The sequence below is a fragment of the Pirellulales bacterium genome (genome assembly GCA_033762255.1).
GTDB lineage: Bacteria > Planctomycetota > Planctomycetia > Pirellulales > JALHPA01 > JANRLT01.
In genome coordinates this window covers 57672-105393 of sequence record JANRLT010000051.1, presented here as the reverse complement: position 1 = coordinate 105393, position 47722 = coordinate 57672, and the positions used below count along the sequence as shown (strand labels likewise).

Annotated in this window: 34 protein-coding genes; 14 read left to right on the top strand and 20 right to left on the bottom strand. The window is 55.6% G+C overall.

Features of this window, described 5'->3' with window-relative positions; all coding sequences use genetic code 11:
• Nucleotides 1-1668: hypothetical protein (locus SFX18_14965; protein MDX1964451.1), on the bottom strand; the 1668-nt coding region annotated here is incomplete at its 3' end.
• Nucleotides 1669-2118: 450 nt separating this feature from the next.
• Between SFX18_14965 and SFX18_14960 the strand changes: the two genes are divergently transcribed.
• The gene (locus SFX18_14960) at nt 2119-3924 is read left to right on the top strand and encodes an acyltransferase family protein (GenBank protein MDX1964450.1); all 1806 of its coding nucleotides are present in this window, start codon (nt 2119-2121) and stop codon (nt 3922-3924) included.
• 83 nt (nt 3925-4007) lie between these two features.
• Here the strand turns inward: SFX18_14960 and SFX18_14955 are convergent, their stop codons facing one another.
• From SFX18_14955 to SFX18_14940, 4 genes are all read right to left on the bottom strand, one after another.
• On the bottom strand, nt 4008-6011 hold the full coding sequence (locus SFX18_14955; protein ID MDX1964449.1) for a PhoX family phosphatase: 2004 nt from the start codon (nt 6009-6011) through the stop codon (nt 4008-4010).
• Nucleotides 6012-6198: 187 nt separating this feature from the next.
• Nucleotides 6199-7194, bottom strand: coding sequence for an NADPH:quinone reductase (locus SFX18_14950; GenBank protein MDX1964448.1), 996 nt, complete (start codon nt 7192-7194; stop codon nt 6199-6201).
• A 129-nt stretch (nt 7195-7323) separates the two neighbouring features.
• The gene (locus SFX18_14945) at nt 7324-7917 is read right to left on the bottom strand and encodes a hypothetical protein (GenBank protein MDX1964447.1); all 594 of its coding nucleotides are present in this window, start codon (nt 7915-7917) and stop codon (nt 7324-7326) included.
• A 62-nt stretch (nt 7918-7979) separates the two neighbouring features.
• A complete protein-coding gene (locus SFX18_14940; GenBank protein MDX1964446.1) occupies nt 7980-8774 on the bottom strand; it encodes an SDR family oxidoreductase in 795 nt (264 codons plus the stop codon).
• A gap of 599 nt (nt 8775-9373) precedes the next feature.
• Here SFX18_14940 and SFX18_14935 point away from each other — a divergent pair.
• Both SFX18_14935 and SFX18_14930 read left to right on the top strand, forming a co-directional pair.
• Nucleotides 9374-9913 (top strand): DUF2617 family protein, encoded by a 540-nt coding sequence (locus tag SFX18_14935; protein ID MDX1964445.1) that lies wholly within the window; start codon nt 9374-9376, stop codon nt 9911-9913.
• Nucleotides 9914-9994: 81 nt separating this feature from the next.
• Entirely contained in the window at nt 9995-10342 is a 348-nt protein-coding gene (locus SFX18_14930; GenBank protein ID MDX1964444.1) for a P-II family nitrogen regulator, read from the top strand.
• A 27-nt stretch (nt 10343-10369) separates the two neighbouring features.
• Here the strand turns inward: SFX18_14930 and SFX18_14925 are convergent, their stop codons facing one another.
• Entirely contained in the window at nt 10370-11083 is a 714-nt protein-coding gene (locus SFX18_14925) for a hypothetical protein (GenBank protein ID MDX1964443.1), read from the bottom strand.
• Between the two features lie 102 nt (nt 11084-11185).
• Nucleotides 11186-11653: a response regulator gene (locus SFX18_14920; GenBank protein MDX1964442.1), complete on the bottom strand. Its 468-nt coding sequence runs from the start codon at nt 11651-11653 to the stop codon at nt 11186-11188.
• A 336-nt stretch (nt 11654-11989) separates the two neighbouring features.
• Here SFX18_14920 and SFX18_14915 point away from each other — a divergent pair, with 336 nt between their 5' ends.
• The 5 genes from SFX18_14915 (at nt 11990) to SFX18_14895 (ending at nt 18232) form a co-directional block, all read left to right on the top strand.
• On the top strand, nt 11990-13588 hold the full coding sequence (locus tag SFX18_14915; GenBank protein MDX1964441.1) for a LysM peptidoglycan-binding domain-containing protein: 1599 nt from the start codon (nt 11990-11992) through the stop codon (nt 13586-13588).
• 164 nt (nt 13589-13752) lie between these two features.
• Nucleotides 13753-14313 carry an orotate phosphoribosyltransferase gene (gene pyrE / locus SFX18_14910; GenBank protein MDX1964440.1) on the top strand — a complete coding sequence of 187 codons (561 nt, stop codon included), beginning with the start codon at nt 13753-13755 and terminating at the stop codon, nt 14311-14313.
• Between the two features lie 860 nt (nt 14314-15173).
• Nucleotides 15174-17015: a hypothetical protein gene (locus tag SFX18_14905; protein MDX1964439.1), complete on the top strand. Its 1842-nt coding sequence runs from the start codon at nt 15174-15176 to the stop codon at nt 17013-17015.
• A gap of 52 nt (nt 17016-17067) precedes the next feature.
• Nucleotides 17068-17898, top strand: coding sequence for an alpha/beta fold hydrolase (locus SFX18_14900; GenBank protein ID MDX1964438.1), 831 nt, complete (start codon nt 17068-17070; stop codon nt 17896-17898).
• Between the two features lie 10 nt (nt 17899-17908).
• Complete coding sequence (locus SFX18_14895) at nt 17909-18232, top strand: hypothetical protein (GenBank protein MDX1964437.1); 324 nt, start codon at nt 17909-17911, stop codon at nt 18230-18232.
• Nucleotides 18233-18600: 368 nt separating this feature from the next.
• On the opposite strand, the gene SFX18_14890 is transcribed toward SFX18_14895, so the two are convergent.
• Both SFX18_14890 and SFX18_14885 read right to left on the bottom strand, forming a co-directional pair.
• Nucleotides 18601-19080, bottom strand: a complete 480-nt coding sequence (locus SFX18_14890) for a hypothetical protein (protein ID MDX1964436.1) — start codon at nt 19078-19080, stop codon at nt 18601-18603.
• Between the two features lie 182 nt (nt 19081-19262).
• Entirely contained in the window at nt 19263-19964 is a 702-nt protein-coding gene (locus tag SFX18_14885) for a hypothetical protein (GenBank protein ID MDX1964435.1), read from the bottom strand.
• Between the two features lie 64 nt (nt 19965-20028).
• On the opposite strand from SFX18_14885, the gene SFX18_14880 reads away from it, so the two are divergent.
• Nucleotides 20029-20493 carry a hypothetical protein gene (locus SFX18_14880; GenBank protein MDX1964434.1) on the top strand — a complete coding sequence of 155 codons (465 nt, stop codon included), beginning with the start codon at nt 20029-20031 and terminating at the stop codon, nt 20491-20493.
• A gap of 392 nt (nt 20494-20885) precedes the next feature.
• On the opposite strand, the gene SFX18_14875 is transcribed toward SFX18_14880, so the two are convergent.
• Together SFX18_14875 and SFX18_14870 are read right to left on the bottom strand one after the other, a co-directional pair.
• Nucleotides 20886-22538 (bottom strand): hypothetical protein, encoded by a 1653-nt coding sequence (locus SFX18_14875; GenBank protein ID MDX1964433.1) that lies wholly within the window; start codon nt 22536-22538, stop codon nt 20886-20888.
• A 355-nt stretch (nt 22539-22893) separates the two neighbouring features.
• Nucleotides 22894-24339, bottom strand: a complete 1446-nt coding sequence (locus SFX18_14870; GenBank protein ID MDX1964432.1) for a sialate O-acetylesterase — start codon at nt 24337-24339, stop codon at nt 22894-22896.
• Nucleotides 24340-24625: 286 nt separating this feature from the next.
• Between SFX18_14870 and SFX18_14865 the strand changes: the two genes are divergently transcribed.
• The gene (locus tag SFX18_14865; protein ID MDX1964431.1) at nt 24626-25639 is read left to right on the top strand and encodes a DUF1080 domain-containing protein; all 1014 of its coding nucleotides are present in this window, start codon (nt 24626-24628) and stop codon (nt 25637-25639) included.
• A gap of 160 nt (nt 25640-25799) precedes the next feature.
• Here SFX18_14865 and SFX18_14860 read toward each other — a convergent pair whose 3' ends face one another.
• From SFX18_14860 to SFX18_14840, 5 genes are all read right to left on the bottom strand, one after another.
• On the bottom strand, nt 25800-27761 hold the full coding sequence (locus tag SFX18_14860) for a preprotein translocase subunit SecA (protein ID MDX1964430.1): 1962 nt from the start codon (nt 27759-27761) through the stop codon (nt 25800-25802).
• Between the two features lie 312 nt (nt 27762-28073).
• The gene (locus SFX18_14855) at nt 28074-32204 is read right to left on the bottom strand and encodes a hypothetical protein (protein ID MDX1964429.1); all 4131 of its coding nucleotides are present in this window, start codon (nt 32202-32204) and stop codon (nt 28074-28076) included.
• A gap of 125 nt (nt 32205-32329) precedes the next feature.
• The gene (locus tag SFX18_14850; protein ID MDX1964428.1) at nt 32330-32743 is read right to left on the bottom strand and encodes a biopolymer transporter ExbD; all 414 of its coding nucleotides are present in this window, start codon (nt 32741-32743) and stop codon (nt 32330-32332) included.
• 172 nt (nt 32744-32915) lie between these two features.
• Entirely contained in the window at nt 32916-33911 is a 996-nt protein-coding gene (locus tag SFX18_14845; protein MDX1964427.1) for a MotA/TolQ/ExbB proton channel family protein, read from the bottom strand.
• Nucleotides 33912-34153: 242 nt separating this feature from the next.
• Nucleotides 34154-37384: a tetratricopeptide repeat protein gene (locus SFX18_14840; GenBank protein ID MDX1964426.1), complete on the bottom strand. Its 3231-nt coding sequence runs from the start codon at nt 37382-37384 to the stop codon at nt 34154-34156.
• Between the two features lie 739 nt (nt 37385-38123).
• Between SFX18_14840 and SFX18_14835 the strand changes: the two genes are divergently transcribed.
• From SFX18_14835 to SFX18_14825, 3 genes are all read left to right on the top strand, one after another.
• On the top strand, nt 38124-39614 hold the full coding sequence (locus SFX18_14835; protein ID MDX1964425.1) for a prepilin-type N-terminal cleavage/methylation domain-containing protein: 1491 nt from the start codon (nt 38124-38126) through the stop codon (nt 39612-39614).
• 77 nt (nt 39615-39691) lie between these two features.
• Nucleotides 39692-39901: a hypothetical protein gene (locus SFX18_14830; protein MDX1964424.1), complete on the top strand. Its 210-nt coding sequence runs from the start codon at nt 39692-39694 to the stop codon at nt 39899-39901.
• Nucleotides 39898-40458: a hypothetical protein gene (locus tag SFX18_14825; protein MDX1964423.1), complete on the top strand. Its 561-nt coding sequence runs from the start codon at nt 39898-39900 to the stop codon at nt 40456-40458. Before SFX18_14830 ends, SFX18_14825 begins: the two co-directional genes overlap by 4 nt.
• 548 nt (nt 40459-41006) lie before the next feature.
• Here the strand turns inward: SFX18_14825 and SFX18_14820 are convergent.
• Complete coding sequence (locus tag SFX18_14820; GenBank protein ID MDX1964422.1) at nt 41007-42098, bottom strand: SMP-30/gluconolactonase/LRE family protein; 1092 nt, start codon at nt 42096-42098, stop codon at nt 41007-41009.
• 202 nt (nt 42099-42300) lie between these two features.
• Here SFX18_14820 and SFX18_14815 point away from each other — a divergent pair, with 202 nt between their 5' ends.
• Nucleotides 42301-42789: a DUF1269 domain-containing protein gene (locus tag SFX18_14815; protein ID MDX1964421.1), complete on the top strand. Its 489-nt coding sequence runs from the start codon at nt 42301-42303 to the stop codon at nt 42787-42789.
• Between the two features lie 165 nt (nt 42790-42954).
• Here SFX18_14815 and SFX18_14810 read toward each other — a convergent pair whose 3' ends face one another.
• The 3 genes from SFX18_14810 to SFX18_14800 all read right to left on the bottom strand — a co-directional run bounded on the left by SFX18_14810 (nt 42955) and on the right by SFX18_14800 (nt 47558).
• Nucleotides 42955-44346 (bottom strand): hypothetical protein, encoded by a 1392-nt coding sequence (locus tag SFX18_14810; GenBank protein ID MDX1964420.1) that lies wholly within the window; start codon nt 44344-44346, stop codon nt 42955-42957.
• Between the two features lie 380 nt (nt 44347-44726).
• Nucleotides 44727-45788 (bottom strand): formylglycine-generating enzyme family protein, encoded by a 1062-nt coding sequence (locus tag SFX18_14805; GenBank protein ID MDX1964419.1) that lies wholly within the window; start codon nt 45786-45788, stop codon nt 44727-44729.
• A gap of 72 nt (nt 45789-45860) precedes the next feature.
• Complete coding sequence (locus SFX18_14800) at nt 45861-47558, bottom strand: arylsulfatase (GenBank protein ID MDX1964418.1); 1698 nt, start codon at nt 47556-47558, stop codon at nt 45861-45863.
• Nucleotides 47559-47722 lie beyond the last annotated feature (164 nt).

The window sequence follows — 47722 nt, the reverse complement described above, 5'->3', positions numbered from 1 at the left end:
CAGATCGATTTGCGCGTCATTCATCAGGCTGAGCGCGGGGGTGCCGGTCCCTTGGTTTGTAAGCGTGTTATCCAGCACGATCAGGCCAATGGCACCGCCATCCGTGCGAGTAGTCAAGCGTGTCGGCGTGGTGGCGGAACCCGCGTTTAAGTTAAGCCGGTTTTGTCGCAGGCCGCTGACGGTCAGCGATAATTCGCCGCCGATCGTGGTGCTGCCCAGCGCCGTTCCGGCCCCAGCGCCGGGACCGGCGACATGACCGACATGATGATTCCCGGCCGAGACCAGTAACGTGCTGGTGGGGCCAAGCAGATTGATCGCGGCTCGATTACCCGCCGCGCTCCCCAGGGGACTAGTCACGCCCGCCAAGGTCAGGTTGCGATTGCTGGCGACGTTGACCGTAACGCCGGACCCTACAGTGCTAGTAGCAATTTTAGATAGGGCGAAAATCAGCGAGATACCACCGACCGAGATCGTGGTGTTATTTCCTAAATTGAGCGAGGTGCGGATCGACTGTAGGCCGCTCCCCGAGGTGCTAATCAGAGGGTTCGCGCCGGTCAGGCTCAGAATATTGGCAGCGGGGCCGCTGAGTGTGTAGCTGGAAGAGGCGTCAAACACCAGTTGATTGACGCTGTGGCTAGCGTCCAGCGTGGCGGGGCTACCCGCGCCATCCACAAACTTGGCAATGGCGGTGGCGTTGTTGGGGACAATCCCCTGCCGCCAATTGGCCGCAACGGACCAATTTCCGCCGCTAGGGCCTTGCCACAAATTCGGCCGCTCGGCAATCAGGATTTGCGACGGCGTCTGCAACCCCTGGCCGCTGGCAAATGTTCCGCTAAACGTGCCGGTCGCGCCATTATCGGTAATGCTGACGATGGAAGCCTCGCCCAATAAAGCCGCCAAAACGGTACCCCCCGGACCATTAAAATTGATATCCGAGGGAAAGGCGTTGGTCGTGGGAAATGTGATATAGGTTCCCAGGCTGGCCCCCGTCAAGGGATTATAGCGCAGCACTTGATGGCTGAGCGTGCTATTGACGTACAGTTCGCCATTACGAAAGTGAAACCCGCTAGGGGAATTCAACCCCGCGCCGCTGGCCGCGATGCCACTAAATATTCCGCTGGCGGCATTAAATTTGAGGACTTCATTTGTATTAAAACTACTGGCGTAAAGCTGCCCATCCGGCCCCCAGTTGAGGTATGACACGCCACTCAGGGAGGAAGCTTGGTTGAATTGCCCCAACGCCGCGCCGGTGTCGGGGTTGTAACGCAGGATTTGGCCATTATTAAAATTGCCGACATACAATAATCCATCCGGGCCAAATTTGAGATCGGAGGGACCGTTTAGCAAACCGCCGCTGGCAAAACTGCTTTTAAAGGCTCCGGTTGCCAGATCAAAGCGTAAAATCTGATTACTATACTGACTGGCCACCCACAAATCGCCATTGCGAATTTGCATGCCGGTGGCTCCGCTTAGGCCGCCCGAGGCGGTGGGAATCAAAATCCCCCGTGCCGCGCCGGTGGCGGCGTCATACAGCAAGACTTGGCTGCCAAAGTTATCACTGACCAGCAAGTCCGCGGCGGATAACCGGTTATCACTGTCGCAAAGCGCGAAAAGTCCCAGACTCATCAGCACGCGCGCTTGCCAGCGGTTTTTTTTCAGGCGGGACATGAAGTTGAAATCCTGTTGTCGTTTCGAAGGGTGTTCCCGGGCTAAATATTGATACTTTTTGGGATCGATTGATCCAGGTCGCCGCTAAACTCGTTGATGGGCAAAAGGGGATAATAACGGAGTTTTTATTGAGGAAGGCGCCTGGGGAATGGGCAAAGATAATTTTTGCCGATTACGGCGCATGGCTTGCCTCACACCGGCAAACCAGGGATGGAGCGGAGACGCGTCATTTAAGCCCTCCTCCCAGTATAAATAATGGCTCTGTCTTACGCAAATTACGGCTAATTCACGGCGGGTTCGCCGCTAACGGCCCCATCGTTCACAAAGGCAAGTCGGACATTATCTTGAGTATCCCCACCTTGTCGGGGTGCCTGGAGCTAATCCGCCTGTTAGAAACTGTACCGTCCGTCATGGCGGGCTTTATTGAAAGCGACTCTCCTGGAGCGTATATTGGCGCAGGAAAATTTGCCGGGATTAGTTGATATGGGTAACTTGGGGACCAAGGTGGCAAACGCGGAAATCATCAACCGGAGCGCGCGTCAACATTATTTGGACGCCCTGCGCGCCAGCGCGATGTTTCTGGGAATTATCCTGCACGCCGCTCTCTCTTTTTCGGGGGGGCCCTGGATCGTCCAGGATCTGCAGACCCACGAGTTTTATGGTTGGCTCTTTAGCGCCATACATGGCTTTCGCATGCCGTTGTTCATCATGCTGAGCGGCTATTTCACGATGTTGCTCTGGCAAAAAAGGGGGATGACCGAACTTTTGCGGCAGCGTTTTGTTCGCGTCCTGATCCCCTGTCTGTTGGGGGTGGTCACGATCTTGCCGATCATGGACTGGGCCACGATTACCAGCCGCGATATGGTTGCCCGCCAAAATGCCCGGAGGTCCGCGAAAGACTACCCCCGGTTGCCCTTAATCGAAGCCGTCAAAGCGGGGGATCACCAACAATTGCGTCAGCTCTTGGGCGGGGGAGCGGATCCCAACGCCGCCGACGCCGAATTTGGGATCCCGTCATTAAGTTGGGCGGTCATGCAAGGAGACCCGATCGCCGTGCGGGAATTGATCCAGCATGGCGCCGATGTCAATGCGGCCGACCGTGGCGGTTATCGGGCGTTGCATTCAGCGGCTTTTTTAGGGTATCCCGAAGTTGCGGAAATCTTGATCCACGCGGGAGCGGATCCTTTGGCGCGCGGTGGCCGCGCGGATCGACCGGCTGATTCGGCCAAGGCCGATTGGGAAACAACAAAATTCATCGCCGGGATGCTGCGCATTCCCCTGCGCGAACAAGCGCATGTCCGCGCGGGTCGGGATTTAAGCGTGACCCTCTTGGCCAGGCATACCCCGCTGCAGAACCAGCTAGCCGCGGCACAAAGAATAGGCCCGTTTGACGTGGATCAATGGCGGGAACGCTATAACCGATTTTTAATGACGGAAACCTTATTAACGCGCTGGGGGTGGGACGGGGAAGCCTGGCATTTGATCCTGACGCCGGTCTTTGATCATCTGTGGTTTCTGTGGTTTTTGTGCTGGTTGGTGCCGGTCTTTGTGATTGGCCGATTGTTAAAGCGGGCCGCGGGGGTGCCAGGTTTGCCTCCAAGCTGGATCGTGTCCCCGCTACGATACATTTGGTTGATTCCGCTGACGATGGCGCCGCAACTGTTGATGGGCACCTTTGGTCCCGGCTTTGGTCCCGATACCTCGGTGGGTTTGATCCCCCAGCCACATCTCTTGGCCTATTACGGCATCTTTTTTCTGTTTGGCGCCTGTTATTACAACGCCGCGGATTATTCCGGCCAATTGGGTCGGTGGTGGTGGCTGACATTGCCATTAGCGTTGGTGTTGTTGCTCCCCTTGGGACTATTGACACTGGGGCAAACCTGGCTTTCCGGGATTTTCCAGGTTGCCTACGCCTGGCTGATGACGTGCGGCTGCATCGGCTTTTCGCGGTATTGCTTAAGTCGCGAAAATTTCCTAGTCCGCTATTTGTCTGATTCCGCTTATTGGTTGTATCTGGCGCATCTGCCGCTGGTGATCTTATTACAGGCCTGGGTGCGGGATTGGGAATTACCCGCATTTGTTAAGTTTACTTTTGTCTGCCTGGTGACAACGGGCAGTTTACTGGCGAGTTACCATTTTTTGGTGCGTCCCACCTGGTTGGGTTGGCTACTCAATGGTCCCCGCAAGTCGACGCTCCAGCGCGCGGAGAATACCCCACCCATCCTGGCACAGACAAGGCCTGTTGGCCAAAGTTAAATTAGCCAACTAGCACTTGGCTAGGTAACGTCACATAGTAACTGACCGACTGATTTTGCCCACGCGCTCGGACGGCAAGGGCGTTAATTCCCGATCATGCCATTACCTTCTTTGCAGATGGCCACCACGCTGGGCCGGGGGGGAATGGCGGGGTCAAAGTCGGGCCAGCGGGTGCTGGGTTCGTCAAAGGTGGAGCGGGCCATCCGTTGGGGGGATTCCTCGTCGCCGGGATGTTGGACAGACACAAACAGCGTGTTGCCGTCCGGCGTAAAGCAGGTCCCGGTCAATTCCGCCCCGGTCGGAGCGCGAAAGAACATCCGCGTCAGCGCGCGGCCAGGTCCGGTAATGTCCGTCGCATAGATGCCATCGGCCATTTTAGCGGTGTAAGGCGCGCCATCGGTTGAAATCCACAGTCGCCCCTGGGGGTCGATCGCGCAATTATCCGGGCAGCTCAGCCAGCCATTGGCCGAAACATCCGGGTGATACTTTGCGCCATGTTCGGGATTGCCTGGATCCCCCGCCAATAAAAATAAATCCCAGGCATATTCATCCGCCGTATGGTTAAACCCCCCCTCCGCCGTGGGGGGATGTAATTCCAAAATATGGCCATGGACATTTTTCACGCGCGGATTGGCTACCCCCGCTAACGTCCGGCTGGCGTTATTGGTCAACATGACAAAAACCCGCCCCGTGGGAGAATGGATCTCGATGTCCTCGGGCCGATCCAGCGGCGTAGCGCCGACGGCGTCCCCAGCTAGGCGGGCATTGATAAGCACGTCCGCCTGCGAATCAAACCCATTGTCGGCGGTAAGCGAACCGCTTCCATGCACCAGCGGCAGCCAGCGCAACTTGCCATCCGCTGTCAATTTTGCGACTGAAAGCGTCCCTTCGTCCAATAAATGCTGATTGGCGGCGGGGTCCGCGGGATTGTATTTTTCCTTGGTAACAAAGCGGTACAGATATTCCCCGCGCGAGTCGTCTCCGGTATAAGCAACCACATGCCCATCGTGCGAGACCACCACGGTGCACCCTTCGTGCTTGCACCGTCCCAGGGCGGTCCGCTTGATCGGCACGCTGGCGGGATTGTAGGGATCGTATTCCACCACCCAACCAAACCGATTTGGTTCGCGAGGTTCCTTATCCAGGCAAAAGCGGTCGTGAAATCGCGACCAGGCAAAATCTGTCTCTCCCTTGATCCCAATCCGCAGTTGGGCCAGTTTTTCCCGGGCGATGATTTCCTCATCGCCGCAATCAGCCAGTTTACCCCCAAAATAAGAATCAAAATTTTCCTCGCAGGTCAGGACCGTTCCCCACGGAGTCACTCCGCCGGCGCAATTGTTGAGGGTGCCTAGAACCCGCGTCCCCGTGGGATCGGCATGGGTTTGTAAACGGACATTCCCCGCCGCGGGTCCGCTAAGCAGCATTTCGGTCGTGGCAGTGAGTCGGCGATTATAAGGGCTGGCGGTGTTGATGCGCCAGACGCCGTTTTGCCGCTGAATTTCCACGACGCTATGCCCATGAGCCGCTTGCTCGATGGCGACTTGATCCGCTGTTAGGCGTTTAGCCGCGTCCATTTTGTCCGCGTACCCGGAAAACATCAGATACGGCACCGTGTATTCGTGATTCGCGCACAGCAGGCCCCGCGTACTATTGCCCGACCCCGCGGGCAAAGGCATGAACGCCAAGAAATCATTGTTATAGCCAAACTGTCCCAACTGCCCCGCCACGGTCAACTTTGCCGGGTCAAACGGGGGGGTGTTGGGCAAAATCGGATCCCCCCACTTAATCACCACTTGGGTCAAATAACCTGGTGGCGCGTGGGTGGTTTGGTCGATTCCGTGGGAAACCTCGGTAAATTTAAGAGTGGATTCCCCTGATGAATCAGCGGCGCGGGTCGGTGTCGAGGTGGTCGCCGCGGTGGCGGATGCCAAGCCTAGGCCCGTGGCCAGGGTGGATTTCAGCCAATCCCGGCGGGCATAACGGGCGGCCAAGATTTCTTGAAAATCGGGCTGCGGAGAAGGATTAATACGCAGGTCGTTTTGTTCCAGATTTGCGGATATCACCACGTCATGGTCAGGCTGCATCATTCCCCTCGCAGAAGTGCGTTAAAAAACTTAATACGAAGCCACAGGCAAGCTGGCTCGGATCAAAATCCACTCAGAACTCTATTTTAACGCGGATCGGTAGGGGCGGGGAGATACCCGTTCCCCTTAATTAAATTCTCATGAACTTTTTTTAAGAAGAGATTGGCAAAGTGCAGCAAATCCAAAGAAATTAATCCGGCGTCAGTACGATTTTGCCACTCAGCGTGCCGGACTTTAATAGCGTGTTGTCTTCTTGAAGTTTGTGGGCGGCGGCGGTTTGTGAAAGTGGAAACCGGGCACCAATGAATGCGCGTAGTTGTTTAGCATCCAGCCAGCGGTTGATGTCTTCGGCGCAGGCGCGTTGTTCGGCGGGGGTGGCTTTGAACATGACAAAACCGTGCAGGGAGCAGCCTTTGACATAAAATGGCCCCACGGGAAAAACGGGCCGGGCTTCTCTGCCCGCCATCAAGATGTAACGTCCCCGTTCGGCGAGCAGCGGCACCGCCCGCTCAAAATTTGGTTCGCGAAGCGTTTCCCAAAACACGTTGACACCCTCGGGGGCGGCGGCGGCCACTGCGGCATCGACATCCTCGGTCTTGTAGTTGATGGCCACATCCGCCCCCAATTGACGGGCAAGGTCTTTTTTGGCCTCGCTGCCGACCGTGGTAATAACCCGCGCCCCCAGGATTTTGGCGATTTGCACCACCGTCGAACCGACTCCCCCCGACCCCCCATTCACAAAAATTGTTTCCCCGGGCTGAAGTTTGGCGTCCCGCACTAGGCCCAAATGGGCGGTGATTCCCACGAGGGCGATCGCGGCTGCATCTTCCTCCGCGACGGCCTCCGGCAGGGGGTAGAGCCAATGTTCATCAGTGACGACATATTCGGCAAAAGTTCCTTGTCTGCCCAATAAGCCTTGATTTGATCCCCATACGCGCTGCCCCGGACGGAAGCGACTGGCCTGTGGACCAACGGACTCCACCACCCCGGCGACATCGCAACCTACGATAAAGGGAAAGCTGAGGGGCATGGCGATGGCCCCGGCGCGGATATAGGTGTCCACGGGATTGACCGCGACGGCGACAGTGCGGACCCGGACTTGTGTGCCGGTCGGCTCTGGTGTGGGAAGTTCGCCATAAATAATTTCAGAGGCGGGACCGGTTTGGGTGATATAGGCGGCTTTCATATCATTTTGGCGAGTATGCCCCGAAAAATTGTAATGGAGTTGGCTTATGACGGAAGTAAAAAAGTAATCTAATTTTAAGTTGGCGTTAATGCCCATCCAGCGTAAGGGGCGAAGTCAAAATAGGCTCCCTTAGCGTCGGGTAGTTCGCTGGTGTTTGCCCGATGGCCGGGATCGCGCGGGGGAGCCAGCGGGCAGAATCCAAGGAAAAATAGCAATCCCCAAGCCGATTGCCGCAATTCCCAGGCCCACATACTCCCACAATTGGAGTTGATATTGCATTTTTTGTTTGTTGCGCAAGAGCTGGACATTTTGCTCAAACTGGCGACGTTCGTTGATCCGTTGCGGGGCGGGACCTTGGATGCCATCCTGCAGTGCGGAAATCCACATGCTGTAGACTTGCATGTGGGTCATTTTTTCCATGTTGGCGTTCCAAAAGGTGTGGCTTTGTTCCTGGCTGGATTGCCAGCGATTGGCGATAAACACCCCCGCGTAGGATAATCCCCCGATCATAATTAAAATGCCCAGTGTGGTAATTGCTTGCTTCCAAGTCCACAGCGGAGGGAGAGTTTCGGTGCTGGTTTCGACTTGGGGGTAACCTTTGAGCTGGCGCATTTGCGGAATGGCCACCTCTGCCCCGCAGGCACAGCGGACAGTGTTGCCGGCCATGCCCAGATCAACGACTTGTTTAGACTGGCAACGGGGACAGGGGACCAAATAGCTCATAGAGGGGAAATTCGCATAAAAAGTAAAATTAGCAATTGGAGGCCAGCAGGGTCAAAAGATTTTTAATTTGGAATCGCCATTCCCCCCTTGGCCCACCAGGGAAGTGTGTTGCCGCCATCGATCAGCAATTTTGCCCCGGTGATGTATTCACTGGCGGGATCGCACATAAAAACGACGCCACGGGCAATTTCCTCCGGTGTGCCCATGCGGCCCCAGGGGAGCATGACGGCGTGTTTGGCAATGTCCTCTTCGGTTTTGAATTTTCGTTCGCCGGGGGTGTCTATCCAGCCGGGATGGATGATATTTACGCGGATTTTATGGTCGATCAGCTCGATGGCAGCGGTGCGGGCCATGTGGTCGAGCGCGGCTTTGGACATATTATAAGCCATTGCGTTGGGGACGGGGATATACGCATGGGGAGAGCTGACCAGCACGATCGAGCCCCCGTTTCCCTGGCGAATAAATTGATTGGCCGCGCCGCGGGTCAGATAAAAGGCACCCCACATGGTGACATCGATGGTGCGCTTAAAACCGGCCATGTCGGCTGTGTAAAAGGGCTCGCGGTCGCTATAGACGGCGTTGGTAACCATGTGGTCCAGCTTGCCAAAGGCGGCCACGGTGTCGGCGATCATCGATTCGACGACGTTCTGGTCCGCGACATCTCCCCTTAATAACAGGGACTTGCGTCCCAGGGCCTGGATTTGGCCGACTACCTCTCCGGCCGCTTCGGCGGAAGAGTAATAATTGACCGCCACATCCGCGCCGGCCGCCGCCAAGGCAATGGCGATCGCCCGGCCAATGCCTTTGCTGGCTCCCGAAACAAACGCCGCCTGACCCGTTAACGGTAATGCGACCACGGTAATCCGCCCTAATATAAAAAATAAGGAACATCCACTCCGTCTATCCGGCGGGTGGTAACTACCTAGTATGCTATCGCTGGACATGCGGGGAAACAAGGGATTTTTTTAGACACGCCCCGTTTCCGCCGCCCAACTGGCGGTCGCTGCGCGCTGCGCCCGCGGTACTCCACCGATCACCCCCCCAGCGATGTTGAATCCTGGAGCCGCCCCGCCGCCATCCGTTAATGGACAGTTCGGTAACCGCCAGACAAAAAATTCCGCCCGTCGAAACTGCTGGATCAGTCGGCGCGGGGTGTTGCCTTATTTAGTTGGAGCAAAATTGCCCGACGCGTCAAGTTGTCTTTTGCCCGTGGGGCGGATACGCTAGCAACCCTTCTCAAGGCGCTGGATTGGCCGTTTGTGTTTGTGGGATTACATTTTTGTCAAGCGCTGTGTGATAAAAATATTTCGTTCGATAAGCATCCAGCGAAGCGCTCTTTGAGAGCGTCGCGCGGGCATTTATAATGCAGACATGCCCGGCCCTGTCGCCGGACAGCCGCCCAACTCCTTCAACTTGTGCTGGTTCTTCCCCAAAGCAGTCAAACGAGGTTGCCGCAGTGCTCTCTGTTCGTCCCAAAGTTGCCGAGTTGGTTTTTCAGATGTATGGCCGATCGCTGCATCCCGAACTGTTCGAAGTTTTTCAATCGCGCCACATTCGCCGCGGCGACTACGAAGCCCTGATTAAGATCACCAGCGCGGGCCATGTGGTCGAATGGCGCTACCAGGGATTGATTTTGACGGAAGTCGCCGCGAGCGCCGTGCATCCCCTTCCTTTGCGGCGGCGGATCATGTCTTATCGGCTCAAGGGAGAACGCCAGGATCAAATGGCCTTTCACGGCATTCGCTATCGCACCACTTTTTCCCTGGAACCGGTCGCTCCCGAGGTTTTTTGGACTTACCAGCAAGAGCTTTCCCTAGATGGCGTGCGGAACGGCTTATTGCACCGGTTTGATTCCAGCGGCCGAATGGCCTTGGGCGCTCTGAGTTACATTAATGTCGAGTCACGCAATAAGCAGCTTTTAGTGCAGGCCTTTCATACTTTTCCCGACGATTATGCCATTGTCAAAACCCAGTCCTGCTTTGAACTGGGTGGATAATCCCTTTGGCGCTATTGTTTCGCGGGCCTGACTTTGGCATATCACCGCGGCGTCCGTCGAGAGTAACTTTCCTAAATTCCCTTGCCAGCGCGTCGGGCCGGGGGGTGCCGAATGCAACTGATTATCGCCGTCATCAAGCCATTCCTGGCCGAGACCCTCTTAGCTGAGTTGCAGCGCCTGCCCATCGTCGAAATTATCATTGTCGAGGCCAAGGGATACGGCCGCCAAAAAAGTTACCTTGACCAGTACGCCGAATCCGAATACGCCCTGGCATTTTTGCCCAAGATCGAACTGCGGTTGTTTGTCGAGGACCCGCACGCCGATGCCGTCACCCGTCAAATTGTCGATATCGCCCGGACGGGCCGCATGGGGGACGGAAAAATTTTTGTCCAAAAATGCGCCGCTAATCCGCGGGCAATTGAGTTTTAGCGGACCACTTGATGCCCCGCCGGGGGCTTAGGCCGCCGCCGGGAATCGGGGCGGGTCCGCCGCGCTTTCCGTGGTCCATTCGTGCAGCCAGGCGCGCCCCGCTTTTCCCTGGCGGGTGGCGCAGCCGCAGTGCCGCAGCACGTACGCCAGTTGCTGTGCCTGCCAGCGGGGAATTTTTAGTTGAGTGGCCAGATCCCCGGTATGAAACAATCGCGGCAGTTGCGTGGCGCTCGCTTCGACCAGTTCCCGCATATCCGCCGCGCTGTTTAACCGAATGATCTGCTCCACGCGCGACAGCCGCTGTTCTTGCACGATAAAATCGTTTTTGCGCCAGCGCCGCCGACGCCCATGCCCCGGATAGCGCCATTCGGCGATTTCGATCAGGGGAACTTCGAGGATCAGCCGCGGATGGGGAAAAACCCGCGTAAAATGAACTAATTCGGCAAAGAGATCCCAAATGGTCCCCAGCTTGGGGCTTTGGCGTTCTTCGTAGACCGGCCCGCTGGGTGTTTTACGCTTATAGAGCTGCTTGCGATAAATCAGCGGCTTGACCACCCGCACCGGATGTTCCCGCAGCAATTGGGCGATTTTATCACGAATGGCCAATAGCGAACCGTGCTGGATTTCGACCAGCTCGCCATCCACCACCGCGTCAATGATAAATTTTCCCAACCGCACTTCACACTGCGCGGCGGGTCCCGCCCAAATCCGTTTAAGCTGTTGATGCAGGGTCGATTCCATGCGACCGCAAGGTAAAAGAGAACAAGACGCGGGCATGATCTCCCCGCTTCTCCCCACTTACACTCCACCGCTCTCCACCCACTTTCCACCACCCACTAACCACTACTTAGGTCCGTTATCGTCTTCCATTTCCTCAATATATTTGCGTAGCCGTTCCAGTTCATCGGTAACGTGTCGCAGCTTTAGCATGTTGTTGACCCGTTTGACCAGTTCGACCTTATTGACCGGTTTGCTCAGAAAGTCATCCGTCCCGCTATCGACGGCCCGCTCGATATCCCCTAGTTCATTTAGTGCCGTTACCATGAGGATCATGACACCGCGCGTGGCGGGATCGGCTTTCAGCTTTTTGCACACCTCAAACCCGCTCAATTTGGGCATCATCACGTCCAGCAAAATCAAATCCGGTTGAAAGCTGGCCACCTTGTCCAGGGTATCCTGGCCATCCACGGCTAACTGGATATCAAAATCAAATTCCGCAAGGAATGCTTCCAGCAACTCGCAGTTGGGCACATTATCGTCGGCAATCAAGATCCGACTGCGGGCGGTTTTTGATTTTTTGGAATTTGGCATGAATCAACACAAACAGTAAAATTGACAAAAAAATAACCCCCGTCGACACGTTCCATCCGGCGTGCTAGCGGGGTAAATAAGCTATCGCTCTGCGTCACGGGGGCATCCCCTTTGCCGGTGGTTAAGCAAACCAGCATAAATTATAAGGGATCGTGGGAAAAGGCAGAAGTCCGAACCGGCGGGCCGCATGGCCCGGGGTATTTGCTGGAATTAAATCGCTCTGGTTGTAAATTGCCCGCCACGGTACCATCCCCGCGTGACGCGGATCATGTGTCAATTTATTATCTCTTCGTTCTCCTGCGCCGCGGGGCGCCCACGCGATCAAGGAGGATCGTCGTGAACAATTTGAAATCGGTTTTGATGTTGCTGGCCCTGGTCGCCGTCGGTTATGGGGTTTACCGTTCGCTTCACCATCCGGAGCATCCCGTGGTTCCCGGCGGCGCGGATACGGCTAATTTAAATGTGGATGTGCAGATTGGCCCGCCAATTGCCTATGATAGCAAAACGCCCTTAGCGCCCGGAACGGAAACTCCGGCGGCACTTCCGGCAAGCCCGGTTTCAAATTTGCCCGCTGAATCCTCGCCAATTCCCTCGAATGGTAATTTTCCGGTGGGGGGGACCGCGGCAACGACCTTGACCGCTACGAGTGGAAACGGACTTCCGGTGCCAATGGGAGATTCGCCAAATTCGGCAAGTACAAGCGGCGCCGCGACTAACTCGGGTGCCGCGGCTACATCCGGGGAAACAACCCCCGCCGCCAGCGACCCCCTGGTATCCAACAATTCATTCTTACCACTCCCCGCGAATGGTACCGTGTCTGGCGAAAATGCCTCCCCACCATCCTCGGGTTTGACGCCGCCGTCAGCTTGGCCCACCCCACCCCATTTGCCCCCGGCCACAGCCGCGGTGCATGAGTCCCCCTCCGCCAGTCCCGCATTGGGGCGTGGCGATTTAAACAACGCGGCGGTCCCGGGCATCGGTACGTCCAATATTTCAGAGAATACGATCCCTGCCGCCAATCCGTCACTAGCCACAAATTCGGCCGCGGAGAATCCCGCTTTGACCAATCCCGCCACGAACAATCCAGCTTCGACGAATCCCGCCTCCGCCAATCCGCCCCCCCTGGGCCTCTCTCCGGCGCAGGCTCCTGATCAGAATCGCCTGAATCCATTCCCCGCTGCCAGCGCGCCAGGTGAAAACCCCGCGCCGTCATCCGCGGCAAATCCCGCCGTGGCGTCGCCGTTTCCGTATGCCATGCGCGACGCGGAAACGCTCTTGCAGGCTAAAAACCTGTCCGAAGCCCTGGAACTGTTGACGCGGTATTATGACGATCCGCGCCTGACTCCCGGAGAGCAGCAGCATTTGCTGAATATGCTCAACCAACTAGCCGGGACAGTGATTTATTCGCAGGAACATTGGCTGGCCCAACCGCATGTGGTGGCCGCCGGGGAAGATCTGGAAAAAATCGCTCAGAATTATCAAGTCCCCTGGGAATTACTGGCCAAGATCAATGGCTTTCGCGAGCCAAAACAAGTACAGCCGGGCCAACAGCTCAAAGTGATTCCCGGTCCATTTCGCGCTCAGGTCAACTTGACAAAGAAAAAACTAACGCTGTTTTTGAAGGATTCGTACGCGGGGAGCTTTGATTTGGTCGCGCTGGGCCAGGAATCACAGTATAAGGAAGACACGTACCCGGTCATGCGCAAGGCGTTGCAGCCGGAATATTTGACGGCGAATGGCAGCATTCCGGGGGGCTCGCCGCAAAATCCCCTGGGAAAATTCTTGCTGGTCTTGAGCAATGATCTGGTGATTCATGGCAGCTCCGCCGATATCCCCCCCACCGATCCCCGCGGCAGCATCCGCTTAAGCGAACGGGATATCGAGGACGTGTTCGATATTTTGAGTTACGGTTCGCGGGTCACGCTACGCCGCTGATTCAATAGGACAGCGGACGACGTGCGGCGCGCGCTATAGCGGAAGGATTCCCCTCCTGCCAAGCAGTGATGGAAAATAGGCGGGACTGACTTTCGGGGGAATATAAAAAAGCGTATCATCAAAAATATTATTTTGATGATCTCTATTTGGTAATTGTGGGTCCCATGTACCAGCGCGAAGTCTTATTGGAATTGATCCGGCAAAAAGCCCTCAAGTTTGGAAATTTTACGCTCGCTTCGGGTCGTCAGGCCACTTATTACCTGGATGGCAAGCAAGTGACCTTGGATTCGCGGGGGCTGCGGTTGATCGGGGGGGGGATCTTGGAGTTGCTGAAGCAGATCGGCCCCTGGCCTCATTTAATCGGCGGCTTGGCGATCGGGGCGGATCCCCTGACCGCGGCGGTGCTGACTTTGGCGGGTGAAGAAAATCTCCCCTTGGCGGGCGTGCTCATTCGCAAAGAGGCCAAGGGGCATGGCCTGCAAAAATACCTGGAAGGCCCCGCCCAACCGGGAAACACGATTGTCATTGTGGAAGATGTGGTCACGACCGGGGGATCCTCGCTGACCGCGATCGAACGTTGCCGCGAGTTTGGCCTGCAGGTGCAAAGTGTTATTTGTGTGATTGATCGACTGGAGGGGGGGGCCGCCGCTTTTGCCGCGCAGGGGCTTACGTTGCACAGTTTATTCACAATTCGCGACTTTGGGCTGGAACCGCCGGTGCTCTAACAACCTGTTGAATAAAGCCCTGGTTGACATTTATATCTGGGTTTTGGCGAACCCAAAACAACCAGGTTCCGTGCATGCGGTTTGAATTTTAACAGGGGCAATGGAAACTTCTTGTGGATTGAAATTGCAACCTGATCTGGGTTTAACTACAAGGGAATTGAACCACTGATCCGCACTGATCTGCACTAATCCAGACAGGATTTCACAGCATAGCAAACCGTCGGGATGGACGGCGGTGATAAAATGGCATTCTGGATTAGTGTTGATAAGTGAGGATTAGTGTTCTCAAATTTCTGGTTTAAAAAATCTTTTGCACCCTTTTCTCGCGGCCTGTTAAAAAGTAATTACAGGTAAAAAATGTTAGGGTTTTGGCGAATTAAAAATAACTAGGTTTTCTGCATGCGGTTTGAATTTCAACAGGCGGCTAAAGCTTGTTTAGCATAAAAGTGGCGTAAATAGCGTCGGCGAGACAAGTTGGGCAGGGAGAACGAACAGACGAATTCGAAAATTCGTCGATGAAGCACAACGTAGTCGTAACCAGCCAGAACGCCACAGATAAAGTCAACGCGCTCTCTGTTCCAGTGACCGGGATTACCCGGGGGGCGGATAAAAACTTACTTGTCTTTTAGGCGTTTCTGCCGCAAAATATAGCTGGCTGGGGTTTTTGTCAGCTTGCGCCATGTTGCCATGGCGACGGGACAGTTTTCGGGGCCGCGCATGGCTGGCGTTGTATCAATATTTATTGTTTATGATAAGCCGTTGGGCAATCCCCCCGGCGGCCGATCGGCCCAACCCTACCTTCAACCTTGACACGACGCTCGTTGCCTCCCTTACTGCATTACTCCATCCGGGCCTTACCAATGCCGCGATTTTTCCGCTGGGATTCTTATCGCTGGAGCGTGTTGTTGGCGGGGTGGGGAATTTGCTGTGCCCCGGGAACTGGCATTATCAACCAGCGGGCTAGCGCACAAGAAACCGCCAGCGCTCAACCCCCTACTGCGACCACGCCCCCCCCTGCCCCTTCGGCCAAGTTTGCATATTTAATCGCGCAACTGGGGAGTAATGACTTTTTGGCCCGCGAGCTGGCCCAACGCCAATTACTACGGCAGGGGGCTGCGATATACGAACACTTATTAGCCGCCGCTCGGAACCGCGATCCCGAAATTTCCCAGCGGGCGTTGGCTATCGCCCAACAAATTTTTCAGCGGGAAATATCGCGGTTAAAGCCTGAAAAGGCCCAATCCCTGATTTTGGATTATTTCGCCACCGAGCCGCATCAGCGCGCCGGGCAAATGCAAGCCATAGCCCGCAATCATGTGGAATTGGCGGTGCCGGTCCTGGCGACCATCGTCCGGTTTGAGCAATCCCCCGCCCAATCCAAGCTAGCCGCGCTGAACATCTGGCAGCGGCGGCCGTCCGTACGTTGGAATGTGGCGCAACGAAACGAATTGATTCAAAGCTTGCTGGCGGAATGCGACCGTCCCGCGGCCAAGTGGTTGCTAACCTTGGCCGCCGATCCGGGAACATCCACGGAAAAACTGCCGCAACTTCGTTCGTTTTTAGCCGTGGAACAATCACTGGCCAAGTCCCAACCCCATCTGGAACAGCAACAGATAGTCCGGTTGCTGCTAAAAAATATCGCGGGATATTTATTGGATGACGGGCGACAAACCGCGGCGGGCGAATTTTTGGCGGAGTTGCTGGCCCAAGATGCCCGCCAGCCCCAGTTATTGCTGGAGGATTTGAGTTGGATCCTGGATCGCCAAGCCAGCGGGTTGGTCCCCGATTTGGACCAGCGAATCGAACGGGAAATAGCTGGTTCGCGCGTGGAATTGCTCTATTTATTGGCGGAAGCCGCCCAGCGGCGGCGGGAGCCAGCAGTGGCGGATCAATATATTTCCCAAATAGATAGCCAGTACGCCGGACAAGATGTGCCGCATTACGCTGTGGCCCTCTTTTTGCAAAAGCGCGGCTTACGCCACTGGGCCGAGCGGGAATTTGTCCGGGTTGTGGCGGATCCCCGGCTGGCAAAAGGAAGCCAGGGTTTTGTGGCCCGTCATCAATTGGCCGAGATCATGGCCGCGGACGGCCGTTATGAAAAAGCGGTGGAATTAATCAAGCAAGCCCAAAAAATTGTCCGCGTCAATGAAGAAGTGCAAGAGCGCTTTGCGGACGCTAGCCGGCTGTCCTCCCAGGCCCTGGCCGCCAAGGAGCATCTTTTGTTGGGTTTGGCGGCGCACAAAAATCAACAACCCGAGGTTTTTCGCAAGGAACTGCTGCTGGCGATTCGCAGTAATGCCAACGACGCGGACAGCCTGATCGAACTGTATAAAATCAGCCGCCAGCACCAGGATTTGCTGCTGCCGGAGGTTGAAAAGCGGATCAAAACGTATTTAGAGACTTTGCAGGAACGGATCGATGACGATCCTGATTTTGCCGACCCTTATAATGAATATGCCTGGTTGGTGGGCAACACGGTGGGCGACTTGGACTTGGCAATAAAATATTCATTGCAGTCGCTGGAAATCGAAGGGGACAGAGGTGGGTACTTTGACACCTTGGCCCATTGCTATTTTGCCAAGCGGGAATTCAATCGGGCTGTCGAGTATCAGCAATTGGCCGCGGAACTGGATCCTGACAGCCCTGAAATTCGCGCGGCACTAGCCCGATTTGAAACCGCGCTGACGGAAGCCGGTAAGTAGTTGTTTGCGCGGCGCGATCACCCTCAGTGTACAACTTTTATTTAATAATATCATGCTATCCTATAAAGTTTATGGAACTACCGGCCCGGCGCTGGTGCTGCTGCATGGATTCCCCCTGGACCATCACATGTGGATCCCCGCCGCGCAGCATTTGGCCGCGTGGTGCCGAGTGATTCTGCCCGATCTGGGTGGTTTTGGCATGTCGCCATTATCGTTTTCCCTGTCATTAAATCAGGTCGAGCACAATTCCGCCGTGGAATGGACGCTTGCCGATTATGCCGCGGAGGTCGAAGAAATCTTGGAACACTTGCATTGGCCGCGGCCCTGTCTGTTAGGCGGGTTATCCATGGGGGGGTATGTGGCGTTTCAATGTTGGCAAAAATTTGGAGCGCGGCTGGCCGGTATGATTTTGTGCGATACGCGGGTGCAGGCGGATACTCCCGCCGCCGCGGTTGGACGCCGGGAAATGGCAGCGCGTGTGTTACAGGAAGGAAGCGGATTTTTGCCAGGCGCGATGTTGCCAAAATTGTTATGGCCGGAAACCTGGCAACAATCCCCGACGGTCCCCACTGATCTGACCGCCGTCATGGAAAATGCCCCAGCCTCCGGCGTGGCGGCCGCCTGTTTGGCCATGTCGGTTCGTCCCGATGTCACCGAACTTTTGCCCGCGATCAACGTTCCCGCTCTGGTTGTTTGCGGCCAGCACGATGTTATTTCCCCTCCCGAGGAAATGGCTGCCTGGGCCAGTAAATTACCCCGGGGAGAATTTGCGATGATCCCCGCGGCGGGACACATGGCCCCCCTGGAACAGCCGCTGCTCTTTGCCAACGTGGTGCGCTCTTGGGCGGGACGCTACTGGCCGGAAAATCCCGCAGAGAATTAGCTTGAAATCCGTGAAAGCCTTGCGCGGTGGATTTGAGGCAGGATGTGAAATTACACCTCAAAATCTTCATTTTTTTGGCCGATACTTTTCAACTTTCATGCCGTATGCGCTAAAAATAATTTCGGGGAATGGATTATTCGAAATTTGCGAAAAAAATAAAAACTTCGCGGAATTCCGCCGATTTGCGGGGCGAAAACTGGTTTTTACCCCGTTCTGTGTTAGAATATTAACAGATCGGTTGCAGACTGGGATTGACCACCAAGCGGTTGAATCATTAAAAGCTTGGCTGATCAAAAGTGGTTTGATAGCCGATATAGTAAAAGCCGTTGTTTGAACAAAAATTTTTGAGCCAAGCCTCTCTTAGCATTCCGCCGGAGGTTCCATTAAACTTGCGTATACCCAAGTCACCAAAATGCCAGAGCGCAGCTCGGCCAGACTTGCGTATGTCTCGCAGCGACTCCACCGTCGCAGTCAAAGAGAGGTTTGATTTTGAATCGCCTGGCCTGAATAAGGCCAGGCGGTTTTTTTATTGCGCGGCCAAAGTGGCAAAAAGTTTTTTTGCCGCAAGAAAAGCAAAAAGTACAAAGGTGGTTTGGCCGCAAGGTAAGTAAAAAAGCACAAAGGTGAGCCTATTCATAGTTGAGGCCCCGTACTTCGCTTTTTTGCACTCTTTTGCTGTTTTTAGTGCCGTATTATTTAAATTTATTGCTGCGCCACCGGTCCCCCGCCTAATTGCGACATGACCTGCAGCATACCGTTCAGATGGGCCAACCGGGGTCCAAAGCGGTCGACGAATTCATTAAACACGTATTCCCCGTCGGCCAGATCCTCGGCGCTACCGTTGATTTCGTTGGTTAATTGATTCAGGTATTCGGCCTGAACGCGGGTCAGGGCCTCGGTGGCTTCGCGGCAGCTTTGCACCAGTTCTGGATGATTTTGCTTCCATTGGTGCAATTCCTGGTTGCGTTGCTTGTGATTGGAACTCACATGCGTGACCAGTTCTTCTAATAACTCATTTTGCCGGTCCAGCGCCTGGAGCATCTGCTGCAAAACCGACGTCTGCTGCCACAGCATCTGCCCCACGGTGCTAGCCTGGGGCAGGACTAGCGGCTGGGTGGGGGGGGCCAGTGTGGCATCCACCTGGGTACAAAAATCGGGTGTGCTATGGGGTTGTCCGGACATGAAAAGAATCCTCTGGCTGGCGATAAAAACAACCGACAAGTCTAATTAAAAACTCGACGCAAGCGCAAAAACTCAGACGCGCAAATAAGTCTTTATGGTAATTGGTTTCCAATCGAAAAGCCATCAGTTTTCCGCACTTTTCCGCTCTGGTTGGTAAAACGCCTATCAAATCGCGTCAAAGCTTAGCGGCTGGGGAAAGTCTGACTATACAGGTGGGCATCAATCCGCAGTGTGGACGAAGTTTCGCCTAAAAAGCGTATCCCCGCCAAAAGGTCGCCGCTGGTTGCCTGGAGGACGACGATCGGTTGTCCACCCAGGCGAATGATGCTGGCGGTGCTGGCGGGATGATCGGGATCGGCGGGTGGCGGCGTAAAGTGCATGCTGATTAACTCCACCAGGGTGTTTGCGGCTTCCTCGGACAGGTCGCTGGTCAATTCACTACCCAAGTAATCCCGTAAATTCAGCAACATGACATGTTTGGTTTTGAGATGAATTTCGGGCGTGGTAAGCAATAAATGGTCATGACCGCGACCAATACACCACGCCAGTTGCTGAGACGTCAAAAACTCATCCAGTAAATTTGCCAGGGCTATTGATCGATCGGTGATAGTAAAACGCAGGTCGGCCAACTTGATCCCCGCGGCATCCAAGGCCCGCTGGTCAATACGCAGGGGGAGGCCCGTTTTCTGCTCGAGCAATCGGCAAAAATCTTGCGGGGTTGCGTCGTTCATTTCCAAGCGCACCGGTTGGTCAAGAATACGCAAAATATCCCCTAATTTTAAGCGCGGAGACTCAACCGTTTCTGATTTGGCGGCGGGATCATCGCTTTTGGAATGGTCGAGGGTGGGTTCTTCTAATGCGCTCGCTGACTCAGCGGTTGGCATTAGGTTGCCCGGTTCTGCGGCCAATATGGCGGCGTGCCCATTACTAAATGCCCCGGCAAGGGAGGTGGGTTTCGATTCTGCCACAGAGGTGGTGCAGGTCCCACTTTCACATGACTGGGGGGGGGGAATCTCAACTGAGATACCGAGTGGCGATGGCAAACCGGCGGCCGGAGAAGACGTTGCCACCGTGGATTCTGTGTGCGCGGGGGGAGTTGATTGTTGTTCCGTAGCTAACAATTTTGTTTCACCCGCGACGGCACAACAAGACGCGCTGCCAGCGTTGAGAACCGCCGTGCGTGAAGGATTTGAGCAAGCGGAACACACGCTTGCCGCTGGATCTTGGCTATCAATACTAGCCAAAACCGGATCCGGGCGGCTTGGCTCGATATTCGGGGGATTTGTGGGAGTTGCCTTGCCAGCGGAAATGGCCGGCATGCCGCTGCTAGCGATCATGCCACAACAGGTAATTCCCGCAATCAAGCCCAACAGATATTTGCCGGTGGTCTCCATCCTCCATGCTCCCCTTTAAAAAAAGAAACATCATCCCGAGCGAAAAAAGTGTGTCGTATCACCTAAGCCTACGTCAACGCTGCGTTTTTGAATGACCCGTATGGCACTATCCCACGATTAAAACAGCCACAAGCGTGGCTAATGCCCTGTGTTGATCTGCGAAAACTCGCATTGATCGCTAGGGCAAAACAGTTGGCCAGAAGGCGGCTAATTGAGGTGAGTGATTGACTCTAAATAATCAGCACGACCACCAACCAGGCATACCACGGTTACCCTGTTAGCTACGGATTTACTTTACTACTGTGCGATAGATTTGTGAAAAATATCACTAATCCACCAGCAATTTATTATGAAAGAAATTGCAAAACTAGCAACAGAATTTGCATGATTTCGAAGTATCAGAGTATTTAGCTATTTTTCGACCCATTCCCAACCGCAGGGGCTTTGCAGTTCCTTCGCCGCAATGTCGGCCCAGGGAGTGCCTGGGTGACGTTCTACCACGATTTTGAGGGATTCGCGCGATTTTTTAGCCAAGCCATTTAGTTGGGAATCGCCAGAGAAATTTTCCGCCGGGACTAGTTCCCAGGTATTGTGCTTGGGATCGGCAAAGGATTTGCCTGATTTAAGTTGTGCCAGCATTTTGTTGTACCCCTTGGTCCGGGCCAGCGCGGCGGCGGCCCTGCCGAGTGCCAGCAAATAGGCCGCCTCCCAGCGCTTGCTGGTTAATTTTGCCTTGTCCGATTCTCCGGCGGCCAGGGTGTTATAGATTTTTTCGATTTCAAATTCGGGCTTGGCCGCTTGGCGCTGGGCGGCGGAGAGGGCATTGGCAAAGCGCGCGGGGTCCTCGGCCTCGCCCGCGAGAAAAGTTAGCACCGGGGGTTCAAATTCGGCATCGACGGTCAGCTTTGCCGCATCCAAGAGCGCCTGGCGGGCCTTATTCTGGCTGTTCAGGCGCTGGTACTCGGCCTCGGACACATAATCCGGCGCATAATGACGCAATAGCTCGGCCTTGATGTCGCCATTTGGCTCGGTCGCCCAGCCCGAGCCTCCCCCCGCTGTGCGAAAGAACTTTCCTCCTGTGCTGGCGCGGCAAATTCGTTCCAACCCAAAATTTCCAAAACCGCCATCGGTGTAATTCACATCGCTCACCCGCGCGGGAGTATACAAGGTGATGTGTTCTAGTCCCCAACTGGCCGCGATGGGCTTTCCTGGTTGGACGGACCAATCCTTGCTAAAGAGCGGCAATGGCCCCCCAAATCCATAAACGGGAATTTGAGACTTCTTGAGCGTGGCGGCGGCGGTTTCAAAAGCGGTTTCGTCCGGCAGGGCTTCATTGGCCAGCAGGACCATGATGACTGTTTGGCCGGTTTGGCGAAATTTGGCAAATGCATCACAGGCGGCTGCCACGCCAGCGTAGGCCAGTTTTCCCTCGGTCCCGCCGCCGCCGCTGCCTGAAAGCGCCTGTTCTAGTTCGGCGGAGGTTTTGACCGGTTGGGCAGTCACAATTTGCACGGTATCGCCAAAGGCGACCACCGCCGCGGAAATATTCTTGGCGGTATCCGTTCCTCCCCCCAACAAGCGTTCCATCCGCCCGGCGGCCCGGCTGAGCAGCAAACCCGCCGAACGATCAGCCACAAAGACCACCAGTACCTGTCCGTCCATGGCTGCGTCCCGGATTTCGGCTTCGATTTTATCAAAGGCACCGTCGGAGTTCAGTCCCGAAAAGTTGCTTCCCGCCGGAGCAAAACTCCCCTGGGAAAACCGGCTGGCGGAAGGACCGGCAAAGTCCGGATCGATGCGGCTGGCGCTAAACCCCGTGCGATGTTTGTCCGGGGATTCACGTTTGGGTTTGGCGGGAGCATTCTTAGCAGCAACCGGGGCGGTGTCGGAATCGAGTGCCTGCTTGCCAGTCGTCTGTTTGCCATTCTCCGTGAGAGAGGATTTAGATTTGGGAGTCGCGGATTTCGCCGTTTGAGATTTTGCGGGATTGGACTTTTTGGCGTTCTTGGGTTCAATAACAACTTTTTTATGGCACCCCGCGCAACAACCCAGCCAGCAGGCCATCACAAGGCTAATCGACAAACACCTGGCTAGTGAGCTGGGGAAATAGCGATGAAAAAAAATGGAAGGCTGGGTCGGCATAAGTCTTTGGGGCAAATAATGTTCAACAACAGCGGAGCTTTGCTCAAAAGGATGATTCGCGATTAGCTGGAAAAATTGTTCCCTATCCCGCAAACCACCTAATTAAATTATAACCCGAGGCTGACGCCCGTAGCAGAAAAAAAGTTGTCCAGGTTGCCGATTCCGAGGGCCAAATTTCAGAAATAAACCAGCCCGGCAGGCAAACCCGCCAGGCTGGTTTAAAATGTTAAAAACCGTCCCAGACCCTTCTACGATCTTCGTTTGCCATGTTTTAACCCTATTTGGGCTGTGTCAATCCGGGAAAGTCATCTGTCCGAAATGGAGACGCCGGTAGGCCATCTTTATTCCACAGATTGACTTGGGGGTAGTTGGCCCAGCCATACCTGACCGCCACGGGCTTGGTAACGGCGTCGGCGGTGACGACCACCGTGTCTCCTTCCACCTTGGCGGTGGCGTTGTGAAATTTTTTATCCTCTCCGGCAATGGTAAACCCTGATAATTCACCACCCCGCGCTTCTAGTCCTTGGCCCACGTGCTTGAATTTGAGGATCGCCTTGTTTCCCTCAATAGTCAGGCTGTCAAACAGCGGACCGGACGGTTCGGACTTTTCGCCATAAGCCACATTTCGGGCAATTTGGGCCAAACGCTCTCCCACGGGGCCTTTGGGGACGGGATGAATGTCTTTTTCGTCACCCAGGTCGGTGATCACCGCCATGCCGGTATGGGGCAGCTTGGACAGGGTCATTAATTGGGCTTCGCGCAGTTCCGCCCAGTTGGATTCGATGGGTTCGGAGTTTTTTTGCATAAAAGGGGCGAGTTGCACAAAGAGGAAGGGAAATTCCCCTTGGCCCCAAAGGTCGCGCCAATTTTTAATCATCGCGGGAAATAGATCGCGGTAGTGGTACGCATTGTCGGCGTTCGATTCCCCCTGGTACCAGATCGCTCCCTTGATACCGAAGGGTGCCAGCGGGTGGATCATGGCGTTATAGAGATCGCTACTGTTGTTTTCCTGCGCGTAGCGCGCGAGCGCGGGATTTGCCGCGAGGGTTTCCTTGCTGGTCCAACGCTGCGCCGCGGTGCCGCCGATATTACTATTAATCAGTCCGATCGGGACGTGCAGTTCTTCGTGCAGCTTCTTGCCAAAGTGAAAACCGACCGCCGTCAGATCACCCACGCTGTCGGGTGTGCTGACCTGCCACTTGGCCTTGACCGTGGATTGTGGCTGGGGATTTCCGGTGCGGGGAATTTGCACAAAACGGAGTTGAGGCAGATTGGCGGAGGCTTTGACCTTGTCCGGGGTTTCGCACTGATTGATGCTCCATTGCATGTTGGACTGGCCGCCGCAGATCCAGACATCGCCGATGAGAATGTCGCTGAATTTCAGTTCATTTTTTGGCCCGCTAATCCGCAACTCGTGCGGGCCGCCAGCGGGTAACGGTTGAAGCTTGACGCTCCATTTACCATTCTGGGCCGTGGTTTCGGCGGTTTGATCCCCCAGATGGACGGTGACTTTTTCGCCATCATCCGCCGTCCCCCAGATCGACAGCGGCAGATCCCGCTGCAAGACGGCGTGATCCGTAAACAGCGCGTGGGCCTGGACCTCGGCGGTTGCCCGCTGGCAATGACACAGGCAGCCCCCCGCCGCGAGCATCACCCAGCTCCAGACGAACAATCGCGCACGGGCGAGAATTTTAGAAAAGTGCTTGGTGCTAACTGCCAACATGCCAGGTTCCCCCTCAAAAGAATGAAACGAGTCCGCGTAAAAACCGTCGGAAAAAACTTCCCCATCGAGGCGATATTCTACAATTCCGGCGACGAGCCCGCATCTGAATTTTTGCTAAATCTTGCCAAGGCCCTCCCTGTATGGAACAATACCGGAACTTTGTGGGAAAATGCCCAAAAGCTGGCGCGGTCGCCGCGCTGCTTCAAGGCTGCCGTGGCGGGTAAGTCCGGGCGATCCCGGCGGCCATCGTTATTTCAGGCGGTTTACCTTTTTGGGAGAGCAAATCATGCATTATGCGCGTCATGTTTGGCAAAAAACGGGTCTGGGCGTGTGGGCGGCTTGGTGCTGCGGGGCCATGTTGTGGTGCGGGATGCCCCTGTTAAACGCCGCCGAGGGGACAACTTATGACGATCCGGCCAAAGTCGACGCCGATTACGCCATTCAGGGGGAATACTTGGGCGAAAAGGCGGACGGTTCTGGCAAGCTGGGCGTGCAAGTTTTAGCCCGCGGCAATGGAAAATTCCATGCCGTCGGCTATGACGGTGGACTGCCCGGCGAAGGTTGGGACAGGGGAGATACCAAGCATGAAACCGACGGCGAATTAAAAAATGGTGAAGTTGTGTTTGCCGCGGGAGAACACCGGGCGGTCCTCAAGGATGGAGGCATCACCATCACGGGTTCGGCGGGGGAAGTGGAAGCCACGCTCAAGAAAGTCACGCGTGAAAGCCCGACCGCCGGCGCGAAACCGCCCGCGGGCGCGGTCGTGCTGTTTGACGGAAAGAACGCGGCGGCCTTCCCCGGCGCAAAGGTCACCGACGACCATTTACTAATCCAGGGGGCCACCAGCAAACAAACGTTTGGCGATTGCACCCTGCATGTGGAATTTCGCACGCCTTACCAACCACACCATGACTCCCAGGCCCGCGGCAATAGCGGCGTGTACCTGCAGGGCCGGTATGAAGTGCAGGTGCTGGACTCGTTTGGCCTGGAGGGAAAAAACAACGAATGCGGCGGGATCTATGGCATCAGCGATCCAGCGGTAAATATGTGTTATCCGCCGCTGACGTGGCAAACCTATGATATTGAATACACCGCCGCGAAATTTGAAGGTGACAAGAAAGTTAAAAACGCTAGGATGACCGTCAAACATAATGGGGTGGTGGTGCAGGACAATGTGGAGATCCCGCATGGCACCACCGCCGCCCCGGTCGCCGAAGCGGCCACCCCCGGACCGCTGTATTTGCAGGATCATGGGAACCCGGTGCGCTACCGCAATATCTGGCTGCTGGAAAAGAAATAGCCGCTAGAGAAAGCAAGATGAGAGTAGCCGCAAAGATAGCAAGTAGAGCAAAAGTGGGTTAAAACCCGTTCTCCCCATTTGTCCTTTTTGCTATTCTTGCGGCTATATTTTTTGCGGCAACTTTTGTCAAAAATTGTGGCTAAAAAACTTGCCGCGGGGCCTAACTAGGCGCGTCCAGGTAGGGATCTTGCCCCATTTGGTGTTGGATTTTTTTGCGGTCTTTTTCGTGGTACATCAGTAGTTTGCGGTCGCGAAAGTGCCGCCGCTCCATGATGTTTTGGGCTCGTCGAAAACGGCCCAGATATCCGCCGTATTCCTGCTCGGGCGCGCGTTCGCCGTAGACTTTGAGCCTTTCGGCGGTTTTGTTGCCCAGGCCCATGAGCAAGATATCGTCATCCAGGGCCAGATATTGTCGATAGGTGCCGGGATCACCCTGGCGGCCGCAACGTCCGATAAGCTGCCGGTCAATGCGGGCCGAATCGTGCAGTTCGGTGCAGATGACATGCAGTCCCCCTAATTCATGGACCCCGGGGCCGAGCTTGATGTCGGTTCCCCGCCCCGCCATGTTGGTCGAAACGGTGACTTTGCCCAATTGCCCCGCTTGCTCCACGATGCTGGCTTCTTTGTCGACTTGGTAGGCGGTGAGCACCTGATGGGCAATCCCCGCCTGGGTTAAGAGCGCGGAAATACTCAGGGACTTATCAATCGACCGCGTGCCAATCAGCACGGGGCGGCCCGTGGCGTGGACTTCGGCGGTTTCTTCGACAATTCGCCGTTCCTTGGCGGCGCGGTTGCCGTAAATTCGCGGAGGCAGCTGCCGCCTGACGGGGGGACGATGCGTGGGGATGGGAATCACGCGGAGTTTATAAATTTTGTGCATCTCCCGCGCCGAGGTGCTGGCCGTTCCGGTCATCCCCGCCAAATACGGGTACCGCTGAAAGTAATCTTGGACCGTCACGCGGGCGGCATGGCCGGTGGCGATGGTGACTTCCACGTTTTCCTTGGCTTCGACCGCCTGATGCAGTCCGTCGCGCCATTTGCGCCCTTCGGCTAGACGGCCGGTAAATTCGTCCACGATGACGATTTCCCCTTTGCGAACCACATAGTGCCGATCGCGTAAAAAATGCCGCTCCGCCCGGATTCCCAGTTCGATCGCATCGTACATGGCTAAAATGCCAATATCCGCCGTACCGGCGCTGCGCGGCAGATTGCGCACCAGGCGGCGTCCCTCGCCGGTCAGCTCAACTTTGTGTGTTTTGGGATCAAAGGTAAAATGCTCTTCCTGTTCAAATTGGGGGGCGTGTTTTGCCGCCCACTTGTACAGTTCGGCCTCGTCCCGTTGTTCGGCGGTGGGGAGGGCGCTGATAATCAACGGTGTGCGGGCCTCGTCAATGAGCACGCTGTCGGCCTCGTCCACCAGGGCAAAATAGGGCGCCCGCTGCACCGGCTGGTCCCCCCCCTCCTCCGCCTGATGCTGGTCGAGTAAGTACGAAATGACATCGGCCTGCCCCTCGCGCGTGCGGCGAATCAACAGCCGATCCCGCAAAAAGTCAAAGCCAAATTCTTTGGCCGTGCCATACGTCACGTCGCAGGCATAGGCCCGGCGGCGTTCGTCATTAGAGCTTTGGGTTTCTACCACGCCGACGCTAACGCCCAATAACTCATAAATGGGCCGCATCCATTCGGCATCGCGGCGGGCCAGGTAATCGTTGACCGTGGCCAGATGCACGCCTTTGCCCGTCAGGGATAACAGGTACATTGGCAGCGTGGCGGTCAGGGTTTTTCCCTCGCCGGTTTGCATTTCGGCGATGGAGCGGTTAAACAGCGCGATCCCGCCCAGTAGCTGCACCTCAAAGTGGCGCATTTTAAGTGTGCGGTCGCCGGCCTCCCGCACCAGGGCAAACGCTTCTGGCAGCAGACTGGCCAGGGTTTCGCCGCTTTTAGAGCGGTATTTGAGCGCGAGGCTGGTCTTGCGCAGCTCGGCATCCGACATCGCGGCGAATTGACCGCCAAATTGCTCAATCCGCGGCAAAATGGCCGCCCACTGCGCGATGCGGCGACCGACGGGTCCGCCAAAGAGCGCGGCCCAATTTGCGTAAATGCCGGTAGGTATCGCGCCCACGGGAATGCCGTAAAATAAAGTCAAGAAGTGCGCCGCAATCAGTCAGGCCATTTTACAGGGTATCGCGGCGAATTTACAGCCCGGGATTTATATTGCAACGGCTGGGCGTTTTAATTTAATGCAACATGTCTTTTTAGCCACAGATGAACACGGATGAGACACGGATCAGAATTCGGGATTTCAGATTTGAAATTTTAGATTTGAGATATGCCATGCCAGAATTGAATTCGCATCCGAGTTCCTTCCGTGAAAATCCGTGGCTTAATAAACACCAAACTCCATTCCTCTTTACTCCACTCCTCCAGCCCCCTCCTACTTCGCCACCTGATTTGGTTCGGCAATGTTTTCATAAATCGGCAGATACCGGTGAGAAACCTCCAGCGACAGCAGATTCATCGCCGTCACATAGATCCTCCCGCCGCAGCGGTTCCCCCATTCGTCCGGTATCGTCCCCCCGGGATCCCAGCTTCCCGCCAGGATGCCGGTCTTGACCTGCGAGTTAACCAGCAGCGGTCGCAACCGTTTGTTCCATTCGCGCCAGTAATCCCCCTGCATGTGGAACATCACTTGCGTGGCATAATACCAATAATACGTATCGCGCTTGGGCTGGGCCTGCGTCCCCAGTTCTGGCGGATTTTGCAACAAATATTGCGCGCCCCGGGCCAAATTCGGATTTTCCTTGTTCCAGCCCAGATACATCCGCATAAGCAGGCCCATCGAGGTCCGGGTGGGAGAAACCAACCGCCCATGCCCTTCGCGGGCGTTATTGGCCGCGTTGGGATTATAAACGTAACGCGAGGGATCCACGTTTAGTCCCGTGCGGGACTGCGCGCTTTCCAGGTAGCGACGGACGCCGACGTACACGGCGGGGTCAACCTTTAGCCCAGCCAGTTCGCCGCTTTTGAGCGCCATAATTTGCCAGCCCGTGACGGAGGTGTCACTCTGGTATCCGGGAGCGTAGCGCCACCCGCCATGCTGCTTATCCTGGCTGGCGACGATAAAATCGAGCGCCTTCTGTGCGGGCTCTTTTAGTTTGGCGTCCCCCGTCATGCCATACGCCTCGCATAGCGCAATCGTGGCGATGCCGTGGCTATAAAAGTGGGCGTATTCGCTGGATTTGGCGTCTTCCTTGATATACAAATCGCCGTTCGGCTGCTGATACTCGACCAAAAATCGCAAGCCGCCGGCAATGGTTTCCTTATATTCGTTAGTCTCATGTTCGCCGTTGCCATAATGGTCATATCCCGCGCCCAAGAACGCCAACAGCGACAGTCCCGTGGCGGCGGTGCTGGACTTGAGATTTTCGATGCCGATGTCGCGGCGGGTCGCGCCGGGAAAGTACTGAAAGCTCCAACTGCCGTTCCCATCCTGGCATTTGGCGAGGAATGTCAGGCCGGAAATGATCTCTGGTTCGAGCGAGCTGATGCGGCCCCGCTTTTTAAACGCGGGGGCCGCTTCGCGGATTTGACCATCGATCGCCGTGATGCCGCTACTGGTACGATTGAGAAACCTGGTCGGAGTATTGGAAACCACGGTGCTTTCCATGCGGGCTTGCGGTAACAGGCTGCCCACTTGCGGAGCTTGTTCGTCCCCGATGCCGCCGGAGCCGGGCAGGCTGGCCAGTTCCACCTGGACCGAGCCGCGATTGATACCCGTGCTTCCCGCCGTTAGGCCGGGTTGCAACTCTTGTCCGCTATTCGGCGCGCCGCTGGCTGTTCCGGTGGGCAAATTTGGCAAATCCGCCATGCTGGTTTCGATTCCGGCGGTGCCAGCGCTGGTTGCACGGGCCAAGGCTCCCGCCTGACTACTGCTACTGGGGCCGCTGCTAGTGCCAGTGGAATTGGCCGTGGCTGCGCCGGCGGCCAGGCCCGCGTCCGCGGTACCGGCAGGAGTGTTGCTATTGGTATCCCCCGCCGCGGCCCCCAAGGGTTGATTGAGGCTGGGACCGGGCAACCCGGCGGATGTTTTGCCGCTGCCGCCAGCCAGAGCCTCAATGGGTGTGCCGGTGTCAACGCCATTTTCTTGGGGAAGCCCGGGTACGCCCACATCCGTGGCGGTGACATCGGTGGAGCCCACGCCACCGCTCGAGGTGCGCGCCAATTGTGGCGCGGTGGCCGCCCCCGGTTGTGCGGCCGGGACAGAGCCTGAGCCTGTGCTGGCCGCCGTTGCCCCCGACAGGCCGGGACTCCCGGCGGAAGACTCGTCCCCCGTGGCGGCTAATTGCGCGGCGGAGGGAAGATTTGCGCTATTGTCCCCACGTGCTCCGCCACTGGCATTAGCCTGGAGCGAGTTATCCGCTGATGGCTGGCCCCCTCCTGGTGTTCCGGCGGCGGGTAGATCCGCCGCGGCCAGTTCCGCCTGGGTGGCGGTCGCTCCGCCGCCGATGGCCTTGGACAAATTGGCCGCGCGATCACTGGCTAGTTCGGCACGGGGTTGATTTCCTCCGGCCCCTTGGGCGGCGCCGCCAGTCGACGTTACCTGCGGCTGGCCGGTATCAGCGGAGGATTGCCCCGCGCTGGCCGTGACAGTGGCGGTGGGAACATTGGCGGAGGTACGGCTATTTGCGGCGGAGGCGGTAGCCTGCAGGTTAGTTGGACTGGCCGCTCCCGCCTCGGTAGGATTCGCCACGTCCTGCGCCTGCACCGTCGCCGCGCTGGTTTCGCCACCCGTCACGCTGTTTCTGGCAAGGGCTGTCCGGCTAGGGCTAGAGGCGGCCGGGGCAGAATTATCCACTTGTGTGGCAGCGGCTTGAGAAGCCGCGGCGGCGGGTTGGTTACTTGCCGCGGCGTCCGCCCAGCTTTGCTCAAAATTGTTGGAGGTGGCCGTACCCGGCAGCCCATTATTACTGCGGGTCAGGCTGGTACTACTGGGTCCGCCCAGTTGGTTGCTGGCGGGACCGGAATTGCTAGAGATAGATGGTAGGGTGACCGACTCTGTGGCGGAGGCACTGGTGTTGCGGGCCTGCGCCTGAGAGGCCAAGCCCTGTAGCGCGGCGGTGGTGTTGGAGGCGGCGACACTATTAGAACCAGCACTGGCCGCTTCCGCCGGGGCACGCGACGAAGAGACACTGGGCGCGGGAGAATTGCTTTGGCTACCGCTGGCGGTGTTGGCGGTTAGCGTATTTGCCAAGGGCGCGCTCGCGCCCGTCGCCCGTTGGGGCTGCGCGGCGGGGGCTTGTAATCCCGTGGAGGCGGTCGCGGTCGTCCCCGCCGTGGCGGTCGTGGCGGATTCCGCCTGGGTGGCGATAGCCGAAGCATCGGCGGTATTGCTGGTGGAACGATTAAGCCGCGGATTGGCTGGTTCCTTTGTCGCCACCGCGCTGGAGTTAGGCGTAGGTACCACCCGCGCGGGAGTCGGCGCGGGGGATGTCACATTGTTTTGGGCCACATCGGTGGCGGGATTTGGCTGATTGAGCGCGGGGCTGGGGCTGGCTTTGGCCACGGTTGTGGGTGCGGCGGCCAGGGGTTTCTCGGTAGGAACGGATTTAGCCAGGGGGGCGGTGGTGGCGGTTTCCGCCGTGGGAACGGCCGCGGGTTGATTGACAGCGCGGGTGAGTTGGGGTGTTTTGCTGGCGGCGGTGGCAGATTCCGTCGTTTCGGCGCGGGGGGTCGTGGTGGCCACGGGTTGGCTGGTATTTTCAGACGGATTCGCGGTTAGGGTCGCGGTTGGAGTGGGTGCATTGGTCTGACGTGTTACCGTGGTGGTTTGGGGTTGTAACTGCGGCGTGGGAGCGGTCGCCCGTGGCTGAGACGTGGGATTGGCCGCGGTTTCCGCCGTGGCCGCGGGGTTATTTACCGTCGAGCGGCTTAGCTTGGACGGATTTTGGTTGCGCTTCGGAGCGGCGACTTCTGGCTGGGGACTTTTGACGGCAACCGGCGTCAACGGCTGGGGACGATCATCCGGCTGCACGATCGGATTGGGCTGCTCGACCGGTTTAGGCTGGGGAACCTGGCGTTCAATAGGTTCGGTGACCTGCTGCTCCGGGCGAATCTCGACTGGCTTTTCGAAGTCCTGCTGCTGGTCAGGCTCATCCCAGGACTTGGGCGTAAAGTTGTATTCGACAATGTTGGGTTGAACGACCGCCAATGCCCGATCAACCTGCCGTTGGGGATTGGAAAGAATCGTATTATAAAGCTGCCAGCCCAACAGCGCGTGCAAAAACAGGCTGATGATCGCCCCCAGTTGCATGCGGCGGCCGATTTTGCCTTTAAGCCAAATAGCCACGCCCAAGAGGATCGCCATCGAACCAAACAGCGTGGCCAGCCGCACCCAGCCGTTCTGGTACCAGGGGGTGGTCTCCCAATCAAAGGAGCTATGGCCATAGATCAATCCGCCAAGAAAGCCCGTCAACACCAGCAGCGCGATATTGATGGGCCACAACTGCTCATCAAAATCGGTGTGCTGGAGCGGGCGAATTCGGCGTACGGTCCGTCGGGTGGCCATGCAATTTGCCGAAAAAAGTGGAAAAGCTAATAGCGAGCGAAGGCAAAAAATTAAAACTAGCGACTGGCAAAAATCCCAGGCATTAGTCTAACGGATGTAAACGGCCGCATACATGGAAAAACCATTTATTCTGTTTTTTGGGTGTCGATGCGATAATCGGTAATGCCGGCTTTATTGCAGGCGTTCATGACGGCCACGACAAATTTATGCGCAGCGTCCTGATCCGCCCGAATGCGCACCAACTGGCGGCCCGGGTTGTCCAGCGACGCCCTGGCCAGCGATTGCTCCAGTGTTTCCAGCGGCACGCCGCGATTATTAATCAAAAAATTGCCGTTTTTATCGATACTGACCAGCAGTTCCTCGGGCTTGGAGGTGAGGGGCTTGGCCTCGCTGGCGGAAGGAAGCTGGACCTTTAGCTCGTGCTCGGACTCGTCTAGTTTGGTCGCCACGATAAAAAAGATCAGCAATTGAAACATGACGTCGATCATCGGCGTCATGTCGATGCCGCCCATCGATCCTTTTTTTAACTTGAGTGCCATGGGGATTGTTTTTTGGTTTTTAGTGTATGTTTTTTAGTACAAAAAGGCAGATCAGCCGTTGGGCGCTAGCCCATGGTTTTTGCGGCTCCTACTCTGGGCTAGCGTCCAAAGGCTCATTCGAAAACGAATCGTTGACACATCGCTACCTTCCAAAAACCAAATGCCAGCGACTCTATTTTGCCGGGACGACGGCGGGGATCGTGGGGATTTTGCCGGAGGCGCCCATTACGGGGGGCGCGGCGACAGGGGTTGTGGTGACGGGGGGCGCGGCTTCCGCAGCCAATTGCTGGCGATTGACCCGTAGTTTGCCCTCAAATTTTTCGACTTGAGGCAGCAAACTGGCCATCACATCGTCAATGCGATGAAAAAAATTCATGATTCGCTGTTCAAAGTAAAACACCACAATCGCCGCGGGAATAGCCACCACCAACCCTCCAAACGTGGTGATGAGCGCGGTGTAAATACCATTGGCAAAGAGTTGCGTGCGGTTGACCGTTTCTGACGTATTGGACATTTGGCCAAAGGCGATGATAATCCCCTGCACCGTTCCTAATAGGCCTAGCATGGGTTCGACGGTAACGGATAGGGCGATCGGCCGCACGTTGGCATACAACTTTGTGGATTCGGAATCTGAAGCGTCCTTGATGGCTTGCTCGATTTCGGGGACGGGACGGCCCACCTTTAGCAGCATCGTGCGCACCACATTCGCCAGCGTCGAGGGATACTCTTGACATAGTCGATACGCCCGCCGCGGCTCAAAGCCCCCCTGCGCGGACATTTCTCCCAGCCCCTCCACCAGTTCCGGAGGCATCACCTTGCTACTACGTAACGCCAAAAACCGCTCGATGGTATAAGCCAAAGCCACAAAGGAGAGAATAGTGATGGGAATCATAAAGATCCCCCCCGCCACGTATAATTGCCACAATGTCATTTCGCCCGGATTGACCACGTCCGGTGATGGCGCCGCTGCGGCGGCGGGAGACGCCGGCTTGGCCAAGTCCGCTTCCGCCCGGGCCGCCGCGCTCTGCGCTGCGCTATTGTTCGTGGCCGGGTCAGTGGCGGCGGATGGACCGGCGGAATCCGCAGGTTGCTGCGCGGTCACGGGATTGACCAACTGCGGCACGACCCAAGGGACCATGCACAGGACCACAGCAGCATAAATTAGCATGCGTAATCGGGAAAAACCGATACCGTCAAGAGGGCTAGCCAGCATAATGGGCCTAGGAATTAAACGGGCAAAGTGGAAAACATGACTGGTACAAAAAGGCCACTCAAAAAAGAGCGGTCGTCAACCGGCGGTCTCACTATCAAATAGTATGATTCAACATGGTGCAAAAGTTTCTCCCCGTGCGTTCGGAATTGGGGCTTTTTGGTTAAAAAGTCGCGGGGGAGGAAAATCTTTGACAGTTACTACTTAAGCGCGGCCAACCGCTGCTTGGCCAGGTCCACTTTATCGCTGTCGGGATAAGTGGCCACCAATTCGTCGTACAGTTTTTTGGCATTGTCGGTGTTTTTGAGCACCTCAAAACAGCGCGCGGCCTCGTAAAGCGAATTTGCCTGCCAGGCGGGAAATGTCTTTGGCTCGTTGCCATAAGCCACGGCGTAAAATTGTTTGATCGCGTCTTTGTGCTCCCCTTTTTCAAAGAGCAGTTCTCCCAACATAAAGCGGGACCGGGCCGCGATTTCGTTTTTTCCCAGTTTGGTCGCGGCGGCCGCGGCCGCTTCATAATTTTGCCGCGCCGCGTCCAGTTGCTTTTGATTTTGCAGGGACCAGGCTTGTTCATAACGCACTTCCGGCAGATACGCGCTCGAAGCATAATCCTTTAAAAATTGTTCTCCTAATTTCAGCGATAGGTCCCACTTTTTTAGCTGTGACGCGGCCTGCGCGGCATGGGCCAAGGCTAATTCCTTATAAACAGGAGAAGAGATCGACGCGCTGACCGCTTTTTCTAATAAGGGCAAGGCGGCATCGTACCTTTGCTGTTTGAACAAGCACTCACCTCCCATGAATTGACCATCCGCCACCCATTTACCCTGGGGAAACTTGCTAATTTGTTCCTCAAAACGCTTGGCCGCGTTGACAAAGTCATTTTGCTGAAAGTACGCCCAACCCAACTTGTGCAGGGCTAGCTCCGCCACACCCTCTGCGCCGCTGGCGCTGAGCGCCTGGGTATAGGCCTGGGCCGCGGCGGGGTAGTCCTTTTGTTCTTGATAAGCAAATTCACCAACATTGAACGCGCTTTCGGCGGCATGGGGACTTTTGGGAAAGTCCTTGACCAATCGGCCAAACGTTTGGCTAGCGGCCTCTTTTTTGCCAGAGGATTGTTGTGCCCAGCCCAATTCGTACAGGACCTTATCCAGGTTGGCATAGTCCGGCTGGTCCTGTATCAACTGGCCGAGGGTTTTGATGGCGTCATCATATTTCTTTTCGGCAGCTTGCGCGTATCCCAGCAGATAGCGGGCTTCGTTTTTCTCGGCAGGGTCCTGGGTTTTTTGCAGAAATTCTTGCAAGTCCGCCGCCGCTCCGGCGTAGTCTTGTTGTTGAATGCGCACCCCGGCACGGCCAAAAAACGCCCGGACTGCCAAGGCGTGCCCCGCATGATCAGATATTAACTGTGTATACAGCTTTTGGGCCGAGGTATAATCCTGCAAGGCTGCCTGGGCGGTAGCCTGGCCTAGGAGTGCCTCGGGGACGAGCGGGCTTTGGGGGGTGTTTTGTAAAATCCACCCAAACTCCGCGCTGGCGGCCTTGTAATCCTTGGCCGCGTGTCGTAGCTCTCCTAGCCGATAATGGACCCGGTCGGCTTGTTTCGACTGGGGAAAGGTTTCCAGCAATTTGGATAAAGTCGCTTGGGCCGCGGCCAGATCAGGTTGGGCACGCTGGGCACGAGCTAGATTGAGCAAGGCATCCTCGGCGCTACGACCCTGCGCGTCGGCGGCCAGGGACGCCTGATAAGCGGAAATCGCGGCTGGCAGATTGTTTGACTCAAGTTGGGCATTTCCCAAAAGATACTGCGCCTCGGCGATTTGGGCAGGCTGCTTCAGATCCTGCAGGAGGGCCGTGTAATGCCGGGCCGCCTGGTCGTATTGTTTTTGCTTGAGGTAAGTCCAGCCCCGGCGTAACCGCCAAAAAGGCGCTTGTTCGTGTCCGGCGTGTTGTTCCAAAAGTTGCTTATACCGTTCATCGGCCTTGGCGGCGTCATTTGACAACAGCGCGCACTCCGCAGCGACAAACTGCACAAAGGGCCGCAAGGCATGTTCGGCATGTTTGGCCAAAAACTGCTCCGCAAGTTTGTCTCCCGTCGCATAATCCCCCAGTTCCATCGCGCTTTGGGCGGCCATGTAGAGCGCGGTGGCGCCTTGGGGGCGATCGGCGAATTTCTCCGCTAGTTCGGCATACGCCTGTTGGGCGGCGGTTTTTTGATTGGGGGACATGTACAAACACTCGGCCCGGTCCAACTGCAGTTCGGCCAGTCGTTCGGGATCGGTGGTTTTTGCCAGAATAGGCTCAAGCAACGCCAGCGCGGGCTGCGGTTGGTTTTCCTTGAGATAACTGCGCACCTGCCAATGGGCCGCTTCGGCGGCGAGCTTGCCCGCGGGATCGGCAGTCAACTTGGCCAGCCAAGCGCGGGCTTCGGCTTGATTGCCCGCCAAATAATAGGCTTTGCCCGCTTGCAGCATGGCATCGGCGGCGTATTCCGACTGGGGAAAAGAAGTTGCCAATTTGCTATAGGCCGCGGCGGCTTCGGGCGATTTATTTAGACTCAGCAGCGCGTCCCCTTGGCGTAATAGTGCAAAATCCGCCTGGGGAAATCCAGGAGCCGCGGCCGCGACGGCAAAGTATTTTTCCGCTTCTGCGAACTGTTGGCGTTCATAGTTTAATAGGCCCAAGCGCAACGAAACTTCCGTCGCTTGCTTTTCTTTGGCGTATTGTTTGAGATACTCGGCAAAGCTGGCCGTGGCCCCGTCCATTTGCTTTAGTTCTTGTTGGGCGACGCCAATGTTATACAGCGTCTCGGCGCGCAGCGGACTGGTGGCAAATTTTTCATACAGTTGCCGCCAAGCTTCCACGGCTTCTTCTTTTTTGCCTAACAGGTACAGCGCGTCCGCCCGGTTGAATAACGCGTCGGGCAGCTTGCCGCTTTGAGGATAATCCGCCACCAATTGGCCCAATGTCTCCGCCCCGCGGCCATACAGTGCTGTTTGTGCTTCTCCCATTTTGGTCCGGGCATTGGCCAACATCGCCAAGCCCAGGTTAAATAACGCCGCTTCGCGTTGCTCAAATTTGGGAGCTTCCTTAAGAACCTGTTCATAGGCGGCCTGGGCCTGGTCGTATTGCTTTAGCTGTTGGTAACAGACCCCGGCATAATAGCGGGCCTTGGGAGCCAGCGGATCTTGGGGAAACTGCTTTAAGAATGTTTCCCATTCTTCGACCGCCAAATCATAATTCCCTTTGTTTTGTAGCGGGACCGCCAGACGAAATTGCTGAATGGCTTCGGCGGAGGATTCCGCAGCCGGGGCTTTGGTGGCGGGGGCTTGGGCGAGAGATTCTAGCCCCCAACCCGCGCACAACATCCCCAAAAGGATGACCTGAAAAGTCCATACACCCGCAAAACCGCCATTTTTTGGGAGTAATCGCACGCCTAGACTCCTGGAAGAGAGTTTGAATTGCAGGCCACAACCGGAGCGCGGCCTCGGTGCCGCGTGCCAAATTGGTAAAGCCATCTGTCGGTTGAGCCAGTGGGGATATCGGTGGGATCCAGCGGCCAAATCCGCCGGATAAGGAAAAACCCCCGCACAATAAAGCACGGCGCGTGGGTCTTGGCAGAGATGGAGATTCCCCCGCCCACGCATAGGATGTATTATTTCAGTTTTGTCACAGGGATACCAGTCTTTGTGGCAACAGTCCTTAAAAATCTATCCGGGCAAGCGGGTGATCGGCAATTTTATATCCCCTGCTAGACAGAATGATGGACGGTTGACGGGACGGGCCAGATGTGAAACTGGGAAGTCTTGGAAATGTTTCCCCCCATTTCTAAAACTCTTCAGCCATTACGGAGGGGAGTGGCGGTGAGTTCGCCACAGGAGAAAAAAATTTAGAATTTTACCGGAAAGGGGTTTACACCGCTGAAATTCTAAAAAAATGAGCTGATTGAGGATTGTCCCGCCGGTAAATTTGCACTTTTTTGGTAAAATTGGATATACTATTACTAGTCGCTTCACCGGTCGCTTCCCCAACCAGGGCCAAGGGGGGGATGCCACATTCGTCCTTCGCAATAGTCCGGCGGCGGCTTTACTTTTCTTTTGGAGCTTTCCCTCTATGTCCTTGGTCCCGCCGGCAGTTTTTGCACATAGTTTTACTTCTGTTTCAAGTTTGGGCATGTACCCCGCTAGAAATGTTGTTGTTTCGCAGGGTCCCGCCTCCCCCCGGCGCGGCTTAACACTGGTTGAAATTTTGGTCGCCTTGGTGGCCACGCTGATTGTCATGGGCGCAGTGATTTCCGTGCTGGGGAGCGTCGGCAGCGGCATCGCCGACAGTCGCTCGCAGATTGAGGTCTCGAACCGTTTGCGGTCCGCGCAGTTGCTCTTGCGCAGCGACCTAGCGGGGGCCACGTGCCCCGGAATTGTTTGGCAACGGCCCGAGGAGGGAAACGGCTATTTTAGTATCATCGAAGGGCCGATGCGGGACGATGGGCGGTATCAGCTAAAAGACAACACAATGCCTTATGACCTTGTCAACAATCCCTTTGTAAGGAATACCACAAACGGGAATCTGCCCGCCGGTTATTTTGATTACAAGCTTCAAGGGGACGTGGATGACATCCTGTTGTTTACCAGCCGTAGCAAGGGGTTGCCCTTTGTGGGGAAGGAATATTTAAACGGACCGAATGGAACGGCCACGACAATTCAATCACAAGTGGCGGAAGTGGTCTGGTTTTGCACGCCCGGAACGGTTTATTTTGGCGAAAGCAAGGATAAGAACGGCAATCCCACCCCCATCCAGACATACAATCTGCATCGCCGGATATTCTTGGTAAAGGCCAGTGTGGGCAACACGTTTACTGAGGATCAGCCGTTGAATGGCAATAATTATTTTAACGGCAGCCAACTGCGGGACGTAGCCAACCAGCCCAATTCGTCACCCAATTCGAATCAAGCGACGAATCGCGAATACGCCACCCTGCATTCGCTCAATTTGCGCAAAAATCGGGCTTTTCATTACAATGGGTATAGCCGCGGAGGCGCGAACTTTAACCCGGCCCTGGAATTTCAAATCTTTAACAACACGAGCCAGATGCCGCTCACCGGCAATCGCGCGGGTGAGGATATTGTGCTATCGAATGTGCTGAATTTTGATGTTAAGGTCTTTGATCCAACGGCCCCTTTGCGGAATTCCGGCGGCTACAATGTGGAGCCGACAGATCAGGGATTTACAAATGCAAATAATCCCACCAATTCCTACGGCACCTACATTGACCTGGGAATTGCCCTGGATCCTACCAATCCCTATGGGGCGAATAAGAACAATTGGCCGCTGTTTGCGCGGGGGATGAACTTTACCAATCCGGCCCCCGGCAAACTGTACAACGTGCCTAATGTCACCACCGGACCCATGACCTGCGTCTATGATACCTGGAGTTTTGGCTATGAAAACGATGCCCTGGACCAGGATCGGGCGGACGGCACCGACCAGGGAACCGACGGCATTGATAGCGATGGAGTCAACGGCATTGACGACCCGGCCGAACGGGAAACCGCGCCTCCCTATCCGCAACCGCTGCGCGGCGTGCAAATCCGCCTGCGGGTGTTTGAGCCAAGCTCCAAATCCGTGCGCTCCGTCAGCGTGGAAGAGACATTCGTGCCGGAGTAGGGTTTGGTATAAGTATGGGTGGCGTATCATTCTAAATGCTATGGTCAACTATACTATTGCGAAAGACCAGACATTCCATGGTAGATGGTTTTTGGGCGGAAGTCTCTCGATCCAAGCAAATGACGCCAGTGGAACGCTTGCGGGCTTCCCTGGAGCTATGCGATCTGGCGCGTAGCTTCATGGTGGCGGGAATTCGCGCGCAGCATCCGGAGGCCACGAATGAGCAAGTTGTTGCCGAGATCCTGCGCAGGCACAGGATTGCCCGCGAATTGGAAGCATCAGCGTGAACCAAGCGGAAATCTTGCTGCGAGTTATCGACGCCTTGGAGATCGTTGGCATACCGTATGTGCTGTTCGGTTCTTTCGCCAGCAATGTTTACGGCATTATGCGCGCTACGCTCGATGCGGATATTGTCATCCAAACCGCACACGGCCAGCACACCACGTTAAGAACCGCGCTCTTACCGGAGTTTTCCATCGATCCGCAAATGCAGTTCGAAACTGTCTCCGGGACTGTCAAAACAGCGGTGACTCATAACGCCACCGTTTTTCTAATAGAGCTATTCGAGCTTTCCGCCGATCCCCATGACCAAGCGCGCTTTGCGCGACGGCAAAAACTGCCGCTAGAAAATCGCGACGTCTATGTTCTCACCCCCGAAGATGTATTAGTGACCAAGCTAAATTGGTTGCAAATCGCCAACCGGGGCAAGGACCTTGCAGACATCAAAGGAGTAATTGCCGTTCAAGGGGACGCTTTGGACTGGCCCTATATTGAAAATTGGTGCGAGTACCACGACTCGCAGCGACTGCTTGAAAAAATTCGCGCGGAATTAAGCCAAAAATAGCCGTTGTGTTGGCCTCGTTCCTGCGGATAAAAGGAGGCATCGCCTGGTTTAGTCGCGACGCCGCAACCGCTAGCAACATGGTTAATAAACCCTGGTTGACATAATATATCGTGGTTTTGGCGAACTCAAAAAAACATTAGCCGTGCTTGTCGTTTGAGTTACATAGACAGCAAAATAAGCTTCGTGCGGTTTGGCATTGCAACCTGATCTGGGTTTAATTAAAAAATCATTTGAACACTAATCCGCACTGATCTTCGCTAATCCAGACAGTTTTTCAAACCAAACAGACCATTTAGATGGACTGCGGTGGCAAAATGGCATTCTGGATTAGTGTCGATGAGCGAAGATTAGTGTTCTCAAAATACTTTATCAAAAAAAACGTTTTTCACTTATTTTTAGCAGTCTGTTGAAAAGTGATTGCTGGTACAAATTTTTGTGGTAAATAACCAGGATCCGTGTATGCGGTTTGAAGTTCAACAGACTGCTAGTCTTTGTTGCTGATCCGCTTCGCGGTGTTACTGATCCGCTTTGCGGTGGATGGTTCCCCCCTACCACCCCGCTCCCTTGGTCGTGGTTTTGATCCGGCCCAGGTGCATGTCCGCGGTGATATACAGCACGCTGCCATCTTCGCCCCAGCCGCAATTCGCGGTCGCTTCGCCGGTATCGATGGTTCCCAGGTGCTTTCCAGCCGGGGAAAAAATATGTACGCCCCCCGGTCCCGTCGCAAACACATGGCCGTGTTGATCAACCTTTAACCCGTCTGGCAATCCCTTGCGCCCCCCCTTGGCCCAGGCACTGGCGTCAAAAAAGACCCGCCCGTTGGCCAGTTCACCGCTGCTTTCCACGTCAAAGGCCATCCAGATCGGCCGCGCGGGGTCACTATTGGCCACGTACAGCGTTTTTTCATCCGGCGAAAAAGCGATGCCGTTGGGCCTGCTCAGTTCCTTGGTCAGAAGCGTCACTTTGCCGTCGGGAGAGAGGCGGTAAACCCCACAAAAATCCAGCTCGCGGGCGGGATCGTCCCAGCCCTTTTCCATGCCATACGGGGGATCGGTAAAGTACAAATCGCCGTTGGAGTGATACGCCGCGTCATTCGGGCTGTTCAGCCGTTTGCCGTTATATTTGTCGGCTAAAACGGTTCGCTTGCCGTCCGCTTCCAAACGGGATACGCACCGCCGCCCATGCTCGCATGTGACCAGGCGCCCTTCCTTATCCAAAAGCAGTCCATTGGTGCCTGGTTCTCCACCCCGTTTGACAGAACCGATATCGCTGGCGGGATGCAAAAAGACCGTTAGCTTCTTGCCAGCGGGGTCCCACATCAGGATGTTATTGGGCGGGATATCCGAAAAGAGCAGTGTTTTCTTGGCGGGGAGCCAGACCGGTCCTTCGGACCAATCAAAGCCGGTGGCTAACTTTTGCAACTTAGCGTCGGCGGGCAAAATTTTATCCAGCGCGGGATCGACGCGTTCAATTTTGCCAAAGGTCTCCGGAGGATTAACCGCGCTGGCGGCGGTTTTTGACGCGTGCGCTTTCTCCTCACCAAGCACCCAGCGTATGCCGCCATAAACGGTCAGACCAACGGCAATCAACAAGACGGCGGCTCGGGAACCGCAACCCAGCGGCAAAATGCGAATCTGCATGGCAAACCCCCAGAGTTGGACAAAGAGACAGGTGGTGGTTGGACAATCCTAACAAAGGGCTAATGTACCGGGGGAAATAACAGAATGCAAATCTAGGCAAGCGTGCATTGCGCGCTATACTACGGTAAAATAACGGACGTTTGTTCGTCAACCAAAATACACAAAGCTTTACCTAGTTTCCCCCCTTACCGGAGTTTTTGCCATGGCCACCGTATCCGTTATGAAATTTCCCACCGCCACGGGAGCCCAAGAGGCCTTGGCAAAAATTCAAGATCTACAATCCCAGCATTTGATTACCGTGCAGGACGCGGCGATCGTGGCTTGGCCAGCTGGCCAAAAAGCCCCCAGCACCAAGCAACTGGTCAATCTGATGGCGGCGGGGGCGATGGGGGGGATGTTCTGGGGAATGCTGTTTGGCTTAATTTTTATGAATCCCCTTTTTGGTTTGACCATTGGCGCGGCGATGGGCGCGTTGGGCGGGGCCTTTCAAGATTATGGCATCGACGACACATTTATCAAGAAAATCCGCGAGCAAGTGACCGAGGGGACCTCGGCGTTGTTTCTGATGTCCACGGGCGCAGTGGTGGACCGTGTGGCGGAAGCCTTTAAGGAGGTGCCGCTGGAATTGATCGCAACGAACCTGTCGCACGAACAAGAAGAAAAGCTGCGCGCGGCATTTAGCCAGGCATAGGAAATGTAATCACTGCGATCAGCGCGGAGGATTATAGCCGGCAAGTTATCCTTCCAGCCCGAGTTGGCACTATTGTTTGTTTATTGTTGTCAAGGTCAACGGCCAACACAGGTAATTGGCCGTTGAGGATGGAAATCCATTCTTTGTTATAAAACCAGGAAAGACTTAGATTTCCTGAATGATGGTGGTTTGTCGCACTTGGTTGCCGGTGACGGTTTGTTCGGTCTTATACGACTTGGAAACAATTGCCAGCGCGCTATCCGCCCCTTCGTCCAGGCTGTTGCGAAGATACCTGACTGGCCGTGGGCGGCGCGCTAGATGCCTGGCAAGAATTTTATCCGCTCCGTCACCCGTTGGTCCGGAATCCAGGCTCGTTTGAATATCATGATAGCCATAGGTATCTAGCAAGAACGAATCCGCTCCCGAACCTAATTCGGCAAAGACTTGCATTTGTGTCCGATCCACAATGGCAAATGCGCGATGACGGATGATAGCCGTGTCGTTCCCCTCGCCCAAGCTAAGTTTGGCGTCGACTTTCGCGACGTCTTCCGTGGAGACTTGCAAAAGGTCGTCACCCGCTCCCAAATTGAAATTCATTTCCAGGGATTGCGACACGCGGCGGGGAAACCATATAAAATCAGGGTGATTCACGCCCACGCTTACCGTATCGCGACCGGAACCACCGGAGACCGATAGCGAGTTTTTGCCAAATCCTTGGGTGGCAATTCGCCACAGGTCATGAATGACGACGGAGCCGGGTGATTCTTTTAAGGTGCTGTTGAGCGTATAAGATCCGGCGATCGGCGCGCGGGCGTCACCGAGCGTCCCGGGAAGATGCTCGCCGCGAATGGCGATGGTATCCGTTAATTGCCGTGGCACGGGGGCGGCGGTCAGATCAGCCGGCGCAACGCGATTTAAGGACAAATTGACTTGATCCATGCCGCGGGTGTTAATCGTTAGCAGGTTCCCCCCCGCGTCAATGTTAATATTCATCCTTGCGGCGGACTCGCGGATTTTTTGCACCGCAGGGACCAGCAAAATTATCGCCACAGTTTCTCCACCGTCGGTCGAAACTAAATCCAGTTCCAGCGTGTCATGTTTGCGCAGATCGACTTTAAGTGAATCCCGTCCGGACCCCAGGTCAATCTCCGCCGCGATTGTGGAATTTAAAAGAACGGGACGCGCTAGGAACGCCCTTCGTTCTTCATTAGCGTCCGTCAGCACGACATGATCATCCCCCGCGCCGGCGTTGATCTTAATTTTGGAACCCACAACGACGATATCTTTAGGCTTGCTCGAATGGATATGATCGTTTCCCTCCCCTGAATTAACCACCACGGATTGCACGTCGTTAAATGTGCTGGTCACGCCATCAGCGGTTGCCGTAATTTGCAGATCGGCGCTTTGAACCAATTTGATCATGTTGACGTCATCGTCCCCGGTCAACGTCAAAACGCCATCGCGAAAATCAAAGTCCACCGCCAGGCATAGCCGAGTTTCCAATGATTCATAACCCCGATTTTTCAAGCGGGAATAGCTTTTTCCACGGTAGTACATTTTTCCCTGAGGTGACGAATGGTTTGAAAGCGCGCGTGAGGCCTTAGGGAATAGCATGGCTTGAATCTCCCGTGTGTGGAATTTGCGTTAAAAATAAATGTTCGCTCCCCCGGGGCGACACTTCCTTTAGTTAAAGCTATTCGCCCGGCCAAATACAAGTTATTTTTGTGTTGCCAGGAAAATTGTGTCAAAAAATGAGAGCTTATTCGCAAATCCCGACTGTATCCATTATCCGGGGGGGGAATGTATCGGCGTGTTTAAAGCGGTATTTATCGTATCCCGCCCCACGCAGGTCGCCGCGCACGCATTTAAACAAAGAGTCTCCCGACTATTGTCCCGATCAACATTGAGAGTGGCGGGCACCTTCCCCACGAGGCCGTTTACGGCGCGTCCCGCGCGCAGCGAAAGCCCACGTGCGACATGCTAGTATTGATATCGGTGCCGCGGCGCGCGGCGGGGCGATAACTTTCGCAGTAGATAACATGGCACAAAAAAGACCCGCCCCGCATGACCCGTTTGGGGACTTGCGGTTCCGCCGGATCCCAAAAATCCACAGGCCCGGTGGGATTGTCAATCACCCCGCCACCGGCGCGTAAAAGGTAGGCATCCGCCCGGTACCAGTCTCCGCACCATTCCCAGACGTTCCCCCCCATATCATACAAACCGTAACCGTTGGGGGGATAACTCTTGACCGGGGCGGTTCGGTCATAGCCGTCAATTTTGGTGTTTTTGTGGGGAAAGTCCCCTTGCCAGATATTGCCCCGATTGGCGGTTTGGTCGGTCGGCTCTTCATCCCCCCACGTAAATCGCTTTTGTGCCAGTCCCCCCCGGGCGGCGTACTCCCACTCCGCCTCGGTTGGGAGCCGCTTTCCCGCCCAGGCCGCATAGGCTGCGGCATCCGGCCAGGCGACATGGACGACGGGGTGCTGGTCCAACCCATCGAGGTTGCTATTTGGTCCGGTAGGGTGCCGCCAATTCGCGCCCGGTTGCCACCGCCACCAATTTCGGACATCCTCCAGCGGAACGGGGCCAGTCGGCGGGGAAAAGACCAATGAACCAGGAACCATAACGCTTTTGTCTGGCTCGGGTGTCCCCGGCGGGAGCGTTTTTTTCATTTCCTCCCAGTCGGGCGCTTTTTCGGCGACGGTCACATAGCCGGTCGCCGCCACAAATTTGGCGAACTCGGCGTTGGTGACTTCATGTTCGTCCAGATAAAAGCCGCGGACGGCGACCTTGTGTTCGGGCTGCTCGTTTCCCTGAATGGTGGATCCCATGATGAATTCACCACCAGGGATCAACACCATGCCCCGTGTAAGCGTGGCATGTTGCAGCCACTGCGTAATAACATAGCTCAGACCAAAGACCACTAGTCCCCCGCCCCAAATCCACGGAGAAAGCCAAGCAGCCGTCGCCTGGGCAGTCGTGGTTGGGGTTTTGGGCATAACAATTGGGAGATTGTGGGAGGTGATAAACTATTGTCCCGACGCTAATTGAATTGACCGGAGACGAACGGATTACTTTCCGCTCGCTCCCGCTTCAATCTGTTTTTGAATTTTTTCCAGATTGAACGAACCCGGGGTTTGGCTGGGTGGATAGTCCTTCATCGTTTGCAAAAATTTCGCGGCGATCCCCTGAATTGGAACCACGATAAATGGCCGATCTAAAAACCAATCGTTGTAGGTATTGGAGTTATGCTGGGCCTTTTCAAAGGGGTCGCGACGCAAATTAAACAAGAGAGGGACGCGCAGTTCGGTAAAGGGCTCGCGCCAAACGCCAAAGGCCTGGCCGCGGTTTTCGAGAAATACGACTTTCCAGTCGCTATAGCGGATAGCCACGATCTGACCGTCGTCATTGACGTAAATAAAATCCTTGCGGGGTGATTCCTGTGTTTTTCCCCGTAAATATTCCAACTGATTCACGCCGTCAATGTAATTGCGATACTTGCGCCCGTTCAATTCCACTCCGGAACGAAGTTGTTCGGCGATATTGGTTGATCCCGCGGCGGCGGCAAATGTCGGCAGCCAGTCCTCGTGGGAAACAATCCCGTTCAGCGTCACTCCCGCCGGAAACTGTCCCGGCCAGCGAATAAACGCCGGAACGCGATAAGCCCCTTCCCAGTTGGAGTTCTTTTCGCTGCGAAAGGGGGTTGTTCCCGCGTCGGGCCAGGTGTTGTAGTGCGGCCCGTTGTCAGTGGAATAATACACTATCGTGTCATTAGCAATCCCCAGGTCATCCAGCAATTTTAGCAATTGCCCCACGTGTCCATCGTGTTCCACCATGCCGTCGTGATACTCATTGCCGCTGGGACCGGATAGTCCGCGATTTTCGGCCTTTACATGGGTGCGAAAATGCATCCGCGTGCCATTCCACCAGCAAAAGAAGGGCTTGCCCGCGGCGTTTTGCCGCTTGATAAAGTCCTGGGCGGCGGCCACGGTTTCTTCATCAATCGTTTCCATCCGTTTTTTGGTCAGGGGACCAGTGTCTTCAATGGTTTGGCCTCCCCGTCCATCGGCCTTGGTTTTGAGAACTCCCCGCGGGCCAAAGCGTTTGCGAAATTCGGGGGCCCGTGGATAATCCTCGTTTTCTGGTTCTTCTTCGGCGTTCAAGTGATACAGATTTCCCAGAAATTCATCAAAACCATGCATCGTGGGGAGGTGTTCATCCCGGTCGCCTTGGTGGTTTTTGCCAAATTGACCCGTTGAGTAACCCAGGCTTTTCATGACCGTGGCAATTGTGCAATCCGTCTTTTGCCAGCCTTCCTTTGCGCCAGGTAAACCTACTTTTGTCATGCCGGTGCGCACCGGCACATTACCCGCCAAAAACGCCGCGCGGCCGGCGGTGCAGCTTTGTTGGCCGTAATAGTCCGTAAAGGAAATCCCCTCCCGGGCAATCCGATCAATGTTGGGCGTTTGAAATCCCATCATTCCCCGGTTGTTATGGCTGATATTCCAAGTGCCAATATCATCCCCCCAAATCACCAGGATGTTCGGCTTTTTCCCGCTGGCTTGCAGATTGGCGGTGACCTGTTGATTTCGCCGAGCCAATTGTATGGCAACATCAGTGTTAATGGCGGCGGGGACCGGTTCGGCAGCCGGCAATTGACGAGGCGTGGCCAGGGAACCAATAGAAGAGGGGACTTGCGCGGCTAACCAACCTCCAGCCGCACATGCGGCCAATAGAATAATTGTCCCAAATTTGGATGCGGGCAACATGCGATCCTCCCCCAAGAAAAGAGTGTGCGTCGGTATCCGGGTGCTTTTTTTACACCGCGATAGCTAAACATATTAGGGTAAGATAATCATTTTGAAAACGGACATGCTGGTGTTTTTTAGTGAATTTTATAAAAATCCCCAAGTCTCGCCAGGAACTATTCTTG

Excerpts from the sequence above, each read along its gene's own strand:
- SFX18_14865 (MDX1964431.1), top strand. The coding sequence starts at position 24,626 with ATGCATTATGCGCGTCATGTTTGGCAAAAAACGGGTCTGGGCGTGTGG.
- SFX18_14830 (MDX1964424.1), top strand. The coding sequence starts at position 39,692 with ATGGTAGATGGTTTTTGGGCGGAAGTCTCTCGATCCAAGCAAATGACG.
- SFX18_14875 (MDX1964433.1), bottom strand. The coding sequence starts at position 22,538 with ATGGCCTGCTGGCTGGGTTGTTGCGCGGGGTGCCATAAAAAAGTTGTT.
- SFX18_14800 (MDX1964418.1), bottom strand. The coding sequence starts at position 47,558 with ATGTTGCCCGCATCCAAATTTGGGACAATTATTCTATTGGCCGCATGT.
- SFX18_14815 (MDX1964421.1), top strand. The coding sequence starts at position 42,301 with ATGGCCACCGTATCCGTTATGAAATTTCCCACCGCCACGGGAGCCCAA.
- SFX18_14850 (MDX1964428.1), bottom strand. The coding sequence starts at position 32,743 with ATGGCACTCAAGTTAAAAAAAGGATCGATGGGCGGCATCGACATGACG.
- SFX18_14890 (MDX1964436.1), bottom strand. The coding sequence starts at position 19,080 with ATGTCCGGACAACCCCATAGCACACCCGATTTTTGTACCCAGGTGGAT.
- SFX18_14905 (MDX1964439.1), top strand. The coding sequence starts at position 15,174 with ATGCCGCGATTTTTCCGCTGGGATTCTTATCGCTGGAGCGTGTTGTTG.
- SFX18_14855 (MDX1964429.1), bottom strand. The coding sequence starts at position 32,204 with ATGGCCACCCGACGGACCGTACGCCGAATTCGCCCGCTCCAGCACACC.
- SFX18_14925 (MDX1964443.1), bottom strand. The coding sequence starts at position 11,083 with ATGGAATCGACCCTGCATCAACAGCTTAAACGGATTTGGGCGGGACCC.
- SFX18_14810 (MDX1964420.1), bottom strand. The coding sequence starts at position 44,346 with ATGTACTACCGTGGAAAAAGCTATTCCCGCTTGAAAAATCGGGGTTAT.
- SFX18_14885 (MDX1964435.1), bottom strand. The coding sequence starts at position 19,964 with ATGCCAACCGCTGAGTCAGCGAGCGCATTAGAAGAACCCACCCTCGAC.
- SFX18_14870 (MDX1964432.1), bottom strand. The coding sequence starts at position 24,339 with ATGTTGGCAGTTAGCACCAAGCACTTTTCTAAAATTCTCGCCCGTGCG.
- SFX18_14945 (MDX1964447.1), bottom strand. The coding sequence starts at position 7,917 with ATGAGCTATTTGGTCCCCTGTCCCCGTTGCCAGTCTAAACAAGTCGTT.
- SFX18_14820 (MDX1964422.1), bottom strand. The coding sequence starts at position 42,098 with ATGCAGATTCGCATTTTGCCGCTGGGTTGCGGTTCCCGAGCCGCCGTC.
- pyrE (MDX1964440.1), top strand. The coding sequence starts at position 13,753 with ATGTACCAGCGCGAAGTCTTATTGGAATTGATCCGGCAAAAAGCCCTC.
- SFX18_14950 (MDX1964448.1), bottom strand. The coding sequence starts at position 7,194 with ATGAAAGCCGCCTATATCACCCAAACCGGTCCCGCCTCTGAAATTATT.
- SFX18_14900 (MDX1964438.1), top strand. The coding sequence starts at position 17,068 with ATGCTATCCTATAAAGTTTATGGAACTACCGGCCCGGCGCTGGTGCTG.
- SFX18_14845 (MDX1964427.1), bottom strand. The coding sequence starts at position 33,911 with ATGCTAATTTATGCTGCTGTGGTCCTGTGCATGGTCCCTTGGGTCGTG.
- SFX18_14920 (MDX1964442.1), bottom strand. The coding sequence starts at position 11,653 with ATGCCAAATTCCAAAAAATCAAAAACCGCCCGCAGTCGGATCTTGATT.
- SFX18_14835 (MDX1964425.1), top strand. The coding sequence starts at position 38,124 with ATGTACCCCGCTAGAAATGTTGTTGTTTCGCAGGGTCCCGCCTCCCCC.
- SFX18_14805 (MDX1964419.1), bottom strand. The coding sequence starts at position 45,788 with ATGCCCAAAACCCCAACCACGACTGCCCAGGCGACGGCTGCTTGGCTT.
- SFX18_14955 (MDX1964449.1), bottom strand. The coding sequence starts at position 6,011 with ATGATGCAGCCTGACCATGACGTGGTGATATCCGCAAATCTGGAACAA.